At 66.6% G+C, this 57,240-nt stretch carries 50 protein-coding genes and 1 tRNA gene (2 of these 51 running past the window's edge); 28 read left to right on the top strand and 23 right to left on the bottom strand.

The features are described 5' to 3' along the window. The 6 genes from C1H84_RS05680 to C1H84_RS05655 all read left to right on the top strand — a co-directional run. Positions 1 to 444, top strand: the 3' portion of a protein-coding gene (locus tag C1H84_RS05680; protein ID WP_047118424.1) for a MazG nucleotide pyrophosphohydrolase domain-containing protein. The gene continues 255 nt to the left of window position 1, outside the view; only the last 444 of its 699 coding nucleotides appear in the window; its start codon lies beyond the left edge, outside the window; the stop codon is at positions 442 to 444. A gap of 90 nt (positions 445 to 534) precedes the next feature. Beyond that, positions 535 to 1,815, top strand: coding sequence for a phosphopyruvate hydratase (gene eno / locus C1H84_RS05675; RefSeq protein ID WP_053797492.1), 1,281 nt, complete (start codon positions 535 to 537; stop codon positions 1,813 to 1,815). 124 nt (positions 1,816 to 1,939) lie between these two features. Beyond that, the gene (locus tag C1H84_RS18500; protein ID WP_231735990.1) at positions 1,940 to 2,842 is read left to right on the top strand and encodes an FtsB family cell division protein; all 903 of its coding nucleotides are present in this window, start codon (positions 1,940 to 1,942) and stop codon (positions 2,840 to 2,842) included. Between the two features lie 23 nt (positions 2,843 to 2,865). Next, positions 2,866 to 3,564, top strand: a complete 699-nt coding sequence (locus tag C1H84_RS05665; RefSeq protein WP_113606798.1) for a DUF501 domain-containing protein — start codon at positions 2,866 to 2,868, stop codon at positions 3,562 to 3,564. Next, positions 3,564 to 4,496, top strand: coding sequence for a Ppx/GppA phosphatase family protein (locus C1H84_RS05660; protein WP_113606797.1), 933 nt, complete (start codon positions 3,564 to 3,566; stop codon positions 4,494 to 4,496). Before C1H84_RS05665 ends, C1H84_RS05660 begins: the two co-directional genes overlap by 1 nt. A 154-nt stretch (positions 4,497 to 4,650) precedes the next feature. Beyond that, complete coding sequence (locus C1H84_RS05655; RefSeq protein ID WP_244910831.1) at positions 4,651 to 6,036, top strand: S8 family serine peptidase; 1,386 nt, start codon at positions 4,651 to 4,653, stop codon at positions 6,034 to 6,036. Positions 6,037 to 6,079: 43 nt separating this feature from the next. Here C1H84_RS05655 and C1H84_RS05650 read toward each other — a convergent pair whose 3' ends face one another. Continuing rightward, positions 6,080 to 6,376: a hypothetical protein gene (locus C1H84_RS05650; RefSeq protein WP_146955902.1), complete on the bottom strand. Its 297-nt coding sequence runs from the start codon at positions 6,374 to 6,376 to the stop codon at positions 6,080 to 6,082. 289 nt (positions 6,377 to 6,665) lie between these two features. Between C1H84_RS05650 and C1H84_RS05645 the strand changes: the two genes are divergently transcribed. From C1H84_RS05645 to ilvA, 5 genes are all read left to right on the top strand, one after another. Next, positions 6,666 to 8,033 (top strand): NAD(P)/FAD-dependent oxidoreductase, encoded by a 1,368-nt coding sequence (locus C1H84_RS05645; RefSeq protein ID WP_047118429.1) that lies wholly within the window; start codon positions 6,666 to 6,668, stop codon positions 8,031 to 8,033. Positions 8,034 to 8,149: 116 nt separating this feature from the next. Then, a tRNA-Leu gene (locus tag C1H84_RS05640) sits at positions 8,150 to 8,234 on the top strand. A gap of 228 nt (positions 8,235 to 8,462) precedes the next feature. Further along, a complete protein-coding gene (locus C1H84_RS05635; RefSeq protein ID WP_047118433.1) occupies positions 8,463 to 9,281 on the top strand; it encodes a Bax inhibitor-1/YccA family protein in 819 nt (272 codons plus the stop codon). A gap of 115 nt (positions 9,282 to 9,396) precedes the next feature. Further along, the gene (locus C1H84_RS05630; protein WP_053797496.1) at positions 9,397 to 10,713 is read left to right on the top strand and encodes an AI-2E family transporter; all 1,317 of its coding nucleotides are present in this window, start codon (positions 9,397 to 9,399) and stop codon (positions 10,711 to 10,713) included. After that, entirely contained in the window at positions 10,703 to 11,974 is a 1,272-nt protein-coding gene (gene ilvA, locus C1H84_RS05625) for a threonine ammonia-lyase (protein WP_053797497.1), read from the top strand. Before C1H84_RS05630 ends, ilvA begins: the two co-directional genes overlap by 11 nt. A gap of 74 nt (positions 11,975 to 12,048) precedes the next feature. On the opposite strand, the gene greA is transcribed toward ilvA, so the two are convergent. Then, positions 12,049 to 12,543, bottom strand: coding sequence for a transcription elongation factor GreA (gene greA / locus C1H84_RS05620; protein WP_047118436.1), 495 nt, complete (start codon positions 12,541 to 12,543; stop codon positions 12,049 to 12,051). 276 nt (positions 12,544 to 12,819) lie between these two features. After that, on the bottom strand, positions 12,820 to 13,239 hold the full coding sequence (locus C1H84_RS05615) for a DUF4307 domain-containing protein (RefSeq protein ID WP_181728045.1): 420 nt from the start codon (positions 13,237 to 13,239) through the stop codon (positions 12,820 to 12,822). A 203-nt stretch (positions 13,240 to 13,442) separates the two neighbouring features. Between C1H84_RS05615 and mca the strand changes: the two genes are divergently transcribed. The 5 genes from mca (at position 13,443) to phoH2 (ending at position 19,236) form a co-directional block, all read left to right on the top strand. Next, entirely contained in the window at positions 13,443 to 14,348 is a 906-nt protein-coding gene (gene mca, locus C1H84_RS05610) for a mycothiol conjugate amidase Mca (RefSeq protein WP_424572662.1), read from the top strand. 43 nt (positions 14,349 to 14,391) lie between these two features. Beyond that, positions 14,392 to 14,673, top strand: coding sequence for a hypothetical protein (locus C1H84_RS05605; protein ID WP_053797498.1), 282 nt, complete (start codon positions 14,392 to 14,394; stop codon positions 14,671 to 14,673). Positions 14,674 to 14,692: 19 nt separating this feature from the next. Further along, positions 14,693 to 16,798, top strand: coding sequence for a thioredoxin domain-containing protein (locus C1H84_RS05600; protein WP_113606793.1), 2,106 nt, complete (start codon positions 14,693 to 14,695; stop codon positions 16,796 to 16,798). Between the two features lie 97 nt (positions 16,799 to 16,895). Beyond that, entirely contained in the window at positions 16,896 to 17,657 is a 762-nt protein-coding gene (locus tag C1H84_RS05595) for an isoprenyl transferase (protein WP_047118439.1), read from the top strand. A 262-nt stretch (positions 17,658 to 17,919) separates the two neighbouring features. Further along, positions 17,920 to 19,236, top strand: coding sequence for an RNA 5'-3' helicase PhoH2 (phoH2, locus tag C1H84_RS05590; protein WP_047118440.1), 1,317 nt, complete (start codon positions 17,920 to 17,922; stop codon positions 19,234 to 19,236). Here phoH2 and C1H84_RS05585 read toward each other — a convergent pair. Beyond that, positions 19,233 to 20,048, bottom strand: coding sequence for a hypothetical protein (locus C1H84_RS05585; protein ID WP_113606792.1), 816 nt, complete (start codon positions 20,046 to 20,048; stop codon positions 19,233 to 19,235). The genes phoH2 and C1H84_RS05585 overlap by 4 nt on opposite strands. A 97-nt stretch (positions 20,049 to 20,145) precedes the next feature. Here C1H84_RS05585 and C1H84_RS05580 point away from each other — a divergent pair, with 97 nt between their 5' ends. Continuing rightward, complete coding sequence (locus tag C1H84_RS05580) at positions 20,146 to 20,664, top strand: prepilin peptidase (RefSeq protein ID WP_146955900.1); 519 nt, start codon at positions 20,146 to 20,148, stop codon at positions 20,662 to 20,664. A 4-nt stretch (positions 20,665 to 20,668) separates the two neighbouring features. Beyond that, positions 20,669 to 21,136, top strand: a complete 468-nt coding sequence (locus C1H84_RS05575) for an NUDIX hydrolase (RefSeq protein WP_047118441.1) — start codon at positions 20,669 to 20,671, stop codon at positions 21,134 to 21,136. A 103-nt stretch (positions 21,137 to 21,239) separates the two neighbouring features. On the opposite strand, the gene C1H84_RS05570 is transcribed toward C1H84_RS05575, so the two are convergent. Then, positions 21,240 to 22,943, bottom strand: a complete 1,704-nt coding sequence (locus C1H84_RS05570) for an MDR family MFS transporter (RefSeq protein ID WP_113606790.1) — start codon at positions 22,941 to 22,943, stop codon at positions 21,240 to 21,242. Positions 22,944 to 22,968: 25 nt separating this feature from the next. Further along, entirely contained in the window at positions 22,969 to 23,634 is a 666-nt protein-coding gene (locus C1H84_RS05565; protein WP_113606789.1) for a TetR/AcrR family transcriptional regulator, read from the bottom strand. A gap of 98 nt (positions 23,635 to 23,732) precedes the next feature. On the opposite strand from C1H84_RS05565, the gene C1H84_RS05560 reads away from it, so the two are divergent. Further along, positions 23,733 to 24,299 carry a GNAT family N-acetyltransferase gene (locus C1H84_RS05560; protein ID WP_113606788.1) on the top strand — a complete coding sequence of 189 codons (567 nt, stop codon included), beginning with the start codon at positions 23,733 to 23,735 and terminating at the stop codon, positions 24,297 to 24,299. Positions 24,300 to 24,315: 16 nt separating this feature from the next. On the opposite strand, the gene C1H84_RS05555 is transcribed toward C1H84_RS05560, so the two are convergent. The 5 genes from C1H84_RS05555 to C1H84_RS05535 all read right to left on the bottom strand — a co-directional run bounded on the left by C1H84_RS05555 (position 24,316) and on the right by C1H84_RS05535 (position 29,913). Then, positions 24,316 to 25,506 (bottom strand): dipeptidase, encoded by a 1,191-nt coding sequence (locus C1H84_RS05555; RefSeq protein WP_113606787.1) that lies wholly within the window; start codon positions 25,504 to 25,506, stop codon positions 24,316 to 24,318. Between the two features lie 38 nt (positions 25,507 to 25,544). Next, positions 25,545 to 26,864, bottom strand: a complete 1,320-nt coding sequence (locus C1H84_RS05550; protein WP_113606786.1) for a hypothetical protein — start codon at positions 26,862 to 26,864, stop codon at positions 25,545 to 25,547. Between the two features lie 126 nt (positions 26,865 to 26,990). Then, complete coding sequence (locus tag C1H84_RS05545) at positions 26,991 to 28,403, bottom strand: class II fumarate hydratase (protein ID WP_113606785.1); 1,413 nt, start codon at positions 28,401 to 28,403, stop codon at positions 26,991 to 26,993. A 130-nt stretch (positions 28,404 to 28,533) separates the two neighbouring features. Next, positions 28,534 to 29,169, bottom strand: coding sequence for a carbonic anhydrase (locus C1H84_RS05540; RefSeq protein ID WP_082123811.1), 636 nt, complete (start codon positions 29,167 to 29,169; stop codon positions 28,534 to 28,536). Positions 29,170 to 29,241: 72 nt separating this feature from the next. Beyond that, complete coding sequence (locus C1H84_RS05535; RefSeq protein ID WP_181728044.1) at positions 29,242 to 29,913, bottom strand: DUF4245 domain-containing protein; 672 nt, start codon at positions 29,911 to 29,913, stop codon at positions 29,242 to 29,244. A gap of 157 nt (positions 29,914 to 30,070) precedes the next feature. On the opposite strand from C1H84_RS05535, the gene glpX reads away from it, so the two are divergent. Next, positions 30,071 to 31,105 (top strand): class II fructose-bisphosphatase, encoded by a 1,035-nt coding sequence (glpX, locus tag C1H84_RS05530; protein WP_047118450.1) that lies wholly within the window; start codon positions 30,071 to 30,073, stop codon positions 31,103 to 31,105. A gap of 104 nt (positions 31,106 to 31,209) precedes the next feature. On the opposite strand, the gene manA is transcribed toward glpX, so the two are convergent. From manA to C1H84_RS05510, 4 genes are all read right to left on the bottom strand, one after another. Then, the gene (gene manA, locus C1H84_RS05525) at positions 31,210 to 32,418 is read right to left on the bottom strand and encodes a mannose-6-phosphate isomerase, class I (protein WP_047118451.1); all 1,209 of its coding nucleotides are present in this window, start codon (positions 32,416 to 32,418) and stop codon (positions 31,210 to 31,212) included. Positions 32,419 to 32,483: 65 nt separating this feature from the next. Beyond that, positions 32,484 to 34,106 (bottom strand): LCP family protein, encoded by a 1,623-nt coding sequence (locus C1H84_RS05520; RefSeq protein ID WP_047118452.1) that lies wholly within the window; start codon positions 34,104 to 34,106, stop codon positions 32,484 to 32,486. A gap of 18 nt (positions 34,107 to 34,124) precedes the next feature. Beyond that, positions 34,125 to 34,655 carry a 5-(carboxyamino)imidazole ribonucleotide mutase gene (gene purE, locus C1H84_RS05515; protein ID WP_047118453.1) on the bottom strand — a complete coding sequence of 177 codons (531 nt, stop codon included), beginning with the start codon at positions 34,653 to 34,655 and terminating at the stop codon, positions 34,125 to 34,127. A gap of 76 nt (positions 34,656 to 34,731) precedes the next feature. Beyond that, positions 34,732 to 35,892 (bottom strand): 5-(carboxyamino)imidazole ribonucleotide synthase, encoded by a 1,161-nt coding sequence (locus C1H84_RS05510; protein ID WP_113606783.1) that lies wholly within the window; start codon positions 35,890 to 35,892, stop codon positions 34,732 to 34,734. A gap of 234 nt (positions 35,893 to 36,126) precedes the next feature. Between C1H84_RS05510 and C1H84_RS05505 the strand changes: the two genes are divergently transcribed. Next, positions 36,127 to 36,720: a GtrA family protein gene (locus C1H84_RS05505; protein WP_047118455.1), complete on the top strand. Its 594-nt coding sequence runs from the start codon at positions 36,127 to 36,129 to the stop codon at positions 36,718 to 36,720. 9 nt (positions 36,721 to 36,729) lie between these two features. On the opposite strand, the gene C1H84_RS05500 is transcribed toward C1H84_RS05505, so the two are convergent. Beyond that, the gene (locus C1H84_RS05500; RefSeq protein WP_146955898.1) at positions 36,730 to 37,455 is read right to left on the bottom strand and encodes a TIGR03089 family protein; all 726 of its coding nucleotides are present in this window, start codon (positions 37,453 to 37,455) and stop codon (positions 36,730 to 36,732) included. Between the two features lie 287 nt (positions 37,456 to 37,742). Here C1H84_RS05500 and C1H84_RS18620 point away from each other — a divergent pair, with 287 nt between their 5' ends. The 3 genes from C1H84_RS18620 to C1H84_RS05485 are packed head-to-tail and all read left to right on the top strand — an operon-like array spanning position 37,743 to position 44,187. Continuing rightward, complete coding sequence (locus tag C1H84_RS18620) at positions 37,743 to 38,267, top strand: WhiB family transcriptional regulator (protein ID WP_113606782.1); 525 nt, start codon at positions 37,743 to 37,745, stop codon at positions 38,265 to 38,267. Next, positions 38,213 to 41,746, top strand: coding sequence for a glycosyltransferase family 2 protein (locus C1H84_RS05490; protein WP_113606781.1), 3,534 nt, complete (start codon positions 38,213 to 38,215; stop codon positions 41,744 to 41,746). The genes C1H84_RS18620 and C1H84_RS05490 overlap by 55 nt, the downstream gene beginning before the upstream one ends. Continuing rightward, positions 41,743 to 44,187, top strand: a complete 2,445-nt coding sequence (locus C1H84_RS05485; protein WP_113606780.1) for a DUF5719 family protein — start codon at positions 41,743 to 41,745, stop codon at positions 44,185 to 44,187. Before C1H84_RS05490 ends, C1H84_RS05485 begins: the two co-directional genes overlap by 4 nt. A gap of 95 nt (positions 44,188 to 44,282) precedes the next feature. On the opposite strand, the gene C1H84_RS05480 is transcribed toward C1H84_RS05485, so the two are convergent. Together C1H84_RS05480 and C1H84_RS05475 are read right to left on the bottom strand one after the other, a co-directional pair. Then, positions 44,283 to 44,486, bottom strand: a complete 204-nt coding sequence (locus C1H84_RS05480; RefSeq protein ID WP_113606779.1) for a hypothetical protein — start codon at positions 44,484 to 44,486, stop codon at positions 44,283 to 44,285. A 65-nt stretch (positions 44,487 to 44,551) separates the two neighbouring features. Continuing rightward, positions 44,552 to 45,010, bottom strand: coding sequence for a metallopeptidase family protein (locus C1H84_RS05475; protein ID WP_047118458.1), 459 nt, complete (start codon positions 45,008 to 45,010; stop codon positions 44,552 to 44,554). A gap of 67 nt (positions 45,011 to 45,077) precedes the next feature. Here C1H84_RS05475 and C1H84_RS05470 point away from each other — a divergent pair, with 67 nt between their 5' ends. Both C1H84_RS05470 and C1H84_RS05465 read left to right on the top strand, forming a co-directional pair. Next, entirely contained in the window at positions 45,078 to 45,461 is a 384-nt protein-coding gene (locus C1H84_RS05470; RefSeq protein WP_053797515.1) for a DUF3499 domain-containing protein, read from the top strand. A gap of 277 nt (positions 45,462 to 45,738) precedes the next feature. Beyond that, positions 45,739 to 47,160, top strand: a complete 1,422-nt coding sequence (locus C1H84_RS05465) for a TIGR01906 family membrane protein (RefSeq protein ID WP_113606778.1) — start codon at positions 45,739 to 45,741, stop codon at positions 47,158 to 47,160. 85 nt (positions 47,161 to 47,245) lie between these two features. Here C1H84_RS05465 and C1H84_RS05460 read toward each other — a convergent pair whose 3' ends face one another. Together C1H84_RS05460 and C1H84_RS05455 are read right to left on the bottom strand one after the other, a co-directional pair. Next, a complete protein-coding gene (locus C1H84_RS05460) occupies positions 47,246 to 49,087 on the bottom strand; it encodes an AMP-dependent synthetase/ligase (protein WP_113606777.1) in 1,842 nt (613 codons plus the stop codon). Positions 49,088 to 49,177: 90 nt separating this feature from the next. After that, on the bottom strand, positions 49,178 to 50,788 hold the full coding sequence (locus C1H84_RS05455) for a dolichyl-phosphate-mannose--protein mannosyltransferase (protein ID WP_113606776.1): 1,611 nt from the start codon (positions 50,786 to 50,788) through the stop codon (positions 49,178 to 49,180). Positions 50,789 to 50,855: 67 nt separating this feature from the next. Between C1H84_RS05455 and rsmI the strand changes: the two genes are divergently transcribed. After that, on the top strand, positions 50,856 to 51,716 hold the full coding sequence (rsmI, locus tag C1H84_RS05450; RefSeq protein WP_244910814.1) for a 16S rRNA (cytidine(1402)-2'-O)-methyltransferase: 861 nt from the start codon (positions 50,856 to 50,858) through the stop codon (positions 51,714 to 51,716). Positions 51,717 to 51,852: 136 nt separating this feature from the next. Further along, positions 51,853 to 53,337, top strand: coding sequence for an NAD-dependent succinate-semialdehyde dehydrogenase (locus tag C1H84_RS05445; RefSeq protein WP_047118463.1), 1,485 nt, complete (start codon positions 51,853 to 51,855; stop codon positions 53,335 to 53,337). 67 nt (positions 53,338 to 53,404) lie between these two features. On the opposite strand, the gene C1H84_RS05440 is transcribed toward C1H84_RS05445, so the two are convergent. The 3 genes in view from C1H84_RS05440 to C1H84_RS05430 are tightly spaced (at most 11 nt apart) and all read right to left on the bottom strand, a layout consistent with a single transcriptional unit that may run on beyond the window. Continuing rightward, positions 53,405 to 55,843 carry a transglutaminase TgpA family protein gene (locus C1H84_RS05440; protein WP_181728043.1) on the bottom strand — a complete coding sequence of 813 codons (2,439 nt, stop codon included), beginning with the start codon at positions 55,841 to 55,843 and terminating at the stop codon, positions 53,405 to 53,407. Then, positions 55,840 to 57,165 carry a DUF58 domain-containing protein gene (locus C1H84_RS05435; protein ID WP_113606773.1) on the bottom strand — a complete coding sequence of 442 codons (1,326 nt, stop codon included), beginning with the start codon at positions 57,163 to 57,165 and terminating at the stop codon, positions 55,840 to 55,842. Before C1H84_RS05435 ends, C1H84_RS05440 begins: the two co-directional genes overlap by 4 nt. 11 nt (positions 57,166 to 57,176) lie before the next feature. Next, positions 57,177 to 57,240, bottom strand: the final stretch of a protein-coding gene (locus tag C1H84_RS05430; RefSeq protein ID WP_082344653.1) for an AAA family ATPase. 899 nt of this gene lie beyond the right edge of the window; the window shows 64 of its 963 coding nt (coding positions 900-963); its start codon lies beyond the right edge, outside the window; the stop codon is at positions 57,177 to 57,179.

Genomic DNA, 57,240 nt, shown 5'->3' with positions numbered 1-57,240 from the left:
GCAGCCACCCTGGACGCCAAGCTGCTGCGCCGCAATCGCCATGTTTTCGATGCCCAGGGGAATGTCCGCCAGGACGTCGTCAGCGACGTCGATGAAATCATCCGGGTCTGGGACGCGGCCAAGCAGGCCGAGCGGGGCGGCGCCCCGCGGGTGCGCCGCAACGCCGGCCTGCCTGCCGGCCTTCCCTCGTTAACGCTGGCGCAGAAGCTGCTTGACCGCCATACCAGGGCGGATTCCCCGGCCGCCGGGGAACACCGGATCAGTCCCGAGGTGCGCGGCCGCGTGGTCGATGAACGCAGCCTCGCCGCCGAGCTGATGGCGCTCACGGCGCGCGCCGAACAGCTGGGCTTGGACGCGGAATCGGTGCTCCGCGACCAGCTGCAGCGCAGCTACGGGGTGAAGGCGGACGAAACATCGTCGCCCGAATCAGGTTCAAAGCGCTAGGCTAGAGACAGGCAACGGCGCCAACGGTCACTCAGCGACCGCTGGCTGGCCAGCCCATTGACCACCCCTTTCTACAAGGAGTCCATACTCATGGCATTGATTGACGCCATTCACGCGCGCGAAATCCTTGATTCCCGCGGCAATCCGACCGTTGAGGTCGAGGTCCTGCTCACCGATGGTTCGCACGGCCGCGCCGCCGTTCCATCCGGCGCCTCCACCGGCCAGTTCGAGGCAGTAGAGCGCCGCGACGGTGACAAGAGCCGCTACCTGGGCAAGGGTGTACTGGGCGCAGTCGAGTCCGTCATCGAGGAAATCGCTGACGAGCTGGAGGGCCTTGACGCCACCGACCAGCGTGCCATCGACCAGGCAATGCTGGACCTGGACGGCACCAGCAACAAGTCCAAGCTCGGCGCTAACGCCATCCTGGGCGTCTCGCTGGCCGTGGCCAACGCCGCCGCAGTCAGCGCGAACCTGCCGCTGTTCAAGTACCTGGGCGGCCCGAACGGCCACGTCCTGCCGGTTCCGCTGATGAACATCCTCAACGGCGGCTCGCACGCCGACTCCGATGTTGACATCCAGGAATTCATGATCGCCCCGCTGGGCGCCGAGTCCTTCTCCGAGGGCCTGCGCTGGGGCGTCGAGGTGTACCACAACCTCAAGGACGTGCTGAAGGAAAAGAACCTTTCCACCGGCCTAGGCGACGAGGGCGGCTTCGCGCCGAACCTGCCGAGCAACCGCGCGGCACTGGAACTGATCACCGAGGCCATCAAGCGCGCCGGCTACACCCCGGGCGAGGACATCGCCCTGGCCCTGGACGTCGCCTCCTCCGAGTTCTACGAGAACGGCGCCTACCAGTTCGAAGGCGAAGCCCGCACGGCCGCCCAGATGAGCGACTACTACGCAGCCCTGGTTGCCGACTTCCCGCTGGTTTCCATCGAGGATCCGCTGGACGAGAACGACTGGGACGGCTGGAAGACCCTGACCGACGCCATCGGCGACAAGGTGCAGCTGGTGGGCGACGACCTGTTCGTGACCAACCCGCAGCGCCTGGCCGACGGCATCGAAAAGGGCACCGCCAACTCGCTGCTGGTGAAGGTCAACCAGATCGGCACCCTGACCGAGACCCTGGACGCCATCACCCTGGCCCAGCGTGCCGGCTACACCACCATCACCTCGCACCGTTCGGGCGAGACCGAGGACGTGACCATCGCGGACATCTGCGTGGCCACCAACGCAGGTCAGATCAAGACCGGTGCCCCAGCCCGCTCCGAGCGCGTGGCCAAGTACAACCAGCTGCTGCGCATCGAGGAAGACCTCGGCGCCTCGGCAGTTTACGCTGGCAAGAGCGCGTTCCCGCGTTTCAACAGCTAATCACCAGCTAAAGCGAATAAGCTCGTCGGTAGTGGATACCGGCGGGCTTTTCGTTATTTAATGGAGATATCGTGGATTTTCCACGGATGTACCACTTGCAGAACACCATGGGGAATGGGGGAATATGGCCCAGCGACCACCGCGCATGCCACGAAGGAACACCCCTCACCAGGGACAAGGCAAGCCGCTGGAATTCCCGGAGGCCGCGAACCGCGCCGCCGCCGGCCAGGCGCCGGCCCCCGAGCCCGAACCGGCGACCGATGCACTGCATATCGTGCGGGACACCGAACGCCCCGCGTCCGCGCCGAAGGTCCGCAAGCTTCCCAGCCCCTCGCGGTCCACGCAGGCCCATTCCACGCCGGGTGGCTCTAAGCCCGGCAGCTCCAAGCCTTCGGCCGCCAAGCCTGCCGCCGGCAAACCGGCAGCACCGGCCGGCCGCCGCGCCAAACCCGAGGAACCGGGCGCCCCTGCTCCCCAGCGCGCCGCCCACCCCGAGGGTTCCAAGCGTCCGCTGCGCGAGCGCGCCAAGGAAAAGCAGAACGAGCGGCGCCGCGAAGACCGGGCCAAGTTCTCCATGGCAGTGCGCCGCAAGCCGGGCCAGAAGCCCGAGCCGCAGGCGCCGGTCCAGCAGGGCGAACCGGTGGCGGCCCACCGCTTCTCCGGACGCATCGCCGCGCTGATCGTGGTCTTCGCCTTCTTCGCGGTCATGCTGGTTCCCACGGTGAACTACTACCGCACCCAGATGGCCCAGATCAACGAGCTGCGCGCTTCCATCGCGGCGATGGAAGCCCAGCGCGACGAGCTGAAAGCGGAGATCGCCCGGTGGGATGACCCGCTGTACATCAAGCAGCAGGCCCGCGAGCGGATAAACTTGGTGATGCCCGGTGAGAAGCTCTACATGGTTGTTGGCGAGAAGCCCGAAGACCAGAGCGCCGAATCCGGCAACGGCAGCACCTACGAAGTGCGCCAGGAACTGCCCTGGGTCGATGCGCTCATCGACTCGATCACCCGTTCCGCAACAGACTGACCAACTACGCAAAGAGACGAAACGTGACTGAACAGCCCATCCGCGAAGCCCTGGACGCCGCCGGACGAGTACCCAGCGAGCAGGACCTGGACACCCTCAGCCGCCAGCTGAACCGTCCGGTGCGGGATGTGGTGGAAATCGGTGCACGCTGCGTGTGCGGCAACCCGCTGGTCGCCACCACCGCGCCGCGGCTGTCCTCGGGCATTCCGTTCCCGACGACCTACTACCTGACCCACCCGGTGATCACCTCCGCCGTGTCGCGGCTGGAAGCCGCCGGGCTGATGAACGAGATGAACGATCGCCTGGCCGCCGAGGCGCCGCTGGCCTCCGCCTACGCCGCGGCCCACGACTCATACCTGGCCAACCGCGACGCCATCGGCGAGCGTTCGGGCACCGGGGCGGTGCCGGAGATCGCCGGCGTCTCGGCCGGCGGCATGCCGACGCGCGTGAAGTGCCTGCACGTGCTGGTGGGCCATTCGCTGGCCGCCGGCGACGGCGTGAACCCGCTGGGCGACGAGGCGCTGGAAGCCATCGCGCCATGGTGGACCAAGGACAAGTGCTTCTGCGGTGGCGCCTGGGACACCGAGGGCCAGGCCCCCAGCCAGGACCGTTCGCGCCACGTGAAGACCCAGGAAAAGGTCGACCCGGCCGTCAAGCGCGCCGAACGCGCCGCGAAGCGCGCGGCCCGCGAGGCCGCGCAGAACGCCGGGGAGCAGAAGTAATGCGCGTCGCCGGTATCGACTGTGGGACCAACTCCATCCGCCTGCTGATCGCCGACGTCGCCGCGGATGGCAGCGAGCTGCGCGACGTGGTGCGCACCATGCGCGTCGTGCGCCTGGGCCAGGGAGTGGACGCCACCGGCGCCTTCGCCCCCGAAGCCCTGGAGCGCACCTTCGCGGCGGTCAAGGAATACAAGAAGCTGTGCGACGAGCACCAGGTCCAGGCCATCCGCTTCGCGGCCACCTCCGCCGCCCGCGACGCCTCGAACCGCGAGCTGTTCACCAGCAAGATCACCTCGATCCTCGGCGTCGAGCCGGAGGTCATCAGCGGCCAGGAGGAGGCCCAGCTGTCCTTCGCCGGAGCCGCCTCGGTGCGCGCCGGCAAACCCGGGCAGGTGCTGGTCATCGACCTGGGCGGCGGATCCACCGAGTTCGTGCTGGGCGACCAGAGCGGTCCGCTCGCGGCCGCAAGCCTGGACATGGGCTGCGTGCGCGTGACCGAACGCTTCCACCTCGATGGGCTGCGCTCGCGACAGAGCCTGGAATTCCTGGATTCAACCCTGCAGACCCTGGACGGCGTGGTGGACGTGAGCCAGGTCGACGCGGTGATCATGGTCGCAGGCACCTGCACCACCCTCACCGCGCAGGCGCTGGGGTTGAAGCAGTACGATTCCGCGGCCATCCACGGAGCCGAGCTGAGTTTCGCCCAGATGCGCCAGGCCACCGCCTCGATGCTCTCCTACACCCGCGAGCAGCGTCAGGCGCTGGGCTTCATGCATCCGGGCCGCGTGGACGTCATCCAGGCCGGGGCGGTCATCGTCGAGCGCATCCTGGACTACCTTGAGCGCGCCAGCGGACACCGCGAGATGCTGCTGGTTGCCTCGGAGCACGACATCCTCGACGGCATCGCGGCCTCTGCCGCGCAGCGCGCTTGATTACACCGCAGGCAAGACAGGGCAGGAGATGACCTTGAAACAACCAGTACGTTCCGGCCGCCCGGCCGGCGCGCGCACCGCCGTTTCGGCCCTGCTCGCGACCCTGCTGGCCTTCGCGTTCCTGCTGCCCAGCTCCGTGGCGCAGGCCGACGAGATGCGCAACGCCGAATACTGGCTGAAGTCGCTGGGAGTCACCGAGGCGCAGAAGGAAACCAAGGGCGAGGGCGTGAAGGTCGCCGTCATCGACACCGGCATCGACACGAGCCACCGCGACCTGAAGGGAGCCGTGGTGGGCGGCGCCGACATGTCCGGGGCCGGGGGCGCCAAGGGCGATAAGCCCATCGGCGTGATGAGCGAGCACGGCACCCTGGTGGCCACCCTGCTGGCCGGCCGCGGCAACAACCAGGGGGAAATCGACCGGGTCACCTCAGAGAACCAGCGGTTGAAGTCGGCTTGGGAACAGGCTAAGAAGACCGCCGAGGAAGATGACAAGGACGTCCCGGACGAACCCGAATACGAAAAGGTCCCGGCACTGACCGGCGGCAAGGACGGGGTGCTCGGCGTGGCGCCCAAGGCCGAGCTGCTGTCCGTGTCGCTGTGGATGGGCGACGGCAACCCATCGGGCATTTCCGTGGAGCAGCAGATCCCCAAGGCGGTGAAGTACGCCGTGGACTCCGGAGCCAAGGTCATCAACATGTCCCTGGGCTCCACCAGCCCGGCCTGGCCCGAAAGCTGGGACGAAGCATTCAAGTACGCCGAGGAGCGCGACGTGGTTGTCGTGGCCGCCGCAGGCAACCGCTCCGGCGGCATGAACCAGGTCGGCGCGCCGGCCACGATCCCGGGGGTGCTGACCGTCGCGGGCGTCGACGAGAACGGCAAGGCCTCGCAGGACTCCTCCACGGAGGGCATCTCCATCGGCGTGGCGGCCCCGGCGGAGAAGCTGGTCGGCGGGCTGCCGGACAACGGCTACGCCCGCTGGTCGGGCACCTCCGGCGCGGCGCCGCTCGTGGCGGGCGTGGCGGCGTTGATCCGCTCCAAGTACCCGGACATGCCCGCGGAGCAGGTCATCAACCGCATCCTGAAGACCGCCAAGGACACCGGTGCCGACGGGGTCGACAACCTCTACGGCTACGGCATCATCGATGCGAACGCCGCGGTGAATGCGGACGTCCCGGCGGTCAGCGAGAATCCGCTGGGCACCATCGCCGAATGGATCCGGGTGCACCGCCGCAATAGCGACCAGGCCTCGGACGTGCCCGACCCGGGCGTTTCCAAGGAGAAGTCGGACCTGAAGCAGGTGGCGGCTCCGGAACCGATCGCCCCGGACACCTCGACCCCGGCGCTGCAGCCGGTGCTGGTCATCGGCGGATCGCTGATCCTGCTGCTGGTGCTGGTCATCGGCGGTGTGCAGGTCGGCTCCAGGGCCCGGAAGCAGGCCTTGACAGCCCAAGTGCACTCGGCCAAGCTCAGCGACCTGCCGGTCGGCAAGCCCAATGAGGGACGCGACCTGTTCGACGATATTCCCGAGGACGAGAAGTAGATGATGACCCGGTGTCCGCAAGGACGCCGGGTCATTTGCCTCTTCATTGCTTTTCGTCCGCGGAATGCAGTTTGGAAGAAACGGGCGGGGCGCCCGGGGCCGGTGACACCGGAAGCGCCCCGAAAGGCGCCACGAGTTCACCGGTGATCCTCTGGTACCGGGGAACGGCGGCGATCCAGAGGACGAGCCCGATCAGCATTGCGGCAACTGCCAGCCCCAGCAGCGCGAGGTCGCTTTCGGTGGCGGGGCAGCCGGCGGAGCTGTCATCGATCTCCGGGCAGCTTCGCCAGGGCTGGAGGAACATGATGACGCTGCCGGCAGCTCCCAGCAGCGTCAGCAAGGTGGCCAGGCAAATCAGGAACCTTCGGAATGCGCGCACGACCCAACCATTGCACGTCCGACGCGCCTCGGCCGGGCGGCACCACCGCGTGCCGTCCGCCAGCTTGCCGGGACGGCGCTTTCGGACAGTGAAACAGCCGTGAAAAACACGGAATCCGCACCCTGATCACCGGCTGCCATGGCGAATGCTCCGCACCGTGGCCGGAAGGGGGATGGATACGTGATTAAACATACTCATTAAGTTAGTGAATATTTTCACTAACTCCGAAAATCCGCGTAGAATCGACAGTATGTCGATCATCGAAAGCTCCCAGAAGCGTCCTCGCATTCTCGTCGTTGGCGGTGGCTATGTTGGCCTGTACGTTGCGATGAATCTGCAGAAGAAGGTTAAGTCCCACGGCGGCATCGTCACCGTGGTCGACCCGAACCCATACATGACCTACCAGCCGTTCCTGCCGGAAGTTGCAGGCGGCCAGATCGAACCGCGCCACGTCGTGGTCTCCCACCGTCAGCACCTCAAGCACTCCGAGCTGATCAACGGCCGCGTGCTGAGCATCGACCACGCCAGCAAGAAGGCCGTCATCGCTCCGGTCAACGGCGAAGAGTACGAACTTGAATACACCGATGTCGTGATGTCCGCCGGTGCGGTCACCCGCACCTTCCCGATCACCGGCCTGGCTGAGCAGGGCATCGGCCTGAAGACCATCGAAGAGGCCATCGCGCTGCGCAACAAGGTTGCCGAGCGCATCGAGTCGGCTTCGAACATGACTGATCCTGAAGCCCGCAAGCGCGCCCTGACCTTCGTGGTGGTCGGCGGCGGCTTCGCCGGCATCGAGACCATCGCCGAGCTCGAGGACATGGCACGCCACCTGGTTAGCCTGAACGACCGCGTGCAGCAGAGCGAAGTCCGCTTCGTGCTGGTCGAGGCCATGGGCCGCATCATGCCTGAAGTGACCGCCGAGCAGGCCGAATGGGTTGTCGAGCACCTGCGCAGCCGCGGCATCGAGGTCCTGCTGAACACCTCGCTGGCCGACGCCACCGATGGCTACCTGCAGTTGATCAACATGGCCGACAAGTCCCCGGCCGACGCCTTCTACTCGGACACCCTGATCTGGTGCGCCGGCGTCATGGCCAACCCGATGGTCCGCTCCACCGATTTCCCGATCGAGCAGCGCGGCCGCATCGAGACCCGCACCGACCTGCGCATCAAGGACGCGAATGGCGATGCGCTGGAAGGCGCCTGGGCAGCCGGCGACGTTTCGGCAGTCAAGGACGTCACCGGCGGCCTGCCGGACGGCACCTGCGTGCCGAACGCGCAGCACGCCGTGCGCCAGGCCAAGCTGCTGGCGAAGAACCTGTACGCAGCCCGCTACGGCGTTGGCCGCATCAAGGAATACAAGCACAAGAACCTCGGCGCCGTGGCAGGCTTCGGCAAGAACAAGGGTGTTGCCAAGGTCGTCGGCATCAAGCTCAAGGGCTGGCCGGCATGGATGGCCCACCGCGGCTACCACGGCATGGCCATGCCGACCTTCGAGCGCAAGTTCCGCGTGGTCGGCGACTGGATGGTTGCCTGGTTCTTCACCCGCGACGCGCTGCAGCTGAACAACCTCGAAGCACCGCGCACCGCCTTCGAGGAAACCGCCAAGCCGAAGAAGTAGCACTTCGCGGCCGATGATCGAATCACGGGTTGGGGATCGCCTTGCAGGCGGTCCCCAACCTGCGTGCCGGGCAATTTCCCGTTTCCCGAATCGATCGCGTAGGATTTTAGAGTCCTGCCCCTATGGTGGAATTGGCATACACGGCTGACTTAAAATCAGCTGCCGCAAGGCTTGTGGGTTCGAGTCCCACTGGGGGCACCACATTTGAAAGCTCCGGACTTCCCGCAAGGGCGGCCGGAGCTTTAGTGCATCCAAGCGCAGCCTCTGCGGCCGTCCAGCGGCCGGGATTTTCGCTCATGGAGTAGAAATTTCGGTCTCCAAAGGCTGAAATCATCCCTTTGACTGAGCAGATTCACAGCAATTATCAATACTGTTAAGAACAGCAATATTTCGTACTGCCTGCCTACTGACCAGACAACCTACGGGGGAATAATCTTGAGCGGCAACCCAATCTTTGGTTCGAAGAACCAGGCCGACGCATGGGCCACCAAGCCCGGTGCTCCGGTTGGATTCCGTGACACCGCCAACCTGAGCGCCGAGCAGCTGGACAACATGTACCAGCAGCCGGCCGCCACCAGCGCCGACATGGGTCGCATGACCATCGGCGACACCATCAACAAGACCATTTTCACCCTCGGCCTTGTGGTGATCGGCGCGGCCATTGGCTGGGTGGTTCCTGCCCTGATGCTTCCCGGCGCCCTGGTCGGTTTCGTCCTCGGCTTGGTCAACGCCTTCAAGAAGAAGCCTTCCCCGGCGCTGATCCTCCTCTACGCTGCAGCCGAAGGCCTGTTCCTCGGTGGCCTGTCGCAGTTCCTCGACGGTCTGTACCCAGGCGTTGCCATCCAGGCAGTGGTCGCCACCTTCGCCGTAGCCGGCGTGACCCTGGCCCTGTACCGCTCGGGCAAGTACCGCATGACCCCGAAGCTGAACAAGATGTTCATGGTCGCCATGATCGGCATGGTCGTCTTCTCGCTGCTGAACATGGTGCTCATGCTCACCGGCGTCGTCGACGGCATGTTCGGCCTGCGCAGCGCCGGCGGCGGGGCGCTGGGCCTGATCATCGGCGTGCTGGCGATCCTGCTGGCCACCTACGCGCTGGTTTCGGACTTCACCATGATCGAGGAACTGTCCAAGCAGGGTGCCCCGGCCATCATGGCTTGGCGCGGCGCCTTCGGCCTGACGGTGACCTTGGTTTGGCTTTACACCGAGATTCTGCGCATTCTGGCAATCCTGCGTGGCGACGAGTAGCCATATTGAAGTAGATTTCGAGGACCAGTGCCCATATCGGGTACTGGTCCTTGTTTTTTGTCACAATTTGGACATGGAATCCATCGGCGTGCACTCGGCGCGGTAGCGTAGGGACATGAAAAGTAATCGGTTAGAGCGTCTGCGCCGTCTGCGAGGCAACCTGCCGACCCTGAAGTCCGCCCAGCCCGCCGTGGTCCCCGTCGAGTCGCTGGACCTGCGCACGGCCGAGGACCTGCCGTACGGGGTGCGCCTGGCGGCGAGCTGGGCCTGGCGCCTGCTGATCATCGTCGCCGCGCTGGGGGTGGTCTTCTGGCTGCTGTCCAAGGTCTCGCTACTGCTGATCTCCGTCATGGTTGCCGCGCTCTTGACCAGTCTGCTGTCGCCGGTCGTCAAGATCCTGCACGCCAAGCTCGCGGTGCCCCACGGCTTGGCCGTGGGCATCACGCTGATCGGCTTCCTGGCCTTGGTGACGGCCGGTCTTTCGATCGCGGGCCAGCGCCTTGGCGCCGGGTTCGCCGACCTGTGGACGCAAGCGCTGACCGGCATCCAGCAGATCCAGGACTGGCTGTTCAACGGCCCCCTGCAGCTGACCAATGACGACCTGCAAACCGTGCTGGACGACGCCCTCACCGAGCTGCGCGGCAACGCAAGCAACATCCTGAGCGAAGCCATCAGCTGGGGCTCGGCACTGGGCCAGATCCTCACCGGGGTCCTGCTGACGGTCTTCTGCCTGATCTTCCTGCTGCTGGATGGGCGCAGGGTTGGGCTGTTCCTGATCAACCTGCTGCCGCGCCGCGCCAGGCCCGCCATGGACGGGGCGCTGACCCGGGGCTGGTCCTCGCTGGTGCGCTACGTGCGGGTGCAGATGCTGGTGGCGCTGATCGACGCGCTGGGCATCGGCTTCGGCGCATTCTTCCTGGGTGTCCCGCTGGCCCTGCCGCTGGGCGTGCTGGTGTTCATCGGCTCCTTCATCCCGGTGGTCGGCGCGCTGGTCACCGGAGCACTGGCCGTGCTGCTCGCGCTGGTCTCCAACGGCTGGGTCAATGCGTTGATCATGCTGGCCATCGTGCTGCTGGTGCAGCAGGCTGAATCGCACATCCTGCAGCCGCTGATCATGGGCAAGGCCGTGAGCCTGCACCCGCTGGCCGTGGTGCTGTCCGTGGCCGGAGGCACCATGGTGGCGAATATCGCCGGAGCCCTGTTCGCCGTGCCGCTGCTGGCCGTGTTGAACACGGTCGTCAAGTACCTCTCCCGGCGCAGCTGGGAAGACGATCCATTCGTCGCGCAGAACTACGGCACGAATCTGGCCGGTGCCAGAGCCCCCGCATCCGACCTGGAAGCTGCGGCCACCCCAGCGGCTCCACCAACATCATCACCTGCGCCGACACCCCGGCTTCCCGAGCATCCCGAGGACAAGAATCATGAACACTGAAACCAAACTTCCGGTCAGCCTGGCGGATATCGAAGAAGCCGCGAAGGTCCTCAAGCCGGTTATCGCGCTCACCCCGGTCGAGCACTCCCGCGTGCTGTCCCAGCACCTGGGCGGCGAGGTCTACCTCAAGTGCGAGAACATGCAGCGCGCCGGATCCTTCAAGGTCCGCGGCGCCTACGTGCGCATGGCCAAGCTCAGCGAGGAGGAGAAGGCCCGCGGCGTCGTCGCCGCCTCGGCAGGCAACCATGCCCAGGGCGTCGCGCAGGCCGCCAGCCACCTGGGCATCAAGGCCCGCATCTACATGCCGCTGGGTGTCGCCCTGCCCAAGCTCACCGCAACGCGGGACCACGGCGCCGAGGTCGTCTTGTTCGGCGACACGGTGGACCAGGCCTTGGCCGAGGCACAGCGCTTCGCGGATGAAACCGGCGCGGTCTTCGTGCATCCCTTCGACCACCCCGACATCATCGCCGGGCAGGGCACCATCGGGCTGGAGCTGCTGGAGCAGCTGCCGGAGGTGGACACCGTGCTCATGGGCGTGGGCGGCGGCGGGCTGCTGGCCGGCGTGGCCATCGCGCTGAAGGAACGCGCCCGCGAGCTGGGCCGCGAGATCCGCGTGGTGGGCGTGCAGGCGGAGAACGCCGCGGCCTACCCGCCGTCGTTGGCGGCGGACGCCCTGGTGCCGCTGGACACCGTGCACACCATCGCCGACGGCATCGCCGTGGGCAAACCCGGCCAGCTGCCCTTCGCGATCATCAAGGAGCTGGTGGACGACGTCGTCACCGTCTCCGAGGACGCGCTGGCCCGCGCCCTGGTGGTGCTGCTGGAGCGCAACAAGCTGGTGGTGGAGCCGGCCGGCGCCGTGGGCGTCGCGGCGCTGCTGGAGAACAAGCTGGAGGAGCACGGGATCAACCCGGCGACCACCGCGGTGATCCTCTCCGGCGGCAACATCGACCCGCTGCTGATGCTCAAGGTGATCCAGCGCGGCCTGTCCGCCGCAGGACGCTTCCTGACCATCCGCATGATGCTTCCGGACCGCCCAGGCGCCCTGGCGCAGATCTCGCGCATCATCGCCGAATCGGATGCCAACGTGACCCGCCTGGACCACACCCGCATCGGCGGATCGCTGTCCATGGGCGACGTGGCGATCACCATCGATTTGGAGACCAAGGGCCACGAGCACTCCAAGATGGTGCTGAACAACCTGCGCGCCGAAGGATTCGACCCGCACATCACCAATACCGCAGGCGGCTCCGTCGCCTAGCCGGAACCCGCAAAAAGCCGCTGGCCGCCCCCGTAAGGGGGCGGCCAGCGGCTTATGGTCTTGCCTGGCGGGTGCTAGGCGGAGAACGGCTTGGCGGAGATGATCTCCACCTTGATGTCGCGGCCGTTCGGGGCGGCGTAGGTCAGCTTGTCGCCCACCTTGGCGCCGTGCACTGCCACGCCGATAGGGGACTGCTCGGAGTAGACCTCCAGGTCGGTGTCGCCGGCAACCTCGCGCGAACCGAACAGGAAAGTGGTCTCGTCGCCGGCGATGTTGGCCACGACCAGCATGCCCGGCTCGACAACTCCGTCATCGGCTGGAGCTTCACCGACATGCGCACGGCGCAGCAGGTCCTTCAGGTACAGGATGCGCGCTTCGGCCTTGCCCTGCTCCTCGCGGGCTGCGTGGTATCCACCGTTTTCCTTCAGATCGCCCTCGGAACGGGCCTGCTCGATACGGGCAACGATCTCGGCGCGGCCCGGGCCGGAGAGGAAGGTCAGTTCATTATTGAGCCGATCGTAGGCTTCCTGAGTCAGCCAAACGATGGGTTCGTTGCTGTTGGTGCTCACGGTTGTACTTCCTTTGGTCAGTCGGGACCTCGCCGCACCTTCCTCAGGAAAGTGGAAAGCCACCTGTACGGTGGCCTCGACGAAGTCGGATTCGGTACGTTTGGCGGATGCCGCATTCCTACAGATGCAAGCAAAGACCCCGCCAGCAACATGTTCCGGTTTGTCTTTCCGGTCATGCGCCGATGCGGGGCGAAACGTATCTTTTCATCGATAGTAGTCGCCAAACCTGAATAAACCCAATAGTTTCAGCTATCAGGTGAGTCAACAGGGGAAATGTCAGCCTTTGAAGTCCTGCGGGACGACAGTGCATTCCTCGATCCCGGCGGTGACGGCCAGGTTGTCGGTGTGCAGATCCACGGTGAGCGTTTGCTTCACCACGCCGGTCTGTTCGCCCGGATCCAATACGATGGTCTTGAATCCGACGATGGCTTTGGTTTTGTTCATGGCGCGAACATCGCACTGCACCCGGTCCTTGGCGTTGTATTCAACCGCGATCGTCGCCTGGGCCATGGTGGGGGACTCGACGTCGAAACCGACGTCCTGGTAGGAAAGCGCGTCATAGTTCGAGGAAGCGAAATAGGCTGCGCCGGCGATTCCAATGACCAGGGCCGAACCGATCAGGATGTTGCGGTTCTTTTTCGACAGGTGGCGTTTCTTGGGGTTGTTGTAGCGAGCCGTTAAGCTTGGATCAGACATTGCGCGCCTTGCACCACTCTCTTGCCTTGGCGGTGGCCCGGTATTCACGGGCCTTCCGTTCATTGGGTCCTGGATGTTAAGTCTACCGTTGACTTGCTCCGGGGAATAACGGGAGGTCGGACAGTGGTTGAGATAGAGGGCGGGCGCGAAAGCCCCGCGCGAGTGTACAAAGTGCTGAAGGAAGTTGACCAGTGGAGAACCACGTGATGAAAAAGATCGCCCCTTCCCAGGGCCTGCGCCTCATGGCGATCCATGCGCATCCCGACGACGAGTCATCCAAGGGCGCCGCGACCATGGCGGCCTACGTCGACGCCGGCGCCGAGGTCATGGTCGTCAGCTGCACCGGCGGCGAACGCGGGGACATCCTCAACGCGGCGGCCGGCGAGCTGGCCCACGCGCACCGCGACCTGGCCGGAGTGCGCCGCACCGAAATGGCTGAAGCCGCCGCGGTCCTGGGCATCAAGCACCGCTGGCTGGGCTACGTCGACTCCGGGCTCCCCGAGGGCGACCCACTGCCCGAGCTTCCCTTCGGCGCCTTCGCCCTGCAGCCGGTGGAGACCGCCTCGGCCGGCATCATCAAGCTGATCCGCGAATTCCGCCCGCACGTCATCGTCACCTATGACGAAAACGGCGGCTACCCGCATCCGGACCACATCCAGTGCCACAAGGTTTCCACCTTCGCCTTCGAGCACGCCGGAAACCCGGAAATGTACCCCGAGCTGGGCGACCCGTGGCAGGTCGGCAAGCTCTACTACGACCGCGCGTTCTCCCCGGAGCGCTTCCGCACCCTGCACTACGCGATGCTCGAGTCGGGCTACGAATCGCCCTACACCGAGCGCGTGGCCCAGTGGGAAGCCGACGAGGACAACCAGATGTTCAAGTGGGTTTCACCACACACCACGACCACCCAGATCCTGTGCGCCGACTACTTCTCCCAGCGCGATCAGGCCCTGCTGGCGCACCGAACCCAGATAGATCCCGAGGGATTCTTCTTCGCCGTTCCGGAACACGTCTATGCTGAAAGCTGGCCGTGGGAGGACTACACCTTGATTTCCTCCAAGGTGGCCACCGAACTGCCGGAGTCCGACCTGTTTGCCGGACTAAGATAGTTCCCAATACCTTCCAGCTGTAGAAATGAGTTGTCTGTACACCGTGAATGCGATTTACGCGTCCGTGATCCTGGCATCGACCCGCAATACCTTCGGCACCGAGAAGGCCAGCGACTACGGTCCCGGTTTCCTCGGCTTCGTCTTCACCGCCGTGATGGTTGTCGCTGGCATCTTCCTGATGCGTGACATGGTCCGTCGTGTACGCCGTGTGCGCTACCAGTCCGAGGCCGAGCAGCGCCAGCAGCAGATGATGGACGAAGGCGAAAAGCGCACGCTCGAAGAGCCGGACGAGCCGATCGACCCGAAGACCAGCGAAGACAAGTAGTCCGTGCTAGCTTGAAGTCGTGGCTCAGCGACTTTCAGGCTCTTCGAGCCAATACCTCAGGCAACATGCGCACCAGCTAGTGGACTGGTTCCCCTATGGGGACCAGGCCTTCGAACAGGCGCGCCTGCGCGATGTCCCGGTGATGCTCTCCATCGGGTATTCGGCCTGCCACTGGTGCCACGTGATGAGCCATGAGTCCTTTGACGACCCCGCCATCGCGCAGCTGCTCAACGAGCATTTTGTCGCCATCAAGGTGGACCGCGAGGAACACCCGCTGGTGGACGACACCTACATGATGGCCACCCAGGCGCTCACCGGCGCCGGGGGCTGGCCCATGACCATCTTCGCCCTGCCCGACGGCAGGGCCTTCCACGCCGGAACCTACTATCCGGCCGTGCCCCGGGGCAAGACCCCCTCCTTCACCCAGGTGCTCAACGCCGTGAATGAAGCCTGGGAAACCAAGCGCGACGGGCTGGCCGAACAGGCAGACATGCTCGCCGGCCACCTGGCGGAGCTCGGCGCCAGGCAGGGCGCCTTGTTGTCCCTGCATTCGGCGCTGCCCGCGCAGCAGTCCCAGGAAGCTGCAGTGACGCACTGGATCTCCGCCACCCGACCTGAGGGCGGCACCACGCCCGCACCGAAATTCCCGCCCACCTGGGCGCTGAAAACCCTGTGGCGCTCGGCGCTGGCCGGAGGCAGCCGCGGCGACGAGGCCTTCAACGCCGCAGCCACCACGCTGGAGGCGATCCTGCGCGGCGGCCTGCAGGACCATCTGGGCGGCGGCTTCGCCCGCTACTGCGTGGACGAGCACTGGTCGGTACCGCACTTCGAGAAAATGCTCTACGATAATGCCGGGCTGCTCTCGTTGTGCGCCCGCAGCGCCGTGCTCGCCGGGGAATACGCGCGCGGCGCCGCCGGCGCCCAGCAGCAGCGCGCCGAAGCCCTTGCCGCAGCCGCCCGGGCCGCCGCCTTGGACACCGCCGGATTCCTGCGCCGCGAGATGCGTGTCGGCGCGGACGGCGGCGGGCCGCAGGCCCTGGCCAGCTCGCTGGACGCCGATTCGCCGCGCGAGGGGAAGAACATCGAAGGCGCCTACTACACGTTCTCCCGGGCCGAACTGAACGCGGCCCTCGACGGGCTCGACGCCCTGCCGCCGAACCTGGTCCGGCTCGCCGAGGTCGCCGAGGATCCCGGGCGCTACTGCCTGTCGCTGGCCCGATTCCCCCATGCCGGGGAAGAGCCGCTGTGGAACCAGCTGAAACAGGAGCTCGGCCTGGTGCGGGCCACACGCCAGCGGCCCGGGCGGGACGCCAAGGTCATCGCCGGATGGAACGGACTGGCTATCGAGGCCCTATGCGAGGCCGGCACCCTGCTGGACGCACCCGAATTGCTGGAGATGGCCGAGGAGGCCGCCACCGCGGTGTGGCAGGCGCATTGGGACCCCGAAACCCGCCGCTTGGCCAGGGTCAGCTTCGACGGGAAGGCCGAGCACTCCAACGAGGGAACCTTGCAGGACTACGCGGCGCTGGCCCTGGGACTGCTGGCCCTTGACTCCGCGCGAGGCAACGGGCCCTGGGCAGCGCGCGCCGATGCGCTGCTGGGACGCGCTGGCGACTTCGTCGATCCTGGGACCGGGGTGCCGCGCGATGCGGTGCAGCTGGATGCGCGGCTGAGCGCCCAGCGAGCGGCCGGCGCGGCGACAGTGCTGGATGACGCCATCCCGGCCGCCGGTGCGTTGTACGCCATGGCGCTGGCGCGCCGGGCGGTCACGGCCATGGCGGACGGCGCCTGGACCGACGCCCAAGCCGCCGGCCTGGAGCGGGCGGGGGAGCTGACCGTGCATGCGCTGGCGCTGGCCACCGAAGTCCCGACCCAGGTCGCCACCGCGCTGGAAGTCCAGGCCGTGCTCAACGCTCCCGTGCAGTACGTGACCGTGGGCGGCGCGCAGCCGGATCAGCTGGCGCGGCTGCGCCGGCTGGGCCGGTCGATGCGACTGGAACTACGCGAGGAGAAAGACGCAGCGGGCCCAGCGGGGACGCTGCGCATCCAGGGATGCCGCAAGGAGCTGTGCCAGGCCCCGGTGGATTCGCTGGAGCGCTTTGTGCAAACCCTGCACCACCGCTGAATCACCGCTTCCGCCACGCAAGATGAAGGGAACGGGCGGGCGGACACGGTAGATTTAGAATCTAGGGTTTTTGATTTCCAAGGAAAGGCAGGGCGCGGTGCAGCTTCCCAACCTCGCGTACCGTTTCTATGAACGGCGCCTGGCAAAGTCGCTTCCTGCCGACAAGCTGCCGCACCACATCGGCGTGATGGTGGACGGCAACCGCCGTTGGGCCAAGCTCGCTGGAACCCCGACGGTCGCCGGCCACCAGGCCGGCGCGGACAAGATCCTGGAATTCCTGGACTGGTGCGAAGACCTGAACATCAAGGTCGTCACCCTGTACATGCTCTCCACGGACAACCTGAACCGCGAGCCGGGGGAGCTGCGCGACCTGCTTGAAGTCATCGGATCCACGCTGGACCGGCTGGGAGAGACCAACCGGGTCAAGGTCCAGCAGGTCGGGGCCCGCGACCTGTTGCCGGCGGAGCTGGCGCAGAAGCTGGCCGCGCTGGAATCCGCGACGGCGAACCGCGGCGGCGTGCACGTGAACGTGGCCATCGGCTACGGCGGACGCCGGGAAATCCTGGATGCCATCAAGTCGCTGCTGCGCGATGCAGCCAAGGACGGGCGCACCCTCGAACAGGTCACCGACCAGCTGTGCACCGATGACATCGAGTCCTACCTGTACACCAAGGGACAGCCCGACCCGGACCTGGTGATCCGCACCAGCGGGGAGCAGCGCCTGAGCGGCTTTTTGACCTGGCAGAGCGCCTACTCCGAGTTCTACTTCTGCGAAGCGTTGTGGCCGGACTTCCGCCGGGTAGATTTCCTGCGCGCCCTGCGCGATTTCGCCGACCGCCAGCGCCGCTTCGGCACCTAGGAATCCGCGGTGCGGCAAATATTGGGAAAAACGTTGCCTACTCGTAACCCGACACGACGTTCGCTGCCCTGGGTTTGGGGCTATCGTGGGCACTAAGGCGGGGGCAAGCAGCCTCCGCTGAGCGAAGGGTTTCCCACTAGATGACCACAGCAGCGTTCACCGGTTTCACCGCCGGATTCGCCCTTGGACATCCGGTGCCGGGAGTCCCCACACATGCGTGGGGAATGCTCCCCACGCCGGAACCGAGAATAGGTGCGCTGCCATGACCCGAAATGCTGACGAGGCTGTCCGGACCTACGTGATCGATACGTCGGTGCTGCTCTCCGACCCGCGGGCGATGTACCGCTTCGAGGAGCACCACGTGGTGATCCCGCTGACCGTCATCACCGAGCTGGAGAACAAGCGCAAGGACCCGGAACTCGGGTACTTCGCCCGCCAGGCCCTACGGCTGCTGGACGACCTGATTGCAAGCCACGGCGGGCTATCCCGCGCGGTGCCGGTCTCCGAGCTCGGTGGAACGCTGCGTATCGAGCTGAACCACATCGCCGCCGAGGTGCTGCCGGTGGGAATGCGGACCGGAGAGAACGACACCCGGATCCTCGCCGTGGCCAAGCACCTGCTGGACCAGGGTCAGGACGTCGCCCTGGTGACCAAGGACCTGCCGATGCGCATCAAGGCCTCGGCCATCGGCATCCATGCGGAGGTCTACCGCAGCGAACTGATCACCTCCACCGGTTGGAGCGGAATCCAGCAGCTGGAACTGGGCGAGGACGCGATGGCTTCCCTCTACGAACGCGAACAGCTGGCCAACCTGCCGGAGATCGCCGACGCCCCGGTCAACACGGGTTTCGTGATCACTTCGCCACGCGGCAGCGCGCTGGGGCGCAAGACGGATGCCACGACCTTGAAGCTGGTGCGCGGCGACCAGCAGGCCTTCGGGCTGCACGGGCGCAGCGCCGAGCAGCGCATCGCTCTTGACCTGCTGATGGACCCCGGGGTGGGCATCGTCTCGCTGGGCGGCAATGCAGGCACCGGCAAGTCCGCCCTGGCGCTGTGCGCCGGCATGGAAGCTGTCATGGAGCGCCGGGAGCACCGGAAGATCACCGTATTCCGTCCGCTGTATGCGGTCGGCGGGCAGGAACTGGGCTACCTGCCGGGCTCCGAAGGGGAGAAGATGGGCCCCTGGGCCCAGGCGGTCTTCGACACCCTCGGCTCCATCGTGTCCAAGAACGTGATCGACGAGGTGGTGGACCGCGGCATGCTGGAGGTGCTGCCGTTGACCCACATCCGCGGCCGGTCGCTGCATGACGCCTTCGTGATCGTGGACGAGGCGCAGTCCCTGGAACGCAATGTGCTGCTCACGGTGCTTTCGCGCATCGGGCAGAATTCAAAGGTGGTGCTGACCCATGACGTGGCCCAGCGCGACAACCTGCATGTGGGACGCCACGACGGCGTGGCCGCGGTGGTGGAGCAGCTCAAGGGGCACGCGCTGTTCGGGCACGTCACGCTGACCCGCTCCGAGCGTTCGGCCATCGCCGCGCTGGTCACCGAGATGCTGGACGGCCCCTACCTGGGTTAGCCGCGGCCGGCGTCCTTGCGCAGCTCCCACGGGATCGGTGCCCTGACATCGGTCAGTGTGGGAGCCGGGGCGGTGAACAGCGAGTCGATGTAGTACTCGTCGTGCGCCAGGACCTGCAGGCTGATTTCCGGAACCCGGCTGCCGGCATCCAGCACGCGCCGGTGCACGCAGATCCCGGTGTCCGCATCCAGCATGACCAGCGTCCTGGTTTCCGGCGGCACCAGCGCGAAGTCAGCCAGGCACGGCCGGTAGCTGTACCCGGCGGACAGCACCGCCGCCAGCACCGGGCGCCCGGCGAACTCGGTCTCGGCCAGCTCGTGGATGTAGGTCGGATGGTCGAAGGCCAGATCCAGCGAGGCCGGCTCCGTGCCGGCAATCTCGAACGGGTCGAGCATCGTGGACAGGAACGACAGCGGCAGCAGGTCGCCGAACCCGGCGATCTCCGGGCGGCGCAGCACCAGCCGGTCGCTGGTGAAGACCGGGGAGGTCAGGCTGGCAGGCAGCTTCCACGATGAGGCGGAGGCGGTGGCCACGTAATCGCGTCCGCGGTCGGCGGTGAAATGCTCGCGCTGGTAGACCGGCCGGCCGGCCTCGTCGAAGGCCGCGGCGGCCTCGCGCTGCCGCAGGATCAGCTCCAGGCGGCCTTCCAAGCCCCGGGCCGGGTCTTGGAACTCCTGCGGCACCTGGAAGGAGATGCGCACCGAGGTGCTCAGCCAGGGAGCGGAGCGGGCGAGGGCGCGCACATGCCGCCGGGCGGCCGAATCGGGCAGCGGGTGTCCGGGGAAAAGCGGGGGTGCTGCTGGCTGGGTCATGACTCCAGTCTAGGAGCCGAAGCCGCGAATAGCACCGGTTGTGCACATTCCCGCCGGGCCCGCCGACACCGCCGGCGCCCGCGCCTATGCTGGAAGCATGATGGAGCACAGCACGGTGCAGATCCTGGCGGTCGCCCAGGAATCGTGGGCGACGGCGCTGCTGGTCGCCGCGCTGCTGCTTTGTTATGCAGGGTTCGGGTACGCGCTGTCCGCCGCGGATATCGCCGGGCACCGGCTGCCCAACCGGCTGGTCGCCAGGTGGCTGCTGGCCTCAGTGGTCATCCTCGCGCTGCTGGGCGCGGTCCGCATGGATTTCTGGCCGGTGCTGCGGGCTCTGTTCGGCATGGCGCTGCTGTGCGGCGGGTACCTGCTGGTGTCGCTGGTCTCCTCCGGGGCCATGGGCATGGGGGACGTGAAGCTCGCCTCCGTGCTCGGGTTGAACCTGGCGTATTTCTCCCTGCCCTCGCTGTTCCTCGCCACGCTGCTGGCCTTCGTCATGGCAGCGCTGTTCGTGCTGGGCGGGACGATCCTGCGCCGGCTGACCCTGAAGTCGGCGGTGCCCTTCGGCCCGTTCATGATCCTCGGCGCGCTCATTGCGCTGGGTGTGGCACGATAGGTTCATGCCCACCCCTGAATTCATCACGAATCTGAGAACCCATATCGGACACGAAATGTTGTGGCTGTCCGGGGTGAAGGTCGTGGTTTTCGACGAGGACCGGGTGCTGCTGGTGCGCCGTGCTGACAACGGCAAATGGACCCTGCCGGCAGGAATCATCGAACCCGGGGAAGAAGCCTCGCACACCGCAGCGCGGGAGGTGCTGGAGGAAACCGGGGTGGAATGCGAAATCACCGACCTGCTCGGCGTGGGCATCACCGCGCCGACCGTGTACCCCAATGGCGACCATGCGCAGTACCTGGACCTGGTGTTCAAGGCGGCGCACCGGTCCGGCCACGCGGTCCGGGGTGATGACGAGAACCTCGAGGTCGGCTACTTCCAGCTCGATGAGCGGCCGCAGCTTCCGCCGCTGCACGAGCGGGCCATCGACTGGGCGCTGAATCCCCGCCCGGGCGGCTACTTCGCCGCCTGACCGGTGCCGCGGCTGGCCCTCGGTCCCCACAAGGCACAGAGCATGCCCCGCACCACAGTGCAGGGCATGCTCTTTTCCGAAACAGTTCAGATCCGACACCGGGTCAGCTGTTGCGCTGCTCCTTCGGGTCCTGAACCGGCACCGAACCGGAGTCCGGCTCGTCCTGCGTGGCAGCCTCCGGCCGGGCGACGCCACCTGACCGCTGGGCGGCCTCCACGGCTTCGGCTTCCTCGCCGGCGATGGCCTCGCCACGGGCCACCATGCCCGCCTGCTCGGAGAGCGGGACCTGCTTCAGGAACAGCGCCAGCCCGAAGGCCACGACCAGGAACGGAATCAGGTACCAGAACACCGGGGCCAGCGAGTCCGCGTAGGCGGTCACGATGCCGTCGCGCAGCGGCTCGGGCAGCTGCGAAAGGGTTTCCGGATCCAGCGTGGCGGTGGCCCGCCCGGCATCCTCGGGGCCGGCCCCGGCGCCGGAGAACACCTCCATCAGCTTCTCGGAGAGCCGGTTGGTGAACATCGCGCCGAAGATCGCGACACCCAGCGAGGCGCCGACCTCGCGGAAGTAGTTGTTGGTGGAGGTGGCCACGCCGACCATCTGCGGATCCACGGCGTTCTGCACCACCAGCACCACCACCTGCATGATCAGGCCCATGCCCGCGCCCAGGAAGAACAGGTACACGCAGATCAGCCACAGCGGGGTCTGCGCGGTCAGCGTGGTGAAGCACAGCATCGCGATGGCGGTGACCACGGTGCCGGCGATCGGGTAGCCCTTGTAGCGGCCCGACTTGGTGATGGCGATACCCGAGTAGATCGAGGTGCCCATCATGCCAGCCATCATCGGCAGCATCAGCAGGCCGGAAACCGCCGCGGAGGTGCCCGAGGACATCTGCAGGAAAGTCGGGACGAACGCGATGGCGGAGAACATGCCGATGCCCAGGGTGAAGCCGATGGCGGTGGCATTGATGAAGACCTTGTTCTTGAACAGGCCCAGCGGGATGATCGGATCTGCTGCCTTGGCCTCGATCACCACGAACAACAACGCCGCGGCCAGCAGGCCAATACCCCACGCCCAGGTTTCCAGTGCGGCCCAGCCGTGGTCGGCGGAGCCGCCGAAGTCGGTGAAGAAGATCAGGCAGGTGGTGGCGATGGACAGCAGGATCACGCCCATCACGTCGATCTTCTTCTCGGCCTTCTTGTTCGGCAGGGTGAGCGTGAACCAGGCGATCAGGAAGGCGGCGACGCCGATCGGGATGTTGATGTAGAACGCCCACTGCCAGGAAAGGTGGTCGACGAAGAAGCCGCCCAGCAGCGGCCCGGCCACCGCGGACAAACCGAAGATGCCGCCCAGCGGGCCCATGTACTTGCCGCGCTCGGATGCCGGAACGATGTCGGCGATGATGGCCTGCGAGAGGATCATCAAGCCGCCGCCGCCCAAGCCCTGCATGGCGCGGAACACCACGAAAGTCCAGAAGTCGGTGGAGAACGCCGCGCCCACCGAGGCCAGGGTGAACAGGGCGATGGCGATCAGGAACAGGTTGCGCCGGCCCAGCACGTCGCCGAACTTGCCGTAGATCGGCATGACGATGGTGGTGGCCAACAGGTAGGAAGTGGTGATCCAAGCCTGGTGCTCCACGCCGCCGAGCTGGCCCACGATGGTGGGCATGGCGGTGGAGACGATGGTCTGGTCCAGCGAGGAGAGCATCATGCCGGCGATCAATGCCGAGAAGATGATCCAGATGCGCCGCTGGGTCAGTACCAGCGGTGCATCACCCGAGGGCTTGCCGCGGGAAGTGGTGGTGGTCATGGCTGTCCTTGCAGGAGTTCTTGGTTTACGGGTTCGGCCGCGTCAGCGGCTGGGCGAGGATATTTCGGGCTTTTTCCATGTACTCCAGGAATTCCTCGGTGATCGAGCGCTCGCCGGAGCCCTTCACATAGCGGTCCACGGATTTCATGACTGCCAGATGCAGGATGTGGACCAGGACCACCAGCTGCGGGTCGTCGGGTTCCACGCCTTCGCGGGTGGCCATCAGCTGCAGGAATTCCGCTTCCTTTTCGGGGCCGACCTGCATCATGCGCTGCAGCAGCTCGGGCTCGCGGTGGATGACGGAGAAGAAGCCGTGGGTGCTGACGATGGCCTGCTCGTCGTGCGTCAGTTGTTCCAGCGCCAGCTCAACCAGGTCGGCCAGCAGGGTGGGGGAGATCCCGGTGAGGCCCTCGGGCCGGGCGGCCATGAAGCGTTCCACGGCGCCCTCGGGGATCTCGTCGGTGTCGTGGCCGAAGACCGCGTCCAGCTTGGTGGGGAAGTAGTTGAAGAACGTGCGGCGTGAGATGCCCACGTGTTCGCACAGCTGCTCGACGGTGAAGCCGTTGTAGCCGTGCTCCGCCGTCAGAGTGCGGGCCTGCCGGGTGATCGCCAGCCGGGTCTTGAGCATGCGGGCGCTCAGATGAGGGCCCTTGCCCTTCGCCGCAGGATCATCTTTTGCACTATTGTCCATAAAGTGCAGTTTTGCACTTTAATGCTGATAGTGCAAATAAGGTGACCGGATGCACATCGGCTTCGACAGCTGCCTAATCTGCGACATAGGCTCGGGGAATGACAAGTATCGAGCTCTGCCCGCCGACCGCCGCCCTGCATGACTCCTGGCTAGCGAGCTGGGATGAATGGGGAACCCCCGACCAGGACGGCGCCAGCGTCTTCTTTGCGTCGAAGTTCGGCTGGGACCTGCGCACGCCGCAGGGGTTCGCCCAGTGGGTGCAGCTGCTCAATGAGATGGGCGAGCCGGGCGCGGTGCCACCGGTTGGCTTCGCCGCGCAAAGCACGCTGTGGCTTGAGCGCGGGGGAGAGTACCTCGGGGCGGTGAGCCTGCGCCACGCCCTGGTGAACGACTTCCTTCAGGAAATCGGCGGGCATATCGGATACGGGATCCGCCCAGCAGCCCGAGGCCAAGGGCTGGCCAAGCTTGCGCTCGCCGGGGCGCTGGAGCAGGCCCGGGCGCTGGGCCTGCGACGCGTGCTGGTCACCTGCAATGGCTCGAACATCGCCTCAGCCAAGACCATCGAGGCCTGCGGCGGCGAAATAGAGCGCATCGTGCCGCGGGAGGAAATCGCCGAGCCCTTCGGCGCCGTCGAGGACCTGCGCCGCTACTGGATCAGCCTGTAGCAGCGGACGGGCCGGGCTAGCCGGCCGGTAGCACCTGGCCCAGCACCCGCAGGGTGTTGCCGCCCATGATGGCCTGGATCTCCGCCGCGGAACGGCCGCGATCCATCAGCTCTTGGGTGACCAACGCAAGCTGGCGGGTGTCCCAGGCGACCTCGGTGGATCCGTCGAAGTCGCTGCCCAGCGCGGCGCTGTCCAGGCCTCCCACCGCGATCACGTGCTCGATGGCGTCCACCACCGCATCCACGTCCAGCCGGCAGACGGCGGCATCCCAGTAGCCGATGCCGATGACCCCGCCGGTGGCGGCCACGGCGCGGATCTGCGCATCGCTCAGGTTGCGGTTCACCTGGCAGGTGGCCTGCACGCCGCCGTGGCTGAAGACCACGGGCCGGGTGGCCATGGCCAATACCTCGTCGATGCTCTGGTTGCTGGCATGGGCGAGGTCGATGACGATCCCCAGCTGCTCCATGCGGGTGACCGCTTCGCGGCCCAGGTCGGTGAGCCCGCCCTTGGCCTCGCCGTGCATCGAGCCGGCCACTTCGTTGTCGAAGAAATGCGTCAGCCCGGCCATGCGCATGCCGTCGGCGAAGAGCACGTCCAGGTTCTTGAGATCTCCCTCCAGGTTCTGCAGCCCCTCGACCGAAAACAGCGCCCCGGTGACATTGGCGCCCTGGGCGCGCTGGGCCAGCAGGTCTTTCAGCTGGGCCTTCGTGGTGATGGTGCGCAGCGCCCCCTCGGAGCGCTGTGCGGCCTCGCGCAGCTTCGTGGCGTGGAAGCGCGATCGTTCAAACGGCGAGAACCAGGTCTTCGGAGGCTGCAGTTGGGCGATGCTCAGAAGCGTGATGTTGTCCGAATCCGCGCTGTTCGACTCGTAGTTCTGGCCCACCGGGGACTTGGACACGGAGGAGAAGACCTGCAGGGCCACATTGCCTTCCTGCAGCCTCGGCAGGTCGACGTGGCCGCGGGTGGCGCGCTTGAGCAGGGAGCGATCCCACATGAGTGTGTCCGAGTGCATGTCCACGATCTGCAGCTTGCCATGGACGGCCTTCGCCTCGTCGCCGAGCTGAGGCAGCGCAGTGTCCGCCAGCTCGTTGTGGCTGCGTTCGACGATCCCCGGGGCGAAGATGAAAAACGCGGCGAGGGCGAGGACCAGGAACGACCCGAGGCCCAGTGCCAGTCGCCTGGACAGTGTGCGTGTGGTGCGGCTCATAGTGTTGAGGGTAGCAACGTTCCGCCGGCTTGCGGAGGCTATGTCTCGGGGACGAACCACGCCCGCGCATGCCGGTAGCGCACCGCGTGCCCGGAGATCCCTGCAGGACGGAGATCAACCCGGTCCACGGCCCCTACCGAGGGCGCGGCGGCGGGTTCCGGTTCGTTGGATTTTTCGCCTTGGCCGCGTTCGACAGCCCTGTCCGGCGTTTCCGGGAACTCAATGGTTCCCTGGGACGTAGCGGTACCGTAGTAGCCGGTATAGGCCGCGCCAGAGAAGCCGACCACCACCGGTATCGCGCCCGGGTCGTCGCAGCTGAACGGGACCTTGGACAGTGGGTCCCACAGCCAAGTGGAGCTGGCCGCCCGCCGGAATTCCTCGGGGGTCATCGCATTGAGCGCGTCGATCCCGTGGATGGGGCAGTGGTTGTTGGCGCTGACTTCGGGGCTTGAGCGGATATCGAGGGCATCGTCAGGGAAGACCTGAAGGAGCTCGGTGAGGCAAATGCAGCGCGCTTCGGCGGTATCACGCCCGACATCGATCATTCCCGCTTCGATGTCCGACTCCGGCGACAACTCCGCGACGGGGCCAGGGCCGGCGGGCAACTGCCAAGCATGGACGCCTGTCAGGGACCGGGCGACTCCTCCCAGGGCAAACCGCAGCAACAGGTAGCATCCCATCGCCGAAGCCAGCACCGCAGCACTGGCCAGGAAATCGGACCACCAAGAACGCCCCGGATCGGCAGCACCCGGTCCGGGCATGCTGTTGAAGATCCGCAGTGTGATCCACCAGAGCACTGCCGCCAGCAGCCACCAGGCGATCGCGAGCATTAGATTCACCCCGGCACCGAACCGCAGCTGGTAGCGGGAGTCTTCGGTAAGGCTCAGCGCGGTTCCCGGGCTCAAGTCGCGAACCAGTGCGCGCAGGTGCAGCATCTGGCGGAGCATGAACCCGGAATCAAGCAATGCCCACAAGGAGGCAAACAGCGCCCCCAGCCACCAGAACGGTGCCTCGACGCGCGATTCCAGCGTCTGGGTCATCGCCATCAGGCCAAGCAACAACGGCGCCAGCCCATGGTTGAATCGATAGATGAGCCAGCCGACGGCGCTGAACGCGACGATCAGGCAGATTCCGGCAATGTCCAGTACATCAAGCAGCGTGTAACCGCCAACCCGGGCCCTCGGCCCGGAATCCTCCCAGCGGCGGAATCCCGCGTAGATACCCACCGTCGTGGATGCCAGGATCAGCCACGCGACGCGACCAACGAACGGCCGCGAAAGGCGCAGCGGAATCCCAGTCCACTGGTCGCGGGAGGGACTGAGCAGGGTGCAGTCCAGGCCCTGATGCGGATGCTTCATTTTTCCAGTGTGGCATGTGGCCGCGAAGTGAACCGAATCATGCAGGACACACAACTGGTGCCCTGAGGGGAACAGAGCGAAGCCCGGCGCAGGCATGTGCCTGCGCCGGGCTTGAAGGTGGTTCCGCTAGTGCTTGCCCACCATGGTGGAAACATCCAGCAGCGCATCCAGCTGCGCTTCGGTGACTTCGCCGCGCTCGACGAAGCCCAGCGCCACGGTGGCCTCGCGGACGGTGAGCCCGTCGGCCACCGCCTTCTTGGCGATTTTGGCCGCGTTCTCGTAGCCGATCAGCTTGTTCAGCGGGGTGACGATGGACGGGGAGGCCTCGGCCAGGAAGCGGGCGCGCTCCACGTTGGCGGTGATCCCGTCAATCATCTTTTCGGCCATGACGGTGGAGACGTTGGCCAGCAGGCGGATCGACTCCAGCAGGTTGGAGGCCATGACCGGGATGCCCACGTTCAGCTCGAAGGCGCCGTTGGTACCGGCCCAGGCGATGGTGGTGTCGTTGCCGATGACCTGCGCGGCCACCTGGATGGCAGCTTCGGAGATCACCGGGTTGACCTTGCCCGGCATGATCGAGGAACCCGGCTGAAGGTCGGGGATGGCGATTTCGCCCAGGCCGGTGTTCGGGCCCGAACCCATCCAGCGCAGGTCGTTGGCGATCTTCATCTGGGAGATCGCGATGGATCGCAGCGCCGCCGAGGCCTCGACCAGGCCGTCGCGGTTGGCCTGCGCCTCGAAGTGGTTGCGCGCCTCGGTGATCGGCAGGCCGGTGTCTTCGCGCAGGAACTCGATGACCTTTTCCGGGAAGCCGTCCGGGGTGTTGATGCCGGTGCCCACGGCGGTGCCGCCCAGCGGAACCTCGGCCACGCGCGGCAGGGCCGCCTGGATGCGTTCGATGCCGTAGCGCATCTGGGCCGCGTAGCCGCTGAATTCCTGGCCCAGGGTGACCGGGGTGGCGTCCATCAGGTGGGTGCGCCCGGACTTGACCACGTCGGCGAACTGCGCGGACTTGGCTTCCAGCGAGGAGGCGAGGGTTTCCAGGGCGGGGACCAAGTCGTTGATCAGCGCGGCGGTCGCCGCCACGTGCACCGAGGTCGGGAAGACGTCGTTGGAGGACTGCGAGGCGTTCACGTGGTCGTTCGGGTGGACCTCGGTGCCGCTGCCGGACTCCTTCAGCGCGCGGGTGGCCAGCTCGGCAATGACCTCGTTGGCGTTCATGTTAGAGCTGGTGCCGGAGCCGGTCTGGAACACGTCGATGGGGAAGTGGGCGTCGTACTTCCCGCTGGCCACCAGGTCGGCCGCCTCAATGATCGCTTCGGCGCGCTCTGCGTCGAGTACCTCCAGCGTGCGGTTCGCGTGCGCCGCCGCCTTCTTCACCTGGGCCAGGGCCTTGATGTGGGCCGGCTCCAAGGTCTTGCCCGAAATCGGGAAGTTCTCCACGGCGCGCTGGGTCTGGGCGCGGTACAGGGCTTGTGCCGGAACCCGGACTTCGCCCATGGTGTCATGTTCGATACGGAAATCGTCACTGTTGATCATAGGGTCAGCGTACGCCTGAACCGCCAGCGAAAGACAGGTTTCGGCGAAAACATCACAACCAACAGTGACGATGTCCGGAACAGGGAATAAGCCCTGTCAGAAGATGGTTTAGGCTTCGTGGCCAGAGCGCCTAGGCGACATCCAGGCCGAGGCTGGAAACCAGCTGCGCCTTGCCGTCGTCCAGGTGGTAGGCCACGCCTGCCACCGCGGTGCGGCCCTCGGAAATGGCCTTGGACAGGACGGTGGAGAGCTCCACCAGGCGGTCGGTGGTCTGCTTGACGTGCTCCACCACGGTGCCGTTGACATCGGTGATGCCCTGGCGTTCGGCGGCCTGGACCGAGGGGGCGATGTGCTCCACCAGGTCGCGCACGAAGCCCTTGGGCATGACGCCGCTGTTGCGGCTGTTGATGGCTCCGGTGACCGCGCCGCAGGAGTTGTGGCCCAGGATCACGATCAGCGGGACATTCAGCTCGTCCACCGCGAATTCGAGGGAGCCGATGCTGGCCAGATCGATCACATGGCCGGCGGTGCGAACCACAAACATGTCGCCCAGTCCGACGTCGAAGATGATTTCCGCGGCAAGTCGGGAGTCGGAGCAGCCGAAAATCACTGCGAAAGGCTCCTGGCCGGCGACCAGCGACTGGCGGCGGGCGCTGTCCTGGTTCGGGTGCTCGGTTTCGTCATTGACGAACCGCAGGTTGCCGTCGCGGAGCTTCGCCCACGCTTCGTTCGGGGTCATGGAATGCTGTGTGGTTTCTTGAGGCATGATTTGGATTCTATCCGGTGCAGTGTTCGGATATCGAATAAATGACGCGCCTCGACGTCAAAAGTGAAGAAGCTACTTGGCGTCCGCGGAGACCAGCCGGGCCATCTCGAGAAGTTCAGCCTCGCCGGTGTCGCTGGACAGCACGAAGGTCGAGTCCTTCTCCTCGGAGATGAGGTAGGTCTTGGCATCCTTGGTGCGGACTTCCCATTGCACCCCGTCGATCTGCTTGGTGCCGGCAGGCACCGCGGAGTCGGTGATCAGGGCGACCCAGGTCGGGTTCGAGTCGACGGCCTGGCGAACCCACACGAATTTGCTGTCCTCGATGACTACGCCGAACTCCCAGTAGGGCACACCCTGGGCGGTGTTTGCCTGCCAGCGGGCGAAGTTCGCGTACTCGTCCTCCGCAAGCTCCGGGGCGAAGAGTTCGGTGCCGGCCATTTCCGAGGCGCCCTGCGCGGTGGCCTGCAGGTCCACGGTGGACTCGAAGGCCTTCTCGTTGGGGGTCGGATTGAGCAGGTAGAGGGGGATGAACACGGCGATGCAGAACGCAACCGAGATGATCATGCCCTTGAGCGTCTGGTTGGCACGCTTGGACTGCTTTTCCGTCAGCTGCGGCTTGTACGGAAGATCCGCAAAGGTAGCCTTCGGGTCGTTCAGGTCGCGGCGCGTGGGCTCATCGCTGATCGCGGGAGCGGTCCCGGCATCAGTCGCTGGGGTGTTGTTCTCAGTATTCTCGGGCTGCACGATACCCATTCTCCCCGAAGTTTCTGTGGATTTCGAACTACAGTGCCCAAGCCCACGTCGCAGTGTGCGCAGGATAGCTGCGACACAACATGCGTCGCAGAAAGCAAAGAGGATAGAATGGCAGTGTTTGCATAGGCGCAATGACTACGACTCAGTGATGGGATCTTTCGTGACCGAAAAGAACAACTACGCCCACCTATCTTCGCGACTGTCGGTAACCGACGCGGAGCCGGACCGTAACCTGGCATTGGAACTTGTCCGTGCCACGGAGGCGGCGGCTATCGCCTCCTCGCCATGGGTTGGATTCGGTGACAAGAACGCCGCTGACGGTGCTGCAGTGGATGCGATGCGCGGCCTGCTGTCCACCGTGAACTTCAACGGCGTCGTGGTGATCGGCGAAGGCGAAAAAGACGAAGCCCCCATGCTCTTCAATGGCGAACAGGTCGGCAACGGCTCAGGCGCCGAGTGCGATGTGGCAGTCGACCCGATCGACGGCACCCGCCTGACCGCCCTGGGCCTGAACAACGCCCTGTCCGTGCTGGCAGTGGCCGACCGCGGCAGCATGTTCGACCCGTCGGCAGTCTTCTACATGGAGAAGCTGGTGACCGGCCCGGAAGCCGCCGAGCTGGTTGACCTGCGTCTGCCGGTGAAGCAGAACCTGCACCTGATCGCCAAGGCCAAGGGCAAGAAGATCAGCCAGGTCACCGTGACCGTGCTGGACCGCCCACGCCACGCGGACCTGATCGAGGAAATCCGCGAAGCCGGCGCGCGCACCAAACTGATCCTGGACGGCGACGTGGCCGGAGCCATCGCCGCGACCCGCGAGGGCACCGGCGTGGATGCGCTGATGGGCATCGGCGGCACCCCGGAGGGCATCGTGACCGCCTGCGCCATCAAGGCGCTGGGCGGCGTGATCCAGGGCCGTCTGTGGCCAACCGACGAGGCAGAGAAGCAGAAGGCTCTCGACGCGGGCCACGAACTGGGCCGCGTGCTGACCACCAACGACCTGGTCACCTCCGACAACTGCTACTTCGCAGCCACCGGCATCACCGATGGCGATCTGCTGCGCGGCGTCCGCTACAAGAACAACCGCATCCACACCCAGTCGATCGTGATGCGCGCCAAGTCCGGCACCATCCGCTTCGTCGAAGGCGAGCACAAGCAGGACAAGTGGGACGCTTACACCCGCTAGGCCCCTGACGGTCGCAGAACAGCTGGCCGGAATCGCATCGAGCCGCAGACTTCCGTGGAAGTCTGCGGCTCGATGCGTTTAATGGCGTGGCGGCGGGTGCCTGCCTAGCAGCGCTGCGCGCTGGCCGCGAACAGCCATCCGGTGCCCGGAGTCAGGCAGGTGGCGGTGGCGGGAAGCTCCGCGGCGGACAGGAAGACCGAGTCGCCCCGGCGCAGCAGCTGTTCGCCCTGCGTTCCGCGCACGCTGAACTCGCCCTGGGTGCACAGCAGGATGCCGGCCCCGTGCAGGTCCAGCGGCTGCGGGAGCGGGTCCCCGGCACCGCTGATCACCTGGAGCTGGAACTCGTCGAATTCCGGCTGGTACAGCCGGCTGGAGGCGCCCAGCGCCTGCGGGGTGAGCAGCGGGGGAGCCGAAGGCTGGGCGATGCTCACGTCCAACAGCTCCGGGACGTCGATGTGCTTGCTGGTCAGGCCGCCGCGCAGCACGTTGTCCGAGTTGGCCATGACCTCGATGCCCAGCCCGCGCAGGTAGGCGTGCACGTTGCCGGCGGCCAGGCTGATGGCCTGGCCGGGTTCGAGGACAACCAGGTTCAGCAGCAGCGCCACCAGCACCCCGGCATCTCCCGGGTAGATCTCGTTGATCTCCACCAGCTGCGCGAAATGCTCGCGTTCGCGAAGTTCCGGGCTGGCCTGGATGGCTGCGCAGATCTGCTGCACCACCGGGGCGACCCCGCCCGGGCGGGCCAGCACGAACTCCAGCGCCGCGGCCAGCGGATCCTCGCCGCGCAGCAGGCCGGACAGCTGGGCGACGGCGGTGCGTGCCTCATCGGCCAGGGCCGGGCCCAGCAGCTCCAGATCAGCGAGGATTTCCTCGGGCCGGCGGAATCCGGACAGCGCGGTGAAATCGGTCAGCGCGTAGAGCATTTCCGGCTTGTGGTTGTCGTCCCGGTAGTTCCGGTCGGCGGCATCCAGCGCCTTGCCTGCGGCGTTTTCCAGGGCGTAGCGGGTCTTGGCCTGCTGCAGGGTCGGATGCACCTGGATGGACAGCGGCTGGGCCGCCGAAAGCACCTTGAACAAAAACGGGAGCCGGCCGAAGCGCTCGGCGACATCCGCGCCCAGCATGGCCGCGGGGTCGTGTGCGATGAGCGCGTCCAGCCCCTGCCCGGTGCCGGCCACCCGGCTCGGGCATCCCGGGTGGGCGCCGAGCCAGAGCTCGGCCTGCGGGCTTGTCGTATTTTCCAGCCCCAACAAGTCGGTGATCTGGCTGTCAGATCCCCAGTGGTAGTCCCTAATCGTGTTGTTCAGTTCGAACACGTCTTGTAGCCTTCGCCTTTCACAAACGGATGTGGATTGCCAGTCGGTCGGGGGGTCTTAACCGTTTACGGCACCGAGCATTCGTCGTTGTTCGCGGCAATCTGGGCGATGCGGGTCGTGTACCCCATCAGCTCCAGCTGCACCAGGTATTCCTCGGTGATCGGGCTGCCGTCGGGCTGCGTGAACTCCTCCTGCTCTCCGTTGGAGAGCTTCGGGGCGTTGTTCACGTCGGTTGCATCCTCGGGAGCCTCGGACTGCTCCGGAGCCTGCGAGGCCTCGGTGGTCTTCTTGGACTCTTCGGTCTTCGCGGACTCCTCGGTCTTCTTTTTTTCCTTCTTCGGGGCGTTCTGCTTGTCGATGATCGACTGGATGCGCTCCTGGATTTGGTCGAACTTCGGGTAGGTGGAGAATGAGCGCGGGAAGTCCGGGGCGCCCAGGGTCAGTCGGGCGAACGGGGTGGAGGACACCTTCTCGGCCAGCGATACGAAGGAGCCCAGCTGGCTGGCGGGAATATTGGTTTCCACCAGCTGCTCGCCGGCGGACATGATGCTGGTGAAGTTGGTCAGGATGGTCTGCGGGGTGAACTGCTTGATGATCGCCTGCTGCAGGCACTGCTGGCGCTTGATGCGGTGGTAGTCGTCGGTGAAGTCGCGCGAGCGGGCGAACCAGAGCGCCTGCTTGCCGTTGAACGTCTGGACTCCCGGGGCGAACCAGTGGGTGCGCAGGTTGGTGCCTTCCCACTTCTTGCCGTTGTACGGCACCCAGCCGCCCGAATCGATGGTGACCCCGCCTAGCGCGTCGACGAACTGGGAGAAGCCGGCCATGTCGACCATGACGTAGCCCTGGACCGCGAGGCCGGTGGTGCCCTCCAGGGCATCCATGGCCGCCTGGGCGCCGACGTTCTTCACCGAATCGGGGAACAAATCGGCGTGGTTGTCCTCGGCGTCGCGGTAGATGGCGTTGAACAGGCATTCGTTGCCGCAGTTGTAGCCGTCGGGCCAGGCCTTCTTCATGGGCGAGTCGTCCGCGAAGCGGGCGCCCTGGAAGTTGCGCGGCATGGAGATCAGCAGGGTCTTGCCGGTCTTCGCGTCGACGGACAGCAGGGCGACCGAGTCGGTGCGCACGCCCTCGCGGTTGTCGCCGGAGTCGGCGCCGAACACCGCGATGTTGTATCGTCCGTTCACCGGCTCGAAGGCCGGTCCAGCTTCGAAGACCTTTTCAATGGTCTGGCGTCCGGTGTTGACCAGCGACGCGCCGTAGATGAACAGGCCGCTGGTGGCGACCACTGCCGCCAGGGTGAAGACCGTTACGATCACGCGCATGCCCGGGGCGAGGATCTTCGGCTTGATGATCACCAGGGTGTTGATGAACATGATCAACCAGAGCACCGCCAGGGTGCCCAGCACGATAACCAGCACCATCTGGAAGTTCGGGTGGGCCACCCATCCGAGGATGACCGACCTGTTGATGAAGTACAGGGCCGCCAGGCCGATGACGGCCAGCCAGCACAGCATGGTGACAGACACTGCAATGCGTCCCAGCTTGCGGTTGCCCGCAATCAGCTGGGCGCTGCCCGGGAAGAAAATGGTCAGAATGACCAGGATCAGGGCGCGTTTGCTGCGCTGCGGCGAGCTGATGCTCTCCGGATTGCGCAACGGATTTGGAGCGCGGTGACTGGCAGAACCCATGTACTTATATGACTTTCCCTAGGAGGCGAAATTCTCGTTCGCGACTTCTTCACGCAGCGATGCGCCCTTGGCATGGGCGGAATCGCGCAGAGATTCAGCGAACTGAAGCAACTTTACCTGTAACGACTCGGCCAGCTTGTCGGTTCCCGACGCAAGCATGCGCACTGCGAGCAGTCCGGCATTGCGGGCTCCGCCGATCGAAACAGTTGCCACGGGGACCCCCGCCGGCATCTGCACGATGGACAGCAGGGAGTCCATTCCATCCAGCTTAGCCAGCGGAACTGGTACTCCGATGACAGGAAGCGGTGTAACTGATGCAAGCATGCCCGGAAGGTGGGCGGCGCCGCCGGCTCCGGCGATGATCACGCGCAGGCCGCGTTCGTGGGCCTGCTTGCCGTAATCGATCATTTCGGTCGGCATGCGGTGGGCCGAGACGACGTCCGCTTCGAAGGGAATGCCGAATTCGGCCAGGGCCTGGGCGGCCAGGCGCATGACCGGCCAGTCCGAATCCGAGCCCATTACGAGGCCGACAAGAGGTGCTTCAGTCATAACGAAATTTTCCTTGGGTCAGGTGGTCAAACGCTGCCGCCCCCGCAGGGGGAGCGGCAGCGCTCTAGGTAACAGGCTAGGCGGTGGCGGGCACGCCGTCGCGGATCAACGCGGCAACGAGGTCGGCGCGCTGGCGAAGTTCATCTACGCTTTGCCCGGCGTTTGCCACCACGTTCACGTGGCCGATCTTGCGGCCCGGGCGCACCGACTTGCCGTAGGCATGCACCTTGACCTCGGGCGCGGCGGCCAGGGCCGCGGCGAACGCCGAGTACAGGTCCTGGTTGGCGCCGCCCAGGTAGTTCTTCATGACGGTGACACCCAATTCACGGGTTTCGCCCAGCGGCAGGTCGAGCACCGCGCGCAGGTGCTGCTCGAACTGGCTGGTGACCGAACCGTTCATGGTCCAGTGGCCGGTGTTGTGCGGCCGCATGGCCAGCTCGTTGATCACGAAGCCGGCGCCGACGCCGGGGGTCTCGAACAACTCGGCGGCCATCACGCCGGTGACGCCGAATTCCTCGGCGATGCGCAGCGCTGCGTTGGCCGCGGTGCGGGCGGTGTGCTCGGAAATGTCCTGGGCCGGGGCGATGACTTCGTCGCAGACGCCGTCGACCTGGATGGTGTGGACCACGGGCCAGGCCTTGGCCTGTCCCGACGGGGTGCGGGCCACCATGGCGGACAGCTCGCGGGAGAAATCGACCTTGTCCTCGGCCAGCAGCGGGCCGTTCTCGAACCAGTCGGCCGAATCGCGGGCCTCGCCGGCGTCATCCAGGATGCGCACACCCTTGCCGTCGTAGCCGCCGCGCGGGGTCTTCAGCACGATTGGCCAGCCGATCTTGTCGCCGAAGGCGACCAGCTCGTCGACCGAGTCGACCTTGGCCCAGGCCGGGTTGGGCAGTCCGAGCTTTTCAATGGCTTCGCGCATGACCAGCTTGTCCTGGGCATGGATCAGCGCCGCCGGTCGCGGCTGGATGTCGACGCCCTCGTTGATCAAGGTGGTGAGGAACTCGTTGGGAACGTGCTCGTGGTCGAAGGTCACCACGTCCTTGCCCTGGGCGAATTCGCGCAGGGTCTGCAGGTCCTTGTAGTCGCCCACCGGTGCATCCGGGACGCTGCGTGCGGCCGAGACGTCCGGGCCTTCGGCCAGGACATGAAGTTCAAAACCAAGGTTCAGGGCCTCAGGGGCCATCATTCGGGCTAGCTGCCCGCCACCAATTACACCAATTTTTGGAAAGCTCACCCTACTAGATTAGCGAACCAGCGGTGGATGCCTTGAATGGGGGAAGCCGGATGACTCGCTTTGTCCGGCCAACTATCAGGAATTCTCGCTAAAATGGCGGGATGTCGTCTCTGCGCTTGCCGCCGAGGGCGACGGTTAATACATAACCTGCGGGGCAGATCGCCCCCGGGACACCGAGCAGCCAGTGCCGCGAGGACGCTGGCTGCGACGCGGTGCAGGGCTGGCTGGAGGAAAATGTTCGAGCGCATCAGACTGAAAATCACCGGACTCATTTCGCTGCTCTGGCGCGAGGTGGCCAAGTTCGGTGTGGTCGGCGGCGTCGCGTTCATCATCGACTCCGGCATTTACGTCTGGCTGCTCCACGGCCCCATGAGCGATTCCCAGGTGAAGGCGAAGATCATTGCCGGCGTGGTGGCCACGCTGTTCTCCTGGCTGGCGAACCGCTTCTGGACCTTCCGCCACCGCCGCCAGGCCAATGTGGTGCGCGAGCTGGTGATGTTCCTGATCATGAACGCGATCGGCCTGGGCATCGCGGCTGCCTGCGTCTGGGTGACCAAATACTGGATCGGCCTGACCGACCCGACGAGCCTGTTCATCGCTGGTTCGGTGGTGGGCCTGGTGCTCGGCACCATCTTCCGCTTCTTCGCATACCGCTTCTGGGTCTTCGGAGCCGAAATGGACCAGGAAGAGCAGTTCGCCCACGACCACGACCTGCTGGCACCATCCACGCACCAGGCGCCGGGCGGCGCGAAGCCGGCAACCGGCGCCGCGAGGTCCGGGGATTCGGATCCCGCGGACACCGGGAGCGTTCCCACCGTGGTCAACTAGCTGGCTGGATCAGGCCTCGGGAGAGTAGTCGGCGGTGATGCGCTCGCCTTCGCGCAGCCGCTCGGTCGCTTCCACCCCGTCCTCCAGCAACACCAGGGCGTCCCCGGCGGCCCACTGCGCAATGGCGTAGGGAAGGAATTCCAGAACCGGCAGGCCGGCCCGCACCAGGATGGTTCCCTTGGCTTCGGCCGAGGTGGCGAACAGGGTCTCCAGATCGATGCGGTGTTCGTCGCCGGCAATCGCGGTCGCCGCGCCGGATACGGAGGACGGGAAGAACTGGTCTCCAAAGGAGCGGACCGAAGCGTTGAAGTCCTCGGCCACCGGTCCCAAATCGCCGCCGAAGGATAGTGCGAGCGCTGCGGGGTCGACGGCCAGGATTTCGCAGGACGCGGGAATGCCTGGGTCGGTCGGGGTGGCGGTGACCCACAGGACGGCTTCGGCAGCGCGCTCATGTGAGGGGGCTACCAGGGTCGCCCCATGGTGCAGCGAGGCCAAGGCCAGCACCAGCGACTTCCAATGCGTCGGCAGGTCGACCACGACCACCTGGTCTTCTTCGAGGTCGAAGGAGTCGGCCAGCAGGTTCGCGCTTTTCGCCACCCAGTTGTCGAACACCCGTCCCGATAATTCAATACGTTCTCCGCTGGCTCCGTACCAGGTGAGCCACGGCGAAGCCGAAGCCCGGTGGGGCGCCAGGAGGTTTTCCACGAAAGTGCCGGAAATCAAGTTGAAACTCACCTGTACCTTTAATCTTCTTAACTGAGAATTCGCCGGGAATTCAGGCAAGTTGCGACTCGCCCGGTTGATCTGCCCGTTTAGACGGCGTGTTGTGCCGAGAGTTTGCTGGGAAGTGTTCTTAGAATACCTTCCCCGCTTGACTCAGGCTTAGTTACAAAGATGTAATTAGATGGTGAGTTCGGCTCGCACCATCATTTTCGATATTTCGATGGAATAAATGAAGCCGAATGGATCGGGCGCTAGGATGCCCCGATCTTCTCAAACCAACGTGAAAGGTCAACATCACCATGGCGAAGCTGGAGCAGGGGTACTCCGAATTTTCGACCTCGGCTGTTGCGTCCGCCCAATACGGGCTCGAAGACGCACCGTCGGATTGGTTTGTCGATCCGCAAGCCGGAGAGTTCGCACGCCTTGCTGTCGCGGCGGACCTGGAGTCAGCCGCTGACAACTTCCTGAAGGACCACGAGACCGCTGGAACCGTCGAGGAGATTCCCTCGGCAGGTTCGTGGGCCCCGGAACTGGATGAAGACGACGAAACCCGCGAAGCGATCAAGGCCGTATGGCTGGGCGTCGGCGGGGAAGTGGATGAAGGCGAACTCGGCTGGCAGGCCCGCGCCCTGTGCGCGCAGACCGATCCTGAGGCGTTCTTCCCTGAAAAGGGCGGCTCGACCCGCGATGCTAAAAGAGTTTGCGGGGCATGTGTTGTACGTTCGGAATGTTTGGAATACGCGTTGAGCAATGATGAGCGCTTCGGCATTTGGGGAGGGCTCTCGGAGCGCGAACGCCGCCGTCTACGGAAACGAGCAATCTAATTCGCCCGCCAATTCATGTCACCGCCATCGTTGCTACGCACGATGGCGCTGACTTTTTACCACGCACTTTAGCCGCGCTGCGAAACCAGTCCCGGCCCATTGAACGTTTCATCGGTGTTGACGCATCGTCCACCGACGGCTCCTTGGAAGTCCTGAAGGCGAACCTGCCGTCGAACGCGGCCTTGGTCGTCGCGGATGAAGGATCGCTCGGCCTGTCCCTGGACACCGCGGTCGCCGAGCTGCCGCAGGCGCGCGAGGACCGCGACGAATGGCTGTGGATCATCCACGACGACTCGATGCCGGCTCCCGACGCGCTTGAATTTCTGACCCGCACGGTTGAAGCCTCCGAGTCGGTCACCATTGCCGGCTGCAAGCTGCTGGACATCGACAACCCCCGCCACCTGGTGGAGGTGGGCCTGAGCGTCGACCGCAAGGCCCAGCGGCTGACCATGATCGACACCGACGAAGTCGACCAGGGGCAGTACGACGGACGCAGCGACTACTTCGCCGTGTCCTCCGCCGGCATGTTCATCCGGCGCGACATCTTCGAGCAGCTTGGCGGCTTCGACCTGGCGCTGCCGGGCCGCGGCGACGACGTCGACATCTGCTGGCGCAACCGGCTGGCCGGCCACCGCGTGATCGTGGTGCCCGAAGCGAAGATCTACCACCAGGTGGAGATCGTCGAAACCCTGGCTGGCCCGCGCGAAGCCAAGCGCGCCGAGGTCTTCCAGCGGCTGAAGTACGCCTCCGGCCCCGGCCTGCCGTTCGTCTGGATCGGCATCCTGCTCGGCGGCATCGGCCATTTCCTGGTCTCGCTGCTGGCCAAGGACCCGGGCCACGGCTTCAGCCACCTGGGCTCGACCCTGCGCGGGCTGTTCTCCCCGGTGAAGCTCGGCGCCTCGCGCCGCAACATCAAGCAGATCCGCACCGTGCCGCGCCGCCAGGTGCGCAAGCTGATGGTGTCGGGTTCGGAAGTGCGCGAATACCGCCGCAACCTGAACACCGGCCGCGAGGACTCGCAGGTCTTTGGCGACGGCAGCGGCTCCGAGGGCACGCTGGAACCCAGCGGCGACAACTTCTCGGATTTCGTCTCCATCGCCCGGCCGCCGCGCACCACCGCGGTGCTCTCCCTGGTCTTCGCGCTGCTGCTCGCCGCCGCCGCCTCGCTGGTGGCCTGGCGTACGCTCTTTGGCGCGGGCGCGCTGTCCGGGGGCGCGGCCCGGCCGTTCTCCCAGACCCTGGGCGAGATCGGCGCCAACGCGTCCTCTTGGTGGCAGAACACCGCCACCGGCCTGAGCGCCGCCCCGGACAACAGCGATTCGCTGTTCTGGTTCTTCTCCCTGCTGACCCTGGACCACGCGAACCAGGCCTCGGTCTACCTGTACTTCGCCGCCATGCCGCTGGCGGCGCTGTCCGCCTGGTGGGGTGTGGGAGCGCTGAGCCGTTCGCGCGCCGTGCGCTTCATCGCCGCGCTGCTCTGGGCCTTGTCCCCGTCGCTGGTCTCCTCCCTGGCCTCGGGCCGGGTCGGCTCGGTGCTGGTGCACCTGATGCTGCCGCTGCTCTTCCTCGCGGTGCTGCGCGCCATGGATTCCCAGGTGGCCCCCGAAGGCCAGGGCGTGCGCGATGCCAAGCAGCGCACCACCTCGGCGTGGACCGCTTCGGCCTGCGCCGCGCTGATCCTGTGGGTCATCTCCGCCGGCTCCATGGCCTTCTTCCTGACCGCAACGGTGCTGGTCTACGTGCTGGCCTTGGTTTCCCCGCACCGCTCGCGCACCCTGTGGTGGATCCCGGTTCCCGCACTGATCTGGAACCTGCCGCTATTGATCTCCGCGCTGGGCACCCCGCGTCTGCTGTTCACCGAGCCGGGAGCGCTTAGCGCGTTCTCCCCGGCCTCGCTGTGGCAGATGGCGCTGGGCTTCCCCGAATCCTTCGACGCCGCGGCCACCCCGGTGGGCTGGGGTTTCCTGCCCGAGGGCCCGTGGGCCCTGGTCGCCGCGCTGCTGGTCGGCGCCCCGCTGGTGCTGCTGGCGGTTTTCGGCACGCTGAGCAGCTCTGCCAGCGCGAGCGCCACCATGCGCCGCAATTCGCGCCGCCTGCTGTGGGGCGCGGCCCTGTCGCTGGCCGCCGGATGGGCCGTCGGATTCATCCCCGTGGGGCTGGATTCGCACACCACCGTCAGCGCCTACACCGGCCCGTTCGTCTCCATGGCGTCCTTCGCGCTGCTGGCGGCCGCGGCCAATGCCAGCGCCGCGCTGCGCCGCGAAGACCTTCCGCGCGCCCTGCGGCTGCCCGGCGGACGCCCGGTGCTGGGCTTCATGGCGGCGCTGTCCACCGTGGCGATCCTCGCCAGCGGTGCGGTGCTGCTCGGGGCCCAGCTGAATCCGGCCAACCCGGATGGCATGCTCACCGCGCTGAACGCGCCCCAGCAGGTCGGCTCCTCGCAGGAACGCACCATCCCTGCCACCGCCTCCGACGCGGGCCGCTCCGATTTCCACGAACGCACCCTGGTGCTCACGCCCCGGTCGTCCGGGGAAATCGACAGCATCGTGGTCTCCGGCAACGGCGAAAGCCTGGATACGCTCAGCCGCTATTCGCAGGTATCCACGCTGACCGGTTCGCTGCTGGACCCTGAACGCAACGAAAAGCCCGCCGTGGATGCCGTGCAGCGTGAAGCGGTGGCCATGCTGCTGTCCGAATCCGGGCTGGACGCCCGCGAGCAGCTGCGCGATTTGGGTGTCGGCTACGTGGTGCTGAACGAAACCGGCGAAGCGGTCTCCTCGACCGTCCGCCTGCTGGACTCCGCCACGGGCCTTGCCTCCGTGGGCCAGACCGACAGCGGTTGGCTGTGGCGGGTGGACTATTCCACCACCGAGGCCGCCCGGGGCGCGGGCTTCGCACGGCTGGTCGCGGAAGACGGCACCGTCACGGTGCTGCCGAGCAACCGGGCCAAGATCCAGAACGTCCAGATTCCCGCCTCCGATTCCGGCCGGACCCTGGTGCTGGCCACCGCCGCCGACCCGAAGCTGCGCGCTTCGATCGACGGGCAGGCGCTGCGCATGGTGTCCTACCCGGAGGATTCGCAGACCCGCTGGGCCCAGGCCTACGAGGTCCCGGCCTCCGGCGGAACCCTGGCGCTCAGCCACCGCGAACCGCTGGCCGTGCCGATGCTGGTCCTCAGCGGCCTGGTCCTGCTGATCACCGTCCTGCTGGCGATCCCGGTGCCGAGCACCCGCCGCCTGGCGAACTACCGAAACGACTCCTACCGGATCCGCGAAACCCAACGCGATCCCCAGGAAGTCGCCGACGGCGAGCAGGTGCTCGCCGCCGCGCAGCCCGGAGCCAGCCAGGTTCAAGAGGCCGGCCGTCCGCGCAGCCGCCGCGAGGCACGCGCCCAGGCCAGCCAGATTCGTGAAAACTTGACCCCGAAGCTCAGCGACCGCATTTCGGACGATGAGCCGGAGCAGGAGAAGAACCAGTGAGCGAGCAGAACAACGAGAACACCCAGGGTTCCTCCGCCGAACCCCAGGTGCCTGCGGGCCAGCCCGAAACTCAGACTGGATCCGCGTCCACGCAATCCGCGCAGCCGCAACCGGCGCAGCCCCAGGCGGTTCCCTCCGCGGTGCCTGCCGCGGCCCCGGTATCGGCCGCCGTCACCAAAGCCGAGCTGAAGGCCGCCAAGGCCAAGGCCAAGGTCGATGCCAAGCTGGCCAAGGTGCGCGAGAAAGAAGCGCAGATCCAAGCCAAGGCCGATGCCAAGGCACAGGCCAAGGTCGCGAAATCGAAGAAGATCGAACCCGCGCCAACGGAACCGGCCAAGCCCGAAGCGGCCAAGCCCGAACCGGCTGTTCCGGCCGCCGATCCAGGACCTGCCGAAGCCAAGATTCCCGACGCACCGGCAGAACCTGCGGCCCCTGCCCCGGCAGTGAAGTCTTCTGCGGCGCCGTCCGTTGATGACGCCGCCCAGAGGCCCGCAACAGAGGTCCCCGCACAGGGCAAGGCCGACGCCGGCTCGCTCCCGGAGCCTTCGGCCGATGCCGCAGCCAGCGCACCGGAGAAAAACGGCACTTCGCCCGCGCCTTCGACCGCTTCTGCCGCCGCTGCTGCTGCCGCGGTACAACCGGCGTCCCCGAACAAGCCAGCACCCGAGGCCGGGAAAGCGGCCGAGGCCAAGGCCGCCGAGGCAGCGCCGACGGCGTCCAAGAAAACCAAGGGCTCCACAACATCCGCAGAACAGGCCGACACGTCGGAAGCACCGGCGGCGGCACAGAAGCCGCAGGAAAGCCCCAAGGCCGCACGCCGCCGCGAGAAGCTCGAACGCGCCCGCGCGGCCGCCGCGCGGGATGCCGAGCATTCACCGACCCGCCGGAAGACCGGCGCGGTGCTGCTGAGCCTGGCCGCGGTGCTCGCCTCGGGCGGACTGGTCGCGGCGGGCTCGCTGCTGGCCCCGAGCCCTGACACCACCACCCTTCCGGCCGCGGTGACCAGCCTGCCGGCCGGCGACGCGTTGAGCGTCTGCGCCTCGACCCCGCAGCTGCTCAAGGGCGTGGACGGGACCGATCCGCAGTTCGCGCCGGGCGCCAAGGAAATCTCCAGCAACCTGCGCAGCGTCGTGGTCTCCGACCTGGCCAAGCGCATCCCGGGCTCCACCTTCTCCGCCCTGGGCGGCAGTTCCCGGCAGACCCTGACCGAACGCATCGACGACGCAGAGGCTTCCGAGTCGCGCAGCGCTGACGATCAGGGCCTGACCGGACGCTCGGCCAAGGTCAGCACCGTGAACAACGCCGACGGCAAGCAGCTCTTCGAGGTGCAGCCGCTGGGCCAGCTGCCCTCCATCGGCAGCACCCTGCGCAGCTACCAGGCCAAGGACGGCGACCTCGCCGGCCTGGCCGCGGCGAGCTGCCAGGTGCCTGCATCGACCTGGCGCTTCACCGGGCTGCAGACCACCACCGGGTCCACCTCGGTGCTGCACCTGGCCAACCCGACCAGCACCTCGGCCCAGGTGGCAGTGGACCTGCGCGGCCCCGAGGGGCCGATCGACACCTCGACGCTGCAGAATGTGGTGATCGCCCCGGGCGAGCAGCGGGCCATCGTGCTTGGCGGCTACGCCCAGGACCTTTCGGCGGTGGCCGCCACCGTGACCAGCACCGGCGGCAAGGTGACCGGATATGTCCAGCAGGCAGCGCTGCGCGGACTCACGCCTTCGGGTGTGGACCTGGTCGCCGGGAACGCCTCGGCTTCCAACACCCAGGTGATTCCGGGGGTGTGGATCGACAACAAGAACAACTCCGCCAAGCTGTCCAAGGACAACAAGTCCCTGGTTCCGCAGCTGCACGTCGCCGCGGCGGGCGCTCAGGGCGCCGGCTACAAGGTGAAGGTGCTGGGCGCCGGCGGCGAGGTGGCGGCAAGCTTCGAGCGGAACCTGGCCGCGTCCTCCAACGCGACCTCGGTCCAGAACCTGGACCAGCTGGCCGGCGGCTACTACACCCTGGTGGTCGAGGCCGACGCCCCGGTCACTGCCTCCGTGAAGATGGTGCGCGGCGCCGACCCGAAGGACGCCTCGGACACCGCATGGGCGGTCAGCTCCAACCCGCTGGCAGGCAACCAGGTCATGCCGTTGTCCGCCAACGGCACCGGGAAGTTCGTGATTGCCGCGACTGACGCCGATTCCTCGATTGACGCGGTGGTCGTCGCCAAGGACGGCAAGCTGCAGAAGACGCAGAAGCTGAACATCAAGGCCGGGACGAGCACGGTCTTCGATCCGCGCGAAACCAGCGAAGACGCCCAAGCGGTGATCTTCTCCTCGGACGCCAACGCCTATATCGGCCAGGTGATCCTGGGATCCGAGCAGTCCATCGGCTGGGCCTCCATGCCGGCGGCGAACGCCGGGCGCGAAGGCATCGTGGTCAACGTCGGGGGATGAGATTCCCCTCCTGCAGCACAGGGCCTGGAACCGGCAACGGTTCCAGGCCCTGTGCTGCCTCGGGAGGCCGCCCGCCGCAGGGCGGGGAAGCGGGGCTAATCGCCGTCGCCGTCGCATTCGGCCGCGTCCACAACCAGGCATTCGAAGTGCGGGGGCTCAAGCAATGCCAGGCTTCCGGGCTGGCCGGTGTCCGCGCACCTGGGCATCCTGTCGCCCGGTGATGCTTCGAGGACCAGCTGCACGTCCTGGGCGGGTTGCGACCCGTCATCAGCGGGAATCGAAAAAGCCAGCTTGTCCATGACGAACCTTTCATCGGTTCATCAAGTGTAAGTTCCGCGCCGGCGCGCGCCAAGGCTTGGGTGCGTCAGAAATCCGGGTCTTCGGGGAAGTAGTCGGGATCGACTTCGCTCACCGGGATCATCCATAGCTCGGATACCTCGTGCACCACGCACTGGTGCACCAGATCCACCAATTCCACCGGGCTTGCGGCCAACTGCTCCAGCGGCAGCCGGAAAATCGTGATCTGGGCGCGGTCATGCGCGGTCGCCGTGCGAGAGCAGGACAGCGGCACCCGTTCGCCGGCGCCTTCGGCTTGGGAGAGCAGGGTATCGGAGGGCACCGGCTCAATGAGGAAATCGATTTTCAGCATCCGCGATTCCCAGCGTTCGGCCAGGCGCTGGGCGCTGGCCATGACCGCGTCGTCGAAGCGCTCGGGACGGTTGCGGTACGCCGGCAGGTGCATGGGAACCAACGGCCCGCGCCGGCCCCTGCCATGCCGGTTGCGGCGTGGCCCGCTGGGTTCATCCGGCAGTTTGGCGTTCATGCCTCCAGACTACCCCCGGGAACCCAATTGCCGGTCAACCGTCGCCGACGCGAGTAGACTGGAGGGCGTGGATGGTCTTCGTATTTGCTCTCGCCCAGCCTGCCGTGAAACGGCCCGCGCAACCCTCACCTACGTTTATGCGGATTCGACCGCGGTGTTGGGGCCGCTGGCGACCTATCCGGAACCCCACTGCTACGACCTGTGCGCGAGGCATGCCAACCGGTTGACAGTGCCCAGCGGGTGGAGCCTGATCCGCGGCACCATCCCGGATGTCATCGAGCCCGAGGACGAATTGAACGCGCTGGTCGAAGCCGTCCGTGAACCCCGGCCAAGGGATCGCGCCCCGCGCCATGCAGCCATCGCCGAGCCGGATGCCGCCGAATCGCGCGGCCCGCGCTTCGATGCCCGCGTGCGGCTGGCCATGCTGCCGGATGCCCCGGACAACCAGTAGCGCCGCACCACGCACCACGCCACGCGCCGCCCCGTAGCGGGCGCCCGCCGCTGCCAACGGACCCCGTGCGGGGAACCGGGCGGCGGCTTTCGCGTTTCCACGGCACGATAGGCGTCCTCGCGGAACTGCGCATGTGGTGCACCCGGTGGCCAAATCAGGTGTGGCTATGCGCTGGATGCGAGTTTCTGCTGGATATGCTAAAGGCGCGAGGCCTGTCACCACGCCCGCACGCCACCCCAAACATCACTTGATCGCGCAAATTGCAGGAGGACTCCTCATGGCTGAGGCTGCGAAGGACCCCGTAGGGGCCCCGGATCCCGGAACCACGCAGATGCCCAAGGCCTCGCTGAGCCAGAAGGCCGAAGAGCTGGCCGCTCGCCTGGAAGAGCACAAGAACAAGGCCCAGGCGGACGCGGCGGCCAAGGCCGCGGCCGAACGCCGGGCCGCTGCCAAGGCCGTGATCAAGGGCGACGCTCCCGCTGCCAAGCCGGAAGCCGCCAAGCCTGAACCGGCCAAGCCAGCCGAGCAGCCGGCGCAGAAGCCTGCTCCGGCGAAACCTGCAGCTGCGGCCAAGCCAGCGGAATCCAAACCCGCTGCCGCCAAGCCGGCCGCAGCGGCGGCGCCAGCAAAGCCCGCGGCCAAGACCACCGTGCAGCCAGCGGTGAAGGCCGCGCCGGCCGCCGCAGCTGCTCCGGCGGCCTCCGCGAAGGCGGAAACCCCGGTGGAGGACGTCATCCGGGCGATCAAGCTGCCCCACGAAATCGCGGCGGAAAAGGCTGCGAAAGCGCAGGCCGCCCCAGCCCCCGCCACGGCGGCGGACGCCGTGGTCCCGCCGGTGTCCGTGGCACCCCAGAACGAATCCAACGCCTCCACCGCTGCTGCCGTGGCCCAGGCCCGCTCCCGCGTTTTCGGCAGCTCGGGCCCCGAAGAGGAGCCCTCGGAAGCCGCCATGAAGCGTCGCGTGGCCCGTGAGCGCGCCTTGAACTCCAAGCCCGCAATGGCCCGCCTGGCGCAGATCCTGGTTGCGGTGATCTTCCCGATCCTGACCTTGATCGCCGCCATCCGCCTGGTGGCGACCCCCGGATTCCTGGCCTTGTCCTACGGGCGCCCTGGATTCCCCGACGACATCTACGGGTTCAGCGCCGCCGAACGGCTGACCTACGGCAGCTACGGGGTCGACTACCTGAACAACTTCGCCGGCCCGGAGTTCCTCTCGGGGCTGGTGCTGCCCACCGGCTCGGCCATGTTCACCGCCGGGGAAGTCCAGCACATGGTGGACGTGAAGAACCTGATCGGATTCGCCTACGTGCTGGGCGCCTGCCTGGCCGTGCTGATGGTCATCGGCATCTGGTACCTGGCCAAGCGCTACGCCGGCGGCGTGCGCCGCGCGCTGTTCTCCGGAGCCATCGCCACCCTGGTGCTGATCGCTGCGCTTCTCGCCATGGCGTTCATGGGATGGCAGTCATTCTTCAGCGACTTCCACGCGCTGTTCTTCTCCGAGGGAACCTGGACCTTCAAGCTCAGCGACACCCTGATCCGCCTGTACCCGGAGCAGTTCTGGATCGATTCGGCCGCGGCCGTCGCCGGACTGATCCTGCTGACGGTGGTCATTGTGCTGATCTCCTGCTGGCCCACCGGACGCCGCCGCGAAGCGGCGCGCCTGCGCCAGGAAGCCCGCGCCTTCGGACTGGGCAACTAGGCCGCACGCAGGCTGCAAAGCACGGAGGCTGGCCCACCACGCATCGTGGTGGGCCAGCCTCACTGCTTTTGCGGGACAGCGATTCCTAGCGCTGGTAGAGCTCATCGGCGTGCTGCGCGAAATCGCGCAGCACGTCCTGGCGCTTGAGCTTCAACGTGCTGGTCAGGTGCCCCGATTCCTCGGTGAACTCCACCGGAAGCACCACGAACTTGCGGATGGACTCGGCCTTGGAGACGGTGGAGTTCGCGAGGTCGAGGTAGCTTTGCACTTCCTGGATCACCTGCGGGTTGGCCGCGGCCTCGGCCAGCGACATGGAACCGAGCCCCTTGGCCTTGGCCCACAGCACCAGCTCCTCCGGATCCAGGGACACCATGGCGGCGATGAACGGGCGGTTCTCGCCGACCAGCACGCACTGCGCCACGATGCGCCCGGCGCGGACCATTTCCTCCAGCGGGCCGGGGGAGACGTTTTTGCCGCCCGCGGTGACGATTAGTTCCTTCTTGCGGCCGGTGACCTTCAGGTAGCCGGCCTCGTCCAGCACGCCGGTGTCGCCGGTCTTGAAATAGCCGTCGGCGTCGAAGGCCTCGGCGGTGGCTGCGGGGTTCTGGTGGTAGCCGGCGAAGACGCCGATGCCCTTGATCAGAATTTCCCCGTCCTCGGCGATCCGGACGCTGGTGCCCGGGATCGGGCGGCCCACGGTGCCGACCCGGGTGCGGGTGGCCTGGTTGACGGTGGCCGGGGCGGTGGTCTCGGTCAGGCCGTAACCTTCGACCAGCTGGATGCCTGCCCCGCGGAAGAAGTGCGCCAGTTCCTCATTCAACGCGCTGGCCCCGGAGATCGCGTAGCCGCACTCGCCCCCGAAGACCGCGCGCAGCTTCGGGTAGAGGACCTTGCTGAACAGCGCATAGCGGGCGCGCAGCCCCAGCGGCATGCGGGCCTTCTGCCCGCGGGCCTTGGCATCGCGGATCCGGGAGACCTCGATGGCGGTCTGCTCGGCTTTCAGGAACAACTCGCCCTTGCCGCTCGCCTCGGCCGTGGACAGCGCGGTGGTGCGGATCTTCTCGAACACGCGCGGGACTGCCAGCAGGAAGCCCGGCTTGATCGCTGCCATGTCCTGGGCCAGGGTGGCGGTGGAATTCGAATGCGCGATGACGGTCCCGCCGTGGATGCAGGTCTGCTGGACGGCGCGGGCCAGCACATGGGCCAGCGGCAGGAACATCAGCGTGCGGCGGCGCTCGCCCAGGATGTCTTCCATGTGCGCCGCCAGGTTGTGCGCCACCAGCGCGAAGTTCGCGTGGGTCATGTTGCAGCCCTTGGGGCGTCCGGTGGTGCCGGAGGTATAGACCATCGTCGCGGTATCTGACAGCTTCATCGACGCGCGGCGCTGCTCGATGAGCTGCTCATCGACCTCGTGCTGGTCGACCAGCAGCTTGTGCAGCCCCACCGAGGGGATCAGCTCCTTGTTCGACCCGTCGGAGCCTTCGAACATGTGGGTGATGACCGGTTCGCCCAGCTGGGCTGCGGCCTGGCGCACATGCGAGCGCAGCTCGTGGTCCTCTGCGAACACCACACGCGCCCCGGAATCACGCAGGATCCATTCAATCTGGAAGGGGCTGGAGGTTTCGTAGATCGGCACGCAGACGCCGCCGGCGAACCAGATGGCTTCCTCTGCCAGCGCCCACTCGTAGCGGGTGCGCGAGATGATGGCGACCTTCCCGCCGGGCTGCAGGCCGTCGGAGACCAGTTTCATGGCCAGGCGCTTGACGTCGGCCAGGAATTCGGCGGCGGTCACTTCATGCCAGGTGCCCGAGCGCTGGACCATGAACAGGGCCTGCCCGCCGGAGGCCGCGACGCGGTCCAGGAGCAGGTTGGTGGCGTTCACTTCGGGCGCCAGATCCGTCAGCTGCTCGACGTGCACTTCTTGCATGGAAGATGATTCCTTTGACATCGTTGGTGACGCGTTCCATAGGAAAACCGCGCCATTAGGTGGTGCGTGGGGCGCGGCGGCAGCGGGGGACTATCCCCAGTTGGGGATCCAGCGCAGCGCACGCCAGTACTCATCATCGATCAGCTCGCCGCTCCAGATCGGCCAGAACAGGGCGGAAACCAGCAGCAGAACTGCCAGGAACACGGAGACCGCGGCAACCCGGGGGCGTGTAGCCGCGCCCCGGCGAGGATCGCTGGAAATGAACTTCCCTATCATATACGTCAGCGCGAGGACCATGGCCGGAACCATCGGCAGGGTGTAGAAGAAATACATGGTGCGCTCGGGGTACATCAGCCAGGGCAGGAAGCCGGCGGCGCCGGCCGAGAGGATGGCCCCGGCCCGCCAGTCGCGGGCGCCGATCCACCATAGGATCAGCAGCAGCATGCTCAGCGAGCAGGCCCACCACATCACCGGGTTCGGCAGGTCGGTGATGACTTCGGTGCAGCGCGAGACGTCGCACCCGTTGACGCCCTGGTCGTAGCCTTCGAAATAGAACATCACCGGGCGTCCGGCGAAGGGCCAGGTCCATGGGGAGGACTGCCAGCCGTGAGGGGATCCCAGGCCCGTGTGGAAGGTGTAGCCGGCCTGGTGGTATTCCCACAGCGAGCGCAGCGGCGCCGGCAGCCAGCTGATTCCCTCGCCCGGATGCTCCTCGGCCCAGTGCCGGTAGCGCCCGCCGTTGGTGGCGAACCAGCCGGCCCAGGTGGACAGGTAGGTCAGCAGGACCACCGGCATCATGGTCGCGAAGGCGTAGATGCCGTCGCGCGCCAGCGCGGAGCTGAACCACTTGTGGATGCCGGCGGTGCGCCGTGCGGAGAAGTCCCACAGCACGGCCATCACGCAGAACACCGCGACGAAGGAGAGCGCCGACCATTTCACGCCGACCGCGCAGCCGAGCATCACCGCGGCGGCCAGCCGCCACGGCCGCCACCAGAGCATGGGGCCGCGGGTCAGCAGGAAGTCGTCGGGCCGGTTGCCGGCGGGCACCGCGAGTTTTTTCGCCAGCGACAGCCTGCCGTGGGCGCGGTCCTTGAGCAGCGCGTAGAACGCGGCGCTGATGAAGAACATCAGGAAGATGTCCAACAGCGCGGTGCGCGACATGACAATCGAGTGCCCGTCGACTGCCATGAGCAGCCCGGCGATGCCTGCCAGGTAGTGCGAGCCGAACAGCTGCCGGGCGCTGAGCGTGACCAGCAGGACCGCCAGGGTGCCGAACAGCGCGGCGGAGAAGCGCCAGCCCATGCCGTTGAAGTCCCCGAAGAGCAGCATGCCCAGGCCGATCAGCCATTTGCCCAGCGGCGGGTGCACCACGAAGGATGGCTCGTTGGTCAGCCGCGGATCGCCGGCGATGAACTGCTCGTTGATGTCTTCTTCCCACTCGCGCTCGTAGCCGCTTTGCAGCATCGAGTACGCGTCCTTGACGTAGTAGGTCTCGTCGAAGATAAGCATGTGGGGGTGCGAGAGGTTGATGAAGCGCAGCAGCCCTGCGATGAGCGTGACCGCCAGCGGAATGATCCACATCAGCGGCCCCCGGGGAGCCGTCGCGGTCAGCAACCGCAGTTTCAGGCTCTCCAAGGTGAAGGCTTGGCGCGCTGATCGCACGTGACCGGTGTCCGGGGTTTGCAAGGCAGTGGGGCTCATCAAGAGTCATGCTACCGGCGCGCTTGGGAGAATGTGCGCTTTTCCTACTTCGCGTAGGCTAAAGAATGTGCAGAACTCAGAGAATGAGGGCGTCATCGTCCTGGGAGCCACCCCCATTGGCAATTTGTCCGACGCGTCACCGCGCCTGAAGGAAATCATGGTGAGCGCAGATATCATCGCTGCGGAAGACACCAGGAACTTCCACCACCTGGCCAACGCGCTGGGGCTGAAGATCAACGCCCGGGTCATGAGCTTGCATGAGCACAACGAGGCCCACAAGCTCTCCGAGGTGCTGGAGCTGGCCAAAACCGGATCCACCATCCTGGTGGTCTCGGACGCCGGCATGCCCGCTGTCTCGGATCCCGGCTACCCGTTGGTGGCCGCCGCCCTGGACGAGGGAATCCGCGTCACCGCGGTGCCCGGCCCGTCAGCGGTGCTCACCGCGCTGGCCTTGTCGGGCTTGCCGACCGGCCGCTTCACCTTCGAGGGCTTCTTGCCGCGCAAGGCCGGCGAACGCCGCAAGCGCCTGGACGCGCTGCTGCACGAGGAACGCACCATGGTGTTCTTCGAAGCCCCGCATCGCGTCGCGGATTTCCTGGAAGCGGCGATCGAGGCCTTCGGCGGCGACCGGCAGGCGGCCGTGGCCCGCGAGCTGACCAAGAAGTTCGAGGAAGTCCGCCGCGACAGCCTGAGTGAACTGCACCGTTGGGCGTTGGAAGGGCTTCGCGGTGAAATCGTGGTGGTGGTGTCGGGGGCTCCTGAACCGGAAGCGGCCTCCATGGAGGACCTGCTGCCCAAGGTCGCGGAACTGGTCGACGGCGGGACCCGGATGAAGCAGGCAGTCGCGGACGTGGCGGAGCAGCACGGCGTGAAAAAACGAGACCTTTACGAGGCAGTCTTGGCTGAACGTAAGGAAAGTGAAATATAGGCGTCTTGGCGTAGGCTGAATGCACAATGAATCTGCGCTTTCGTAGTGCAACGGGCGATTTACAGCGCCAGCGTGCCGAGAATAGCGTTGGGATCAACGAAGATTAGCTTCATTTAGAGTTTCAGGAGATGTGCGTATGTCGATTACTGCTCAGCGCGAAGCCGAGTTGCTCGCCAAGGTGCCAACCGGCCTTTTGATCAACGGCGAATGGCGCGATGCCTCGGATGGCGGCACCTTTGACGTGCTCGACCCGGCCACCGGACAGAAGCTGCTGACCTTGGCCAGCGCCACCAGCGAAGACGCCATGGCCGCCCTTGACGCCGCCGATGCAGTACAGGCCGAATGGGCCCTGACCGCTCCACGCGAACGCGCCGAGATCCTGCGCCGCGCCTTCGACCTGGTCACCGAGCGCAAGGACGACTTCGCGCTGCTGATGAGCCTGGAAATGGGCAAGCCGCTGGCCGAGGCCTACGGCGAGGTCACCTACGGCGCCGAGTTCCTGCGCTGGTTCTCCGAAGAGACCGTGCGCCACTACGGCCGCTACATCACCACCCCTGAGGGCAAGAACAAGGTCCTGGTCCAGCACAAGCCTGTCGGCCCGTGCCTGCTGATCACCCCATGGAACTTCCCGCTGGCCATGGCCACCCGCAAGGTCGGCCCGGCAGTTGCCGCAGGCTGCACCATGGTGCTCAAGCCAGCCAAGCTGACCCCGCTGACCAGCCAGCTGTTCGCCGCCACCATGATGGAAGCCGGCCTGCCGGCAGGCGTGCTGAACGTGGTCTCCGGCGCTTCGGCCTCGAAGATCTCCGGCCCGCTGATGCAGGACGACCGCCTGCGCAAGGTGTCCTTCACCGGCTCCACCCCGGTGGGCAAGCAGCTGATGAAGGACGCCGCGGACAAGGTGCTGCGCACCTCGATGGAACTGGGCGGCAACGCGCCGTTCATCGTCTTCGAGGACGCCGACCTGGACGCTGCAGTCGAGGGCGCCATGGCCGCCAAGATGCGCAACATGGGCGAGGCCTGCACCGCTGCCAACCGCTTCCTGGTGCACCAGGACGTGGCCGAGGAATTCACCGCCAAGTTCGCCGCCGCCATGAAGGCGCTGAAGCCGGGGCGCGGCACCGAGGCCGACTCCACCGTCGGCCCGCTGGTCGAGGAAAAGGCCCGCGACGAGGTCCACGCACTGGTTGAGGCAGCCGTTTCCAACGGCGCCACCGCCATCGTCGGCGGCGCGCCGGTCGAGGGCCCGGGCTACTTCTACCAGCCGACCGTGCTGGCCAACGTAGCCAACGATGCCGAGATCCTGGGCCAGGAAATCTTCGGCCCGGTGGCACCGGTGACCACCTTCACCTCCGAGGAGCACGCCATCAAGCTGGCCAACGCTTCGGAGTACGGCCTGGCGTCCTACATCTACTCCAAGGACTTCAACCGCCTGTTCCGCGTGGCAGAGCAGATCGAGTTCGGCCTGGTCGGCTTCAACGCCGGCGTCATCTCCAACGCCGCGGCGCCGTTCGGCGGCGTGAAGCAGTCGGGCCTCGGCCGCGAAGGCGGCGCCGAGGGCCTGGCCGAGTACACCACCGTGCAGTACATCGGCATCGCTGATCCGTACGCGGCCAAGTAGGCGGCACCGGTAGAACGCCGACGGGCGGTCCCCTTGCGGGGCCGCCCGTCGGCTGCTTTAAACCGTCCTAGCTCGCCGTGCTCCGGGCGGCCCGGGAATCGTCAAGCCGCCGCAGCCTCGCCGTCCGCAGGGACGCGGGGAAGAGCGCTGCGGCCAGCCGGGCGCGCAGCGGCAGGGACAGGTGCAACTGCGCGCGCACCGACTGCAGGTCGGAAACCAGCTGCTTCGCGGCACCGGGTTCCGGATGCCGGGAGGCGTAGAAGCTGGCCTGGATGGCAGTTTCCAGCCGCCGCAGTTCGGCATCGAGCCCGATGAAATCGTCCCCGAGCCTGCGGGTGTAGTCGCTGACCGATTCCTGCTCCCCGGCCCGCCGTCCGGCATCGGCGCCGATGGCCTGCAACTCCACCCACAGCGCCTCGGCCGCGGGTTCGCCGCCGGCGGCGATCAGCATCTGGCGCTGCCTGGCCAGGTGCCGGCGCCGCAGCGGGGCCAGCGAGAGCGCCCCGCCGACCACGACGGCCAGCAGCGCCAGCGCCCACCAGCCGTTAGCGGGTTCTCCCGGAGCCGCCTGCGGCGCGGCGGCCGGGGCGCTGGCCTCGGGCGATTCCGCGGGGCGCTGGGTGGCGCGGTCCGTGGGGACCTCCTCGTCGACGAATTCCGCAGGCCCGGCGGTGCTGGTTTCCTGCGGGGCGTAGCTCGGCGGCTGGCCCTGGCCAGGGGTCGGCTCGAAGGGCACCCAGCCCAGCCCCTGGAGGTAGAGCTCGGGCCAGGAATGCGACTGCTGGCCGGTGACCGAATACCCGGTCAGCTTGGTGCCCGGCTCCAGCCTCGACTCCAGCTCGCTTTCGGCGGTGTCCTTGCCGACCTGAACGGTCTTGCCGTTGGCCTTGCCCGGCGCGTAGCCCACCGCGATCCGCGAGGGGATCCCCGCCTCCCTGGCCATCAGGGCCATGGCGGAGGCGAAGTGCACGCAGTATCCCTGCCGGCGTTCAAGGAAGGCTTCGACCACACGCTTGTTCGCGCCGTCGTAGCCTTCGCGCAGCGGGGTGCGCTCCGAGTACACGAACTTGCGCGAGCGCAGGAAATCCTGGATCGCCACGGCCTTCTCGAAGTCGCTGCCGGTCGAGTCGGCATCCGTGTAGGCCTCGTCCAGGGCGCCGTCCAGGGAGGTGCGCAGCGTATTTTCCGGGTCCTCGGGCAGCTGGCGGTAGACCTCGCCGGGCTCGTCCTGCGGCACCCCGCCGAAGAAGCCCAGATTGCGGGCCATCTGCGGGCTGAGGTCCAATTCCGAGTACGCCACCGAAACATCCCCGGTCGCCGCTACCGCATCGCCGCTGAGCCGGGCCACCGAGGATTCGGGGACCCAGTTCCAGTTGCCGACGATGCCCTCCACGAAGTAGCTGCGGTTCGGCAGCGGCAGCACCGGGGAGGAGATGCCGTTGGCCCATTCAAGCCTTGCCACCTGTTCGTTGGCGTTGAAGGTGGTGAAGTCCTCCTGCATGGCGGTGTTGCCGAAGTAGGTGTCCTTGGGCAGCGCCTCGTTGGGTTCCCAGCGGGCCTGCGACAGGTCCTCGATGACCGAGGTGCGCAGGTACGGGGCCTTGTCCGAGCTGGTGTAGTAGCTGAGCACGGTGCTGCCGTTGTTGGCGCGCAGGTCCCGGCCCAGGGTCAGCAGCGGATCGACGTTGCTGGCCAACAGGTCTCCGGAGGGGCGGATGCCTTCCGGGAACATGCCCTTGCGAAAGCCCGGCATCCAGAATCCGGCAGCCAGCATCGCCGCAATGCAGACCAGCGCGGTGGCCCCGAGGAATCCGAGCTGCCGCGGGGCAGGGAATTTCGGATGGGCCGGCGGCTGGCCGCCGCGGAACAGGTAGGGCAGCAGGGCCGTGTAGCCCAGCACCGCCGCGAGCAGCAGCGCCAGGTTCCAGATGCCGGCGCCTTCCTGCTTGAACAGCGAGGCGACCACCGGGGCGAAGCACAACGGGGCGATCACCAGCAGCGCGACCTTGCGGAAGCTTGCCAGCAGCTCGATGAGCAGGCTGATCGCCACCGCGCAGACCAGGATGGCGAAGGCCACGTAGCGCGAGTAGGCCACCGGCGGCACCTGGGTGGACAGCTGCAAGGCCGCCTCGGAGAGCACCGCGTTGAACCACTGGAATCCGGTGAGCGTGTACCCGGTGGACAGCATGGCTTCGTGCTGGACCAGGGCGACCAGCGCCACCAGCATGGCGACCGGGTAGGCGACCCAGCGCAGCCCGGTGATTCCGCGCAGCACCCCTGCGCTGAGGTGGATGGCCAGCACCGGCAGCACCAGCGCCGGGAACCACGCCCGGCCTTCCACCACGCCGGTCAGCGAGGCGAATCCGGCGAGCACCGCCACGGCCAGGCAGAGCGCTGCCGCGGTGCGGGCCAGCAGGTTGTGGGTCATCGGCGCGGCGGGCGCCGGCCGCCGGGATTCGGGGTCCGGGGCCGGGAGGGCGGGGGAGTCGTGCAGGGTTGCGCTCATGAGACACCTCGCGCGTCGTCCAGGGAACCGTTGCCGTGCAGCAGGTGGATGTTCCATCCGGTGCGGGCCATCAGCTGCTGGACCTGCGCGTAGCGTTCGGGATGGGCGGCCAGCAGGAACAGCTCCACGTGGCGCACCGTGCGGGACAGGGCCGCCAAAGCGGCGGCCTGGTCGAGGCTCACCTGGCCGAGAATCATGATCACCGGTTCTTCGCGCATCGAGAGCAGCTCGCGGTGCAGATTCGCTCCGATCAGGTCCTGGGCCTGGTGCTGCCCCGGTGCGGCGGGCAGCGGACCGAGTTCGGCGCTGGCCAGGTGGAAGTCCTCGAAGCTCGAGCGGGCGGCATGCTCGGAAAGCCGCAGGGATTCCCCGCCCACCAGCGGGCTGCCGTCCAGGTCCCGGAACAACAGCTGGTAGCCGCTGTCCGCGTAGCGCTGGCCGATGCTGCAGGCCAGCGACAGCGCGTTCTCGAAGCGGCGGCTGCTGGACAGTTCCGGGCCCAGACCCTGCGGGATGCCGATCCGCAGGTCAGCGCCGCCGGATTGCCAATGCTCCGCGGTGCGGTCAAGCACCATCAGCGCCTGGGCGGTGGCCACGTGGTTCTCCTGGCGCACCATGAGTTTCCCGTGGCGCGCGGTGGCCTTCCAGTGCACCTGACGGATCGAATCTCCCTGCTGGTAGTCGCGCGTGGCCACGTCGTAGTAGTCGGCGGTGGTGCTGCGGGAGAACCGGGCGTCGCCGGTGAGCATGCGTTCACCCAGCGAGGCGAAACGCGCCAGCGGGTGGATCTGGGCGCGCACCGGCACCGGCTGCGGCTGCCCGATGGACACCATGCCGCGGATCAATCCCAGCGGATCGGAGATCACCTGCCGGGCCGGGCCCAGCAGGTGGACGCCGCGCGAGCGGAACACCAGCTCGTAGTCGACCGCGCCGGGGCCCTCCAGCTCGGGTCCGGGGCCGAATTCTTCGGGCAGGGTTTCGCGGATGCGCACCTCGTCGGGGCATTCGAGGGTGACCAGCGCGGGCTCCGCCACGGTGGCCGCGGGGGAGTGCAGCCTGCGGCGCAGGCTGGTGGTGCGCCGGGCGCGCAGGACGAGCAGCCAGCTGGCAATTGCCAGCGCGGCCAGCCCGACGCCCAGGGCCATGAGCTCGTGGCGCCCCAGGACATAGGCCAGGGCGATCAGCCCCGCCCCGGCCCCCAGGGTGTACCAGCCGCGCGGGGTGAACAGGTCCAGATGCCACCGGCGCAGGGCTTCGGGGCCCGGCTCGGAGCGCGTCCAGGACAGGGCGTTACGCGAGTCGAAGCGCTGGGGCTTGTCCATGGGCTCACCGCCTAGCTGACCGGCGTGCTGGCCAGCAGTTCCTGCACGACGGCCGCCGGTTCCACCCCGTCGGCC

The organism is Glutamicibacter soli, assembly GCF_003309065.1.
In the GTDB taxonomy this organism is placed as follows: Bacteria; Actinomycetota; Actinomycetes; order Actinomycetales; family Micrococcaceae; genus Glutamicibacter; species Glutamicibacter soli.
This window is presented reverse-complemented; position numbering and strand designations above follow the sequence as displayed.

Excerpts from the sequence above, each read along its gene's own strand:
- eno (WP_053797492.1), top strand. The coding sequence starts at position 535 with ATGGCATTGATTGACGCCATTCACGCGCGCGAAATCCTTGATTCCCGC.
- C1H84_RS18500 (WP_231735990.1), top strand. The coding sequence starts at position 1,940 with ATGGCCCAGCGACCACCGCGCATGCCACGAAGGAACACCCCTCACCAG.
- C1H84_RS05660 (WP_113606797.1), top strand. The coding sequence starts at position 3,564 with ATGCGCGTCGCCGGTATCGACTGTGGGACCAACTCCATCCGCCTGCTG.
- C1H84_RS05655 (WP_244910831.1), top strand. The coding sequence starts at position 4,651 with ATGCGCAACGCCGAATACTGGCTGAAGTCGCTGGGAGTCACCGAGGCG.
- C1H84_RS05645 (WP_047118429.1), top strand. The coding sequence starts at position 6,666 with ATGTCGATCATCGAAAGCTCCCAGAAGCGTCCTCGCATTCTCGTCGTT.
- C1H84_RS05630 (WP_053797496.1), top strand. The coding sequence starts at position 9,397 with ATGAAAAGTAATCGGTTAGAGCGTCTGCGCCGTCTGCGAGGCAACCTG.
- ilvA (WP_053797497.1), top strand. The coding sequence starts at position 10,703 with ATGAACACTGAAACCAAACTTCCGGTCAGCCTGGCGGATATCGAAGAA.
- C1H84_RS05615 (WP_181728045.1), bottom strand. The coding sequence starts at position 13,239 with ATGTCTGATCCAAGCTTAACGGCTCGCTACAACAACCCCAAGAAACGC.
- phoH2 (WP_047118440.1), top strand. The coding sequence starts at position 17,920 with ATGACCCGAAATGCTGACGAGGCTGTCCGGACCTACGTGATCGATACG.
- C1H84_RS05585 (WP_113606792.1), bottom strand. The coding sequence starts at position 20,048 with ATGACCCAGCCAGCAGCACCCCCGCTTTTCCCCGGACACCCGCTGCCC.
- C1H84_RS05580 (WP_146955900.1), top strand. The coding sequence starts at position 20,146 with ATGATGGAGCACAGCACGGTGCAGATCCTGGCGGTCGCCCAGGAATCG.
- C1H84_RS05575 (WP_047118441.1), top strand. The coding sequence starts at position 20,669 with ATGCCCACCCCTGAATTCATCACGAATCTGAGAACCCATATCGGACAC.
- C1H84_RS05570 (WP_113606790.1), bottom strand. The coding sequence starts at position 22,943 with ATGACCACCACCACTTCCCGCGGCAAGCCCTCGGGTGATGCACCGCTG.
- C1H84_RS05565 (WP_113606789.1), bottom strand. The coding sequence starts at position 23,634 with ATGGACAATAGTGCAAAAGATGATCCTGCGGCGAAGGGCAAGGGCCCT.
- C1H84_RS05560 (WP_113606788.1), top strand. The coding sequence starts at position 23,733 with ATGACAAGTATCGAGCTCTGCCCGCCGACCGCCGCCCTGCATGACTCC.
- C1H84_RS05555 (WP_113606787.1), bottom strand. The coding sequence starts at position 25,506 with ATGAGCCGCACCACACGCACACTGTCCAGGCGACTGGCACTGGGCCTC.
- C1H84_RS05550 (WP_113606786.1), bottom strand. The coding sequence starts at position 26,864 with ATGAAGCATCCGCATCAGGGCCTGGACTGCACCCTGCTCAGTCCCTCC.
- C1H84_RS05545 (WP_113606785.1), bottom strand. The coding sequence starts at position 28,403 with ATGATCAACAGTGACGATTTCCGTATCGAACATGACACCATGGGCGAA.
- C1H84_RS05540 (WP_082123811.1), bottom strand. The coding sequence starts at position 29,169 with ATGCCTCAAGAAACCACACAGCATTCCATGACCCCGAACGAAGCGTGG.
- glpX (WP_047118450.1), top strand. The coding sequence starts at position 30,071 with ATGGGATCTTTCGTGACCGAAAAGAACAACTACGCCCACCTATCTTCG.
- C1H84_RS05520 (WP_047118452.1), bottom strand. The coding sequence starts at position 34,106 with ATGGGTTCTGCCAGTCACCGCGCTCCAAATCCGTTGCGCAATCCGGAG.
- purE (WP_047118453.1), bottom strand. The coding sequence starts at position 34,655 with ATGACTGAAGCACCTCTTGTCGGCCTCGTAATGGGCTCGGATTCGGAC.
- C1H84_RS05505 (WP_047118455.1), top strand. The coding sequence starts at position 36,127 with ATGTTCGAGCGCATCAGACTGAAAATCACCGGACTCATTTCGCTGCTC.
- C1H84_RS18620 (WP_113606782.1), top strand. The coding sequence starts at position 37,743 with ATGGCGAAGCTGGAGCAGGGGTACTCCGAATTTTCGACCTCGGCTGTT.
- C1H84_RS05480 (WP_113606779.1), bottom strand. The coding sequence starts at position 44,486 with ATGGACAAGCTGGCTTTTTCGATTCCCGCTGATGACGGGTCGCAACCC.
- C1H84_RS05475 (WP_047118458.1), bottom strand. The coding sequence starts at position 45,010 with ATGAACGCCAAACTGCCGGATGAACCCAGCGGGCCACGCCGCAACCGG.
- C1H84_RS05465 (WP_113606778.1), top strand. The coding sequence starts at position 45,739 with ATGGCTGAGGCTGCGAAGGACCCCGTAGGGGCCCCGGATCCCGGAACC.
- C1H84_RS05460 (WP_113606777.1), bottom strand. The coding sequence starts at position 49,087 with ATGCAAGAAGTGCACGTCGAGCAGCTGACGGATCTGGCGCCCGAAGTG.
- C1H84_RS05455 (WP_113606776.1), bottom strand. The coding sequence starts at position 50,788 with ATGAGCCCCACTGCCTTGCAAACCCCGGACACCGGTCACGTGCGATCA.
- C1H84_RS05445 (WP_047118463.1), top strand. The coding sequence starts at position 51,853 with ATGTCGATTACTGCTCAGCGCGAAGCCGAGTTGCTCGCCAAGGTGCCA.
- C1H84_RS05440 (WP_181728043.1), bottom strand. The coding sequence starts at position 55,843 with ATGAGCGCAACCCTGCACGACTCCCCCGCCCTCCCGGCCCCGGACCCC.
- C1H84_RS05435 (WP_113606773.1), bottom strand. The coding sequence starts at position 57,165 with ATGGACAAGCCCCAGCGCTTCGACTCGCGTAACGCCCTGTCCTGGACG.